A 53,007-nucleotide genomic window follows, 5' to 3' on the forward strand; every position below is an offset into this window, starting at 1 on the left:
CGAGGCATGAAGCAATCCCACGGAGAATCCTAGCAATGTCAGAAGGAGATTGCTTCGTCATTCTTCCTCGCAATGACGGGAATAGAGAGTCTGGTGGTGTCAGAAGGAGATTGCTTCGTCCTACGTCCTCGCAATGACGGAAATAGAGGGTCTGGTGGTCTAAGAATCAGATTGCTGTATTTTACGACTGATCTAGGTTTTATTGAATTTCACTGATATTGACTTTTTTACATATGTTTTTTAATATTACATGGTCTAACCCCTTAAAACAATCTATATCATGAATACTCCCCAATTAGATAAGTACAACATGCTGCTGAAAGTGGATGATTTCTTTGATGATAACGGCACAGAAACCGCAGCACACGCTCAGATAGGTCCGAAGCACAGCGATCTGGAGGACGTGATAGAGTCCATTCAGGATGCCGCTGGCGAGGCCATTGCCGACCACACAGGTGTAACAGAAGACAAGAGTGCGGTGCGCCAAACCTTAGAGCAAGAGACCTTTACCGCACTGACAGCCGTGGCCAGTTTTGCCCGCGACACCAACAACCGCAAACTGCTGCGCAGGGTGAATTTTACACTGAGCAAGCTACAGGGCATGCGCGATTCCGTACTCTATTTCAACGCGCAGATGATCCGCAGCAAGACCGACCTGAACATTGCTTCGCTTACGGACTATGCTTACACTCCTGCCCAACTGGCAGCACTTACACTGACGCTTTCCAACTTTCTGGACATTACCACCGAGCCCAAAGATGCCATTGAGGAGCGCGCTGTGGCCAACGAACAGGTGGCGTTGCTCTTGCTTGAGGCCGATGGCATTCTGGAAGACCTGGACGGCTATATGGACACCTTCCGTTTCAGCAATTCATCGCTTTATTCCGAATACATCAAAGCGCGCAGCATAGACAATGCTGGGGGCGGAACAGGTGGTGGCGAAGGTGGCGCACAAGGCTATAGCGCATCAGGAACACTGAACCCGATGCAAACAGGAATGGTGCTGAGTTTTGTATACAATGCCGGCCTCAACGTCCATATAAGCAACAACGGACCTGCCGCGCAGATGGAGGTAACTCTGCTGCTTGATGGTGCCCCAATACCCACTGCACCTCCTTTTATTGTGAATATGGGTACGCCTGCAACAGGCCAATTGGGCAGTCTGAGCCCCGTTGGAAACCAGATCCAGCTTCGCAATTTGGATATGGCTGTAGGACTTACCTACAGTGTAAGCCTATCTGACGGCAACACGGCCCCATAAGCGTAGCCAGCACAGAAGGTCAGCCTCCTCCCCGCTTTCGGGCACTCTCCCGTTGCGGGCCTCAGCGCAGGTGTTGGATAAAAAATCTGTGGAAAAGCTACCATCGGTTCGGTGATCACATGGCGCCTTGCAAGCGGAGCGCGAAAAGGTGATTCATTGATGGTGATAGTTCTTAATATTGCGCCACAGAAACATGATGGAGTCTATACTTGAACCGTGGCCTTGGTACGTGAGCGGCATCCTCTTGGGGGTTTTGGTTCCGGCCATGCTTTGGCTGGGTAGCATTTTCGGTGTTTCGGGCAATTTGGATTCCATCTGTGGCATGCTGGGTGCGGGCAGATTCGCTGACCATTTCAGGTTCGATCTGAAAGAGCGAATACCTAGTTTAGTATTCGTTGTAGGTGCAGTTGTTGGAGGATCTATTGCTTCAAACTTCCTGACGGCAGAAAATTACGTGGTTCAAATTTCTGAAGCTGCCGTTCTTTCCTTGACAAGTTTGGGCATTACGGAATTTGAAGGACTGCAACCGCATCAGATTTTCAATTGGTCGTTCTTAGGAACTGCACAAGGGCTTATACTGATGGTTGGGGGCGGTTTTCTTATCGGATTTGGCGCACGCTATGCAGGCGGATGCACATCGGGTCATTCCATTACAGGGATGAGTAGTTTGCAGATCCCATCGCTGGTTGCCACCATCGGTTTTTTCATTGGCGGATTGATCGCCACCCATTTACTCATGCCACTCATTTTCGGACAATGAAGAATGTAAGGATCATAGTGGCGGGTGTCATCTTCGGGATCATCATGGTCAAATCCGAAGCTGTTTCGTGGTTCCGCATTCAGGAAATGTTCCGTTTTCAGGGTTTTCACATGTATGGCATCATCTGCACAGCAGTGGTGGTTGGGGCCATCTTGCTTCAGCTAGTGAAACGCGCTCATTTGAAAAATTTGGATGGCGCGGTCATCTCCATTCCTCAAAAACCGAAGCTCTATAGATCTGCCTTGATCGGAGGAATCATTTTCGGAATTGGTTGGGCATTCACTGGTGCTTGTCCTGGTCCGCTTTTCGTGAATCTAGGAGCTGGCTATAGGGTGATGATCGTTCCTATTCTTGCTGCGGTTATCGGTGCGTTTGTGCACGGATTGGTAAAACGGAGATTGCCTCAGTGATCGCTTGCTAAGGCTTCCAAACGTTCTCTAAAATCGTACTGTAGGTCTTCGTGCAGAACGGAATAAGCGTCTTTTATCTTCACCAGTTGCCGTTCGTAGAGGTTTAGCAGCACCTTACTTCGTTTGAAATTCATATCGAGCGCATTCATCTCTTCGCAGAAATGAAGCAATACATCCAATTCCGTTTCGGGTCTGTCTGAATACTTGATGTATTTGGTGGCAATGCGAAGTGCCCGTCTAATGCTTTTTTTGGCGAGATAAAACCCACTTGTGTTGGTTGCAGCGAAGGCTTCTGAAACTTCTTCTTTGATAGCCAGCACATAGGCATCTTCATCTGTCGAATCGAACAACAGATAATTGAGCAATTCCTTGTTGTCGCGCTTGTATTTGATGAGTTGTTCGCAAAGCGAAACGACTTCTTCTTTGGAAAGCGTTTTGAGTTCTTTCCGTATTTCTGCTAACGAAGCTGACTTCATCAATCCTGTTCTGGAAGATATTGATCTTCCGAAAGCTCTCCGATAATTTCGAATTCTGTTCTTCTATTGCGGGCGCGGCCATCGGGATTATCGGTGCCATCTTCAAATTCGTTGAGCGCAATGGGCTTGTTCTCTCCATAGCCTTTTGGCACCAAACGCTGCGGGTCAATTCCTTTGGAGATCATGTAATCGACCACACTTTTCGCACGTCTTTCAGACAGTTTAAGGTTATAATCATCCGAACCTTTAGAATCGGTGTGTGAAGAAAGCTCAATGATGATCTGCGGATTATCTGTCATGATCGGGTACAGGCCCGTATCGAGGCTGATCTTCGCATCCGCGGTCAGGTCTGCGCTGTCATAACCATAGTTGATTCCGTTCAGAACAATTGGTTTTCTCGGAATCTTCTCCAGTTTCAATTCCTTGGTCAAGGTATCGGCTGGAGTCAATTTCATGGTGCTCACATGCACCACATCGTTGAAGTAACCGGTCTTTTTTGCCTCGATGCTGTATTCTCTACCCGGTTCGAGTGTGAAGCTGAATGTGCACGGATTTCCTCTGAGTTCTTCTGCCAAGTACCTTGTTCCTGTCTCTGGATCATTCATGTAAAGGAAGATGTCCACATCATCCAAACATGTGCTATCGATAACGAGTCCCTTCAGGTGAATATTCACGTATTCCACAAATTCGAAGGCATAGATATCATCGCAGCACGTGGCATTCATCAACGAAACGCCACCTTCTCTGTTGGAGACCAAAAATCCTGTCTGGCGGTCTTTATTCAATACAAAATCGAAATCATCGGCAGGAGAATTGACGGCTTTTCCGAGATGCTGAACCGAATCTTTGGCCCATTTAGATTTCTCGCCTTCCACTTTGTACACATCCAATCCACCGAGGCCCACATTTCCATCAGAGCTGAAATACAAGGTGTGCGTAGAAACATCGTAATAAGGAGTGAATTCAGTTCCCGGAGTATTTACCACCGCTCCTGCATTCTGCGGTTCGCGAAAGCGTTTGGTCCGCGCATGGTATTCGGTAAACCAAATATCCAATCCGCCTTTGCCTTCCGGTCGGTCAGAAACGAAATAGATCACTTCCTGATTCCGTTTTGATTCGCGTCCGATGGTCGGTTGCGTGGTGGTGTAATTCGGAAGATTTATCTGATCGTTCATTTCAACAGGTTCGCCCCATTTTCCATTCTCCTTCTCAGAAAAGAACAAATGGCAGATCACTTTCCCTTGGAAATTCTCCTGACACTTGGTGAAATAGAATCTGTTTCCATCGGGCGAAAGTGCTCCATTTCCGATGTGTTCCGGTTGATCTCCACCTGTCGGTTCGTTGAACTCGCCTTTGGAAACCCATTTTCCGCTTTCCTTTTTGGCCAAATAGAATTTGCGCTTTGGAAGTAGTGTGCTATCAAGTGTTTCGATGTCGTAAAACTCAACTTGATCGCTGACCAACGAACCGTAGACCAAGGTCACAGAATCAATCGGAATTGGAGAGAACTCGATGTGCGCCTTATTGATGCTTTCATCCAAATGTTCCACCTCAGATGTATTTACAGAATCGCGCAATGAAATTCCGAGGTCGCAGCCTTCAATTTTGGTCAACGTTGCCTTTTTGTACCATGTATCCTTCATTTCGGCAGCAAAATGCTTGAATTTGAGAAGGTTCTTCTTCGCGTCTTCGTATTTGCCGTTTTGCATATCCATATCGCCAGCGTAATACAATGCCATCGGATATGCATCTGCTCCTCCTTTCAATTTCAGCACTTTCCAATACGATTCGGATGCATGAGCGTAATCGCGGCTGTTTCGATAGAGTTCGGCCAACTGAAAATTGACCGCTACATTCTCAGGCTTACGCTTTGACCATTCTTTATAGTAGACAAGTGCTGAATATGTGTCTCCCAACCTAAGCGAGTTTATGGCCAAGCCACGCACTTTTCGCATGCTCAGTTTTTCCGTTTCGGGCAAACTTTGCTGCGCGAAAGATGAGGCAATTCCTAAAAACAGAAGAATGCCTATCAGACCGAATTGGGTGCTGCGAAAAAATTGAATCAATATCTGTCGCAAGGTATGGCCAGGCTTTTAGGCGTGAATAGTGGCGCTGTGTAGATCAGCGATAGCTCGAAGGTGGTTTTCAGATTGCTTTGTGTGCTGAGTTTAGATACGTTGAAATCGTAACTCAATCCAACATCAAAATTCTTGATATGGAAACCTGCAACGGGAGCAACCGCATCGCTGTTTCGGCCAAAACCACCACGATACATGATGCCGAGATAGATATTCTTGATCATCGCATTCTTGATGTGATACTTCACATTTGCGCCAAGCACCATATCCTGAACCTTGGTTGTCCACATGTAAAGCAACTTTGGTTCGGCTGAGAAGGAAGAATTGATCGGCACATCTACCAGTACTTGCACAGATTGTCGGGTTCTAAGTCGCTCGGCCTGTGCGTTGAAATAGGTGTCTTTTGGACGGTTGATATGGAAAATGGAAAACCCAACAGTTGGCTTGAATTTCTTGAACTGATGACTCCAAGCAAAGCCTAGATTCATATCGAAAAAAGCCTGCGTTGCTTTTATGTTGTCCTCACCGTTGTAAAGAGATGGGTCAAATATTCCTGTTTGATAGACCCACTGATCTGGAAATGTCTGAGAACTTAAATCAGTGCTTCTGATCACTGCACCCATTTGAATACCAGCCCTCACTTCGTGACCTCTTATGACCTTCTTGTACGCTGCGGTCACAAAGATCTTTGCGGTGTTTAAACTGTAGCCCGAATAGTTGTCGTTAGCAACAAGAATCCCTGCATCGATCTCATCTTTGAAAAAGAAGAATTTCTTATCAAACCCGACCAAACCAGTGGTAATGGCCTTATTGATCTCTGGCCATTGATGCCGATAATTTCCAACTGCTCGGTAGGCACCATCGTACATACCCACCATTCCTGGATTCAGATTCTGCTGATTGGTGTAGAACTGCGTAAGATGAATGTCTTGAGCCTGCAATACGCTTCCTCCTAGCAAAATAGAAAGCACGCAGAAAAGAGAAGAAAACATTCTCTTCGCACTGAACTGAACGAAAGGATTGAACCTGATCAACTTTCTTTATTTAACCGGTGTGAATTCAAACTCAGATCACCACATGTGTTGCCCATTGGGCGTGAGGTTATCCAAATATGTATGTGCCATTTTCTGATACTGATCATAACTGAAATGGCAATCACATCCGTAGTACGACATTACGTTTCCAACGTCTGGATCGTAAAAATCACCATTTGCATCTTGAAGCATGCTTACAAAAATGCATTCATCATTGATGTAGTCGCTTGGAGGATTGAATGGTACGTACGGATCACCAGGTGTATCGCACAGACCATCTCCAGCCGTTTGACAATTGCTACCATCTGCCAATTCAGCTCCATTACCTTCAAACGTATGCTCCAATCCCCAATAATGGCCCATTTCATGAAGAAGCGCACCACCTGGTTTCATAATGCAAATTCCACCCCCTTGCGTATTGTTGATTCCACCTAGATCGGCAAATCCAGCCACTTGGGACGGGTCTAAACAATGCTGCACGTAAAATACATTTATTCTATATGGCTCATGATGTGCCGTGAGCATCTGGTTCCATTCTGGGCCACCTAATACATCCAATGTATCCCACTGAAAGTTGTCGATGTATCGGAACTCACAAATCTCGAAAGAGACGCATATTTCATCAAAGTATGCATTCACTCCGGCCACTTCGCCCTGAATATCTGCCTCCGTGACATTTGGCATGCCCAAACTGTCTCTCACAATATGGACCATAATTGAAAACCGCTTATTGAGGCAAGGCAATTCTGAACGCGGGCTAAAACCCGTGAACAGCGTACTGAACATTAAAAGAATCAGGAAGAGCTTAGCTTTTTTCAATGTGGTCTTGTAGCGATTAAAAACATTGTGGCGACTAAATTACATTTTTAGATAAGCAAGTCTTACTTTAGTGCCGAACAATGTTGACAGGCATCCTTTCAATTTCAAAACGTTTCAAAGGAAAGCCATTCATACCGTTAATGAAACGAACTCTTCTCTTTTGGTTGCTTTTGATGTTTTGGGGCCTCGGTTTCAATGCATTTTCTCAGACTGCCAACATAACGCAAGGATGCGCGCCACTCGCCATCAATTTTACCGCACCTGCAGGTAGTGGTCCATCTCATTTTTGGGATTTTGGTGATGGCGCTACGGCAACACTTCAAAATCCTCAGAACACTTTTACAGATCCAGGAACCTATGTTGTAGAGTATCACGCAACAGCTGCAGGCCCGGTTATCGGTACGGTCACCATCAATATTTACGACCAGCCAATTCCTGCGTATACAGCCACTCCTGAAACAGGTTGTGCTCCATTGAACGTCAGTTTTGATGATGCTACCGTATTGGAAGCTGGAATTTCCATTACTGGCTACACTTGGGTTTTTGGCGATGGGGCCATTGCCAGTGGCTCATCGCCATCACATTGGTTCACCACTCCTGGTTCATTCTATGTGTCTTTGGAAATTCAAACCAATATGCCATCGTGCGACTTTACGGAGGTTTATAATGATGCGATCATCGTTACCAATGGACCAACGGTCACATTTACCACTACGCCTAATCCTGCCACTGCTTGCGATCCTCCGCTGAATGTGTCCTTCACCAACAATAGCTCTTCTCCAACGACCCTCACCTATTTGTGGGATTTTGGAAACGGGAATACCTCCACAGATGAAGACCCTGCAGCTCAAACCTATTCTCAGAACGGAAATTATGTGGTTACTCTAACTGCGACCGACCCGGATGGTTGCTCGGGCACTTTTCAGCGTCCAGTAACCGTTGGTGCACCAACAACCGATTTCAACATACCCGACACGGTTTGCCTCGGAGCAACAGTGACCATGGACAATCTTTCAACGGCAGGTTCGTACCAATGGGTGTTTGCGGCAGGAAATACTCCTACGGTAAGCGGGCAACCAGAACCTCAAGTAATTTTCAATACACCAGGTTTACAGAACGTTTCACTTACCACCACGTCCGGAGTTTGCTCAAGTACACATACTGTTCAAATATTGGTCGAGGATCCATCTGCGGAGTTCACTTCAACCCCAAGTTATTCGTGTTCAGAACCACTGGATATTCAGTTTACCCCGGCAAATTCTGGCTATGCTCAATATCTGTGGACCTTTGGTGATTCGACCACTAGCTCACTCGTAAATCCACTGCATACATACATGTATAACGATACGAATGTGTATGCGCTTTATGGAATGGATACGCTTGCTACGCAACTTATTGTCATTTCAAGTGCTGGCTGTAGAGATACGGTGCAGTATTCTGACACGCTTTGGCTGCCAACTGCTCGATTCTTTCCGAGTGTAGCAGACGGTTGTGCTCCGCTTACAGTCACGTTTGCAGATTCGAGCTCCTCGAACGAAGACATCGTTTCTTGGGAATGGCATTTGGGAGATGGAACGGTAGTTACTTCTAGCGATGGAGCCGACCAAACCGTAACCTTCACCCAGCCCGGACATTACATTTCGTACCTCATCATTGTAAATGCTGCAGGTTGTACCGACACTTCATACAACGTTCCAACCATTGTAGGGACGGCACTTTCGCCTGATTTCACGGTTGATGTCACAACCGTTTGTCCTGGTGACCCCGTTCAGTTTACGGATCAAACGGCCATGGCCGATAGCATCGATTATTGGCATTATTACTCCGAAACGAACCGACAGTTCCACTGTTTTGACGACCCGAATCCAACTTGGAGTTACACGAATGAAACGGGTCCGATGGACGTGACTTTGATTGTTGGATTCAACGGATGTTATTCTTCTACTACCATCAACGACCTTATTCAGGTAAACGGACCTGTGGCTGAACTATTCTTCAACTGCGAATGCGAAACACCATTTGATGTGGCATTTGAAGACCGAAGCCATGACGCTACTGATATCATTTGGGATTTCGGTGATGGAACCACTTCAACCGACCCTGACCCGTTGCACACGTACGCGGTTACTGGCGACTACACGGTTGTGCTCACTGCCACCAATTCGGTAACTGGTTGCCCAACTTCTTACGATACTGCTGTGGTTCATATCAGAGAGATCAGAGCAAGCATACAATCGGACACAATTCTATGTCGAGGAGTTGCAAGCCCTTTTAGCGGTGCGCAATCTCAAGATGTTTATTCGGAATGTTGGAATGGATACACATGGCAGTTTGATGATCCGACCATGCGACCAATCACCACTACGAATGCCTCCTACCCGATCGGTTTTCAAAATTCGGGCAATGTTGGGATACGGTTGATTGTAACAGACATTAACGGTTGTAAAGACACTGCCAACACCCATGTTTCCGTTTATGGAATTGATGCTGCTTTCAGCGCATCCGACAATCACATCTGTTCTCCTAACGATGTTGATTTCACGGATCTCTCTACTTCTGACACCACTATTTCTTCTTGGGTTTGGAGTTTTGGCGACCTGAGTTTTGGTTCGGTTCAGAATCCGACACACACCTACAACAATTTCATTGACACGATGACCATCAACATGATCGTTTCGAATGCTGTTGGCTGTGTCGATACAGCAGAGACGATGATTACGATGTACAGCCCTGTCAGTAACGTGAGTTCATCGCCATTCTTCGCCAACATCTGTGCTGGGCAATCAGTGAATTTCACAGCTACCAATTATACAACTGGAGGATCAAGTCTGAGCTTCGATTGGGATTTTATGGACGGTGGGTCGAGTCAATTGCAGAACCCTTCTCATCAATTCAATGATGGAGGCACATATAACGTAACACTCAACTTCACGGAAATTGCAAGTGGTTGCACAGGTTCTGCTACGCGAACGGTCAATGTTCAAGACTATCCGCAGGCTGGTTTTACCAGCGATGGCGATACCTCAGTGGTTTTCTGCAACCCACAAAACGTGATTTTCACAGATACCACACTCACACCTCCTTCTCATACAACGCAATGGAATTTTGGTAATGGTGGATCGGCTAATGGCGTTCAATCTGGGACGCTTTATAATGTGAGTGGCGAATATACCGTTACCATGATCGTAACGACCTCATACGGTTGTTCCGATACTACTCAACGTGTTTACAACGTCATCGGACCGCAAGGGTCCTTCACTATTGATGTGGATACCATTTGCCGAGGAGAAGAGATCACCTTTACTCTGCAGGACACAAGTGAGGTTTACAATTTCGTATGGGATTTTGGCGATGGGAATTCTGCTGAAAATGTGAATCCGATTGCGCATACCTACACCTTCGTTCCGCCTTCTGGACAAACGGTCGGTAAATTGATCGTTTCCGGACTAATGGGCGGTTGTCCAGACCAATCGACAATTCCAATTTACATCCACGAAGTGGTGGCAGATTTTATCCGAAACGATGGAATTGACACAGCACTATGCTTCCAACCGTTCCCAATCACCAATACTTCTCTTAACGCTGATGTATTTTATTGGGATTTCGGATTCGGACCTACCAGCAATGTCGAAAATCCTGGCATTCTCAATTTCCCAGAACCTGGAACGTACGATGTGCTTTTGGGTGTGAAAAACAATATTTTGGGTTGTAACGACACGATTGTAAAAACGGTTGTGCTGCATCCAATTCCAACGGTAGAATCGTTGGGAGATACGATCTGCGAAGGGAACGTAGGTGATCTGCAGGTTCTGAATGTGGAGTCTACTTCCTATTACGTTTGGCATGCCGATGTTGCCGTGGCCGATTCAAACGCTGTTGCCACTACATCTGCCCCACTTCTAACCACCGACTACGAAGTGCTTGTTTTAGACACGAACGGATGTTCAAATCTTGATACAGCAACCATTTTCGTCATCAACCCATTGGTTCTTGCCGATTGGGATACCACCATCGTCATTGGCGATTCAATCTGTCTACCGATTGATGCGGAAGCAGGATTGTACATGTTTGAATGGACTCCAACAGATGGCCTCGATTGTGATACATGCGGAAGTCCATGTCTCCAACCTCTCGAAAAAGTGACCTATTCTGTTACAGTGACGGACATTCTCGGGTGTTTCACCGCCAACGCAGATTACACGGTAGACATCTACCCAGAAACCTTCTTGGCCATGCCAACTACATTTACACCGAACGGAGATGGTGCGAACGACATCATTTCGTTGGAAGGATGGGGAATAAAGGAATTATTGGAATTCAGAATTTTTGACCGCTGGGGCGAAGAAATCTTTATGACCACGGATAAAGATCAAGGTTGGGATGGTTATTACAAAGGTGTGCTTCAGAACAATGATGTTTACGCTTACAAGATTCGCGCATATACTTGGCGCGATGAACTGAAAACCTTGGAAGGCTACATCAATTTGATGCGTTAATTCCAATCAGCTTGGCTAATTTCAAAGCATGAAAGAAGGCAAAGCCAGTTTCAGTGCCGAGATCATTGCTGCCATGCGGGCCTTAGAATCGCGGAAACCAGAAGCGGAACGAATTTGTTATGATCCTTACGCTCGGTTTCTGATTCGTTCGAAATTCAGGCGCTATGCGAAAACCACACTTTTCACCAAACTACTGTATTGGATTGTAGAAAGAAAAGGTTCTGGACTTCCAGCAGGTATTGCCGCCCGAACACGCTACATCGATGACCTTGTGAAGTTGGATGTGGCTAATGGCGCTAAGCAGGTGGTAATAATGGGTGCGGGGCTTGACATGCGTGCTTACCGACTGGATGAACTGAAAGACATTCCTGTTTTTGAGGTCGACTTTCCGGCCACGCAGGCAATGAAGAAAGATAAATTGAAGTCGATTGAATTGCCTGAACGAAAGCAACTAAGCTACGTTCCTATCGATTTCAATAAAGATGAACTTGGTACAGAATTAACCAAAGCGGGCTACAACCCAATGGTCAAAACCCTGTTTCTGTGGGAAGGCGTGACGATGTATTTGGATGCCAATTCTATTGATGCCACGCTCAATTACATCGCTGCGAAAGCCGCAACGGGAAGCACGCTCTATTTCGACTATCTGTTCTTATCTGTGTTGGATGGAAGATGCAATCTACCTGAAGCAATTGGGGTAAGAAAAACCGGTTCTTTTGCAGGGCGAGGAACTGAAAAATACACTTTTGGTATTGAAGAAACGGAAATCGGACAATTTCTTGCTGAGCGCGGCCTTCAGCTGCTTGAACACATGACGGGCGAATCACTCAAATCACGCTATTTCCACGGGAAGAACGCCAAGCGATATGTATTCGGCATCTGTGGTTTCGTTCATGCCGAAGTGCCTGCCAAGTAAGCCAATTCGTAATTATCCAATAGGTTGATCTTTCGTTTTTCGAAAATCGATGGAATGGGTAAGTGTAATGCGCGCTATATGCGGCACAAAATAGCGGGAAGCAGTCTGTTGCTGGATGTAGGTGAGATAACCGGCTTCTAAGGCCCAAACAGGAGAAAATTGAACTTGAACACCACCATATAACCTATTGGAATCTATCAACTGATATGGCTTGAGTTTGGAAGTTTGTAATAGCAGCTCATCGTATACTTTCAAATACACTTTCACTTTCTTTGCCTCTGGTGTCATTCTTACTTGTAGCTGAATCAGATAACGTAACCTGAAACCGAAACTCAATGGAGCTACCACTTCCATGAACTCCGTTTCATAATTCTTGAACATTCGCTCTTCTAACTGGTAGCGATGGTTGATGCGTAATCTTCCAAAGTCCTGAAACAGATTCCATTCTTGATGCAACCGGATCTCTGACTGCGCGAGAATGTTTCTGTCGTCCTTCTCCAGTACTATGTAATTCATGAAATGAGCAATCCCCATTCCAACATCCATCTCATGTTTGAACTTATAATGAACATGGATGCGTGGCAAGAGCGCTTGACTAGACAAAGACGTTGTCTTGAAAGTCCTTCGCTCTGCTTCCACGTGCAAATTGATGCGCTCGCTTAACTGTCCCTTGAAATAGTAACGCTGCCAGAGATAGCCCGATTCGGTAAACGTTTGGCGTTGCGCAAAAGAATCGACTATGGAAAACCCACCGAAAAGTGCTGCAATAATGACGGAAATCAAAACGCGCATCGAACAAAACTAACGGACAATATGGCGAAGTGTGTAACCTGACACACCTGCTTAATCAGTCCTTGTTTCGCACTATTAGACGTGTGCCCTTATCGAAGTTGATGTAGCTCCATGCCCAGTTGACGAACACCACCAATCTACTACGGAAATCAACCAAAAGCATCAGATGAACGAACATCCAAGTGAACCACGCGAGCAAACCACCGAAACTGATGAAAGGAAGATCGACCACCGCCAGATTTCGGCCAATGGTGGCCATTGTTCCTTTATCAGCATAAACGAACGGAGTCAATTGTTTCTTGATGGCAAGCGCATTCAGGTTCTTGGCCAAATGCGCTCCCTGCTGACCTGCCACAGAAGCCAACATGGGATGACCGTTCGGTGTTTCTTCTGATTGGATAACGGCCACATCGCCTATGGCATAAATGTTCTCTTTTCCGACCACAGCATTGAAAGCATCTGTAACCACACGGTTTCCGCGCGCCATCGTGACATTTAGCCCGTCAACAGGCGCCCCTTTCACTCCTGCCGCCCAAATCAGTGTCTTGCTATTGAACACGTGGCGATTTGTAACCACCTCCTTGCCATCATAATCTTTCAGCTGCGTATTCAGCCACACATTCACGTCCATCGACTTGAGGAATTTGGCAGTTTTTTCAGACGCTATGGTGCTCATATTTACCAAGAGTCGATCGGCAGCTTCCACCAAATGGATCTGCATTTTTCGGATATCCAGATCGGGATAATCTTTCGGAAGAATCTGCTTCTTGAGCTCGGCCAAAGCGCCTGCCAATTCTACACCTGTAGGACCTCCACCAACGATCACGAAGCTCATTAGTGCTTCCTGTTCCTGCAAGTCGCTGGTGTTCAGTGCTTTTTCAAAGTTCCTGAGAATGCGGCTCCGAAGGTTGAGTGATTCGACCAGATTTTTCATCGGCATGCTGTGCTTTTCCACATTCTCCATCCCGAAGAAATTGGAATCAGCACCTGTTGCCATAACCAGGATGTCGTAATGAATGGTGCCAATGCTTGTCTTCAGGTTTTTGCTCGCATCATCAACCAAGAGCACATCGGCCATTCGGAAATGGAAATGCGCTTTTCCTTTGAATATCTTACGAAGTGGATAGGCGATGGAATCGGGTTCGAGACCAGAACTGGCCACTTGATACATCAAGGGCTGAAAAGTGTGATAATTGTTCTTATCGATGAGCACGATCTGATACAGTTCGCTGTCCAATGCTTTGGCCAATTTAAGGCCCGCAAAACCACCTCCAATGATCACCACACGTGGTAGATCGATTACCGGAATATTCAACTGTTCTGCCATAGGGTCAAAGGTAGTTTTCCCTTGAATGCAGGACGTGAATGGTTGTTAATACAGGCGTTACAATTGTTTGAACTTCAGTTGCTACAAGAAGGCAGAAATAAGCGTATGGCTGCTTCAGATGAACCAATGAAAGAACACCTGAGAAGCGCTTTTGTGTGACAAGCATCATAGTGCGTCCAAAATGCCGAAGGTAGTTTTGCTGCAAAATGAATTGACCATGCGTGTTCTATCCCTATTCGTGTCCATCCTACTGCTCACATCAAGCCTAGTGTCTTGTCAACCTATCAAGGAAGGAACCATCGAGCATTTGGAAGCGGCTGGTTTCAACGCGCTGATGAAGGAAACTCCAGATGCGCAGGTTTTAGACGTGCGAACTCCTGGGGAGTTCAATCGAGGCCATTTGCTTTCGGCCATCAACGTAGATTGGAACGATGCAAACTTTGAAACTGGACTTGCCGCGCTTTCTAAAGACCGACCCATTTTCGTTTACTGCCTTTCTGGAGGAAGAAGCAGCAGCGCAGCTAAACGGTTGCAAAAACTCGGGTTCAATCGTATTTATGATCTGAAAGGTGGCCTACTTGCTTGGCAGAGTAGCAACTTGCCTGTGGCGATGAATGAAGATGCTACAGCTAACGCCACAGGCCTTAGTGTTGCAGATTACCAACATGAATTGGATTCAGAGCTACCTGTTCTGGTCGATTTCTACGCGCCATGGTGCGGACCTTGCAAAAAAATGGCGCCCATGTTAGAGGAACTCAGCAGCACCTATTCAAACCGTTTTAAGTTGCTCAAAGTGAATGCAGACGAGAACAAGGAGCTAATGAAAACCCTTAGCGTAGTCGAAATTCCAACGCTTTTGATCTACCGTAACGACAGCATCACTTGGCAACACATCGGCCTCGTTGAAAAGGAAGAACTGCAGCGAGAACTACAGCTCAACTAAGCCTTGTTCAAACAGAAAATTCTCAGAAAATCGAAATCTAGAACTACAGTCCTGCCAACAAGGCAAGTAAGTCCGTTTCTGATATTTCGGTCATGGTTACTTGCACCACATGATTGGATGTGATGGCGAATTCCTCGTAGTGATAAGCCAGATTTCCTTCAGAATTCATCGCGAAGCAGATCGATTTCACTGGTTCTCCTATCGGAACATTGCCCGATTGCTGATTGTAAACCTGCATTATCGAACCGATGTTCGGGAAATAAAGATAGATAACCACGTTGTCGAGGTTATCCTCTGCCGATTCGTAACTCACGGTGGTAAGCGAATCAGGATTCAAGTTATAGAAGTAATCGCAGTTGATCCAGCCCATCGCAGGAATGGCAAGGTCATATCCGATACCTGGCCAACCGAAGGGTCCACCTGTTGAATCTGTGTTTGGAGCAATCCATTCCAAACTATCGATGCCTGCATTGCTACTAACAGCTGAGGCATTGTCGAACCAATCAAGAATATCTCCCGTTTCTTGACCGAAGAAAACGGACATCTGCGAAACAGGATCTGCGTTAGGTGTTTGCGCCAAATAGACCTTACCCGGCTTCAAAACCAATTCCTCGCCATCCTTGAATGCCCGCACGCGGATCTCTCCTGCTGTAACCAACATGTTTCCTTGCGCCACCGTAGGAAGTTCGTAAAGCGCCATGTCCTTTGGTGTGTAGACCTCAATGAGTTTAATGGTGATTGGATAGGAAACATCATTTCCATTGGTGAACATGAAAATGGACGAATCCAACCAAAGTCGCGTTCCTTGATTGCCGATGATAGGACCGTTTCCTTCTCCATCAATTTCAAATTCCTGTTCCTCTGGACGATTATTATACATGAACTCATCTGGGTTCGAATAACTATTGGCTGCAATGCGCTGCTTGCTGCAATCGGTGAAAACGAAGGCCATCACCAACAGCAGGGCTGGCATCAGCAAACGGGCGATTCTTGAAGTCATTTTTCGGGTGTTTTAGTTGCTTTATAAGTACGCTGGACAAGTGGTTCGGTTGCGCGATCGGAACTTGGGAAAATACATCAGACCTACGTGCACGCTACCTTCCAAAAAGAAAGGATTGTATCGATACTCAGCAAAAGGACGAAGCTGTTTATCCAAGAAAACGAGCCCTCCTCCTACTTCTGCAATGAAGTTGAGCGGCTTGGCAGCTTTGAAATTCGATTCGTTGTAATTGAACCAATAATTCACACTGCCTCCTGCCAAAACATAAGGGCGCGCGATGGGATGATAGAATGGAGCGTAATGCAGTTCGAGCCCTCCGCTCACTTCGTGCACCTGATTGAACGAAGGATAATATTGACCTTGCAAAACCACCGACAGACTTTTGATTACGTATCCTTCGGCCCTGGCCCCGAAACCCCAACCCTCTGTCTGAAAATTGTAAGATCCACTGACCCCAAAACCAATCTGAACCTGTGCGATGGCCGCTACTGAACTCAGCAGCATTCCGAACGATAGCAGCACATATCTAAGCATATTCATCCGTAGCAAAAGTAGTCTGTGCATTAACACAAGAACTGACTCCGATCACTTGCCAGCGAGTTTCATTACTGAAACATGAAATGGCAACACCTTGATGAAATCGTGCTGCCATTCGGCCACAAAACCTTGGTCTTTGAGCATCTTAGCTGTATCGCGGTTCAGATGGCACCCTTCGGCAAAATGCTTCCACACGGGATTAAGTGCGTTATGAAAGGTTCTGCGCGTTTTCGTTTGCCCGTGAACGTGTTCTAAAATAATGAGTCGGCCATCGGGTTTCAGCCATTTTCGAAAACTGGCCACCGCCATTTCGGGTTCGGGAATAGTGCAGAGAACCAAGGTACAGACAATGGCATCGAATCCTCCTGTAGGCACACGACTCTCCAATTCCTCACTCCCAATGCCTGCCAATACCAACTCGATTTCAGCATCCACAGTTTCCATCTTCAGTCGCTCCTCTGCATACTTCAGCATGTGTTCAGATGGTTCGCTGGCTAGCACATGGCAGCCTGTGGGATAAAGCTTAAAGTTGATTCCAGTGCCAGAACCTACTTCCAGAATATTTCCATGGAGGGGTTGCAGCAATTGCTTGCGGTAGCGCGAAAGCACTTTCTGCTCCATGCTTTCCATGAATGGGTCGTAAAACCGCGCAAAGAGCTTGGAGTAGAATCCTTCTTTGAGATGGGCGTTTGGGTTGCTCACTGTTCCTTTTGAAGCAAACTTCGGAATAATACAGCTTTGGAATAAACCGCTCACGTGTAATTACTTGGTTTCAAAAAGTTTTATCCTGTTGATTGAAACTTCCCTGAATAAATCAACTTGAATATTTTAAGATGATTGTGCGTTTTCACTGGCCTTTAATTCCTTCTTGCTGCTGATAGAATTGGCTGGAAAGTTCTGCATTGAGCATGCGTAGTAAAGTATTTCGTTAATTACTTCGAATTTCGCACCGACCATCCGTCTGCTTCCACCATTGAAAAGAGAAACGATCAATAAATGTCTACTGGCGATGCTGCTGCTGTTAGCAGCTTATTTGACCATAAGGGCATTTTCGGTAGCCATCATCATGGATGAGGCGACAACGCTCTACTCATTCATCATGAAAGACAATTGGTTTCCAAATTCGGAAGACTGGAATGCCAACAACCATATGCTCAATACGTTGCTTGGAATTTACAGCACAAAAGTGTTCGGTTATTCTGAATTGGCGCTACGGCTTCCAAATTTGATAGCTGGTTTCCTGTATCTGTTTTATGCATATCTATGGAGCAAACGGGTTAAGGAAACCATCAATGCGGTTACCTTGTTTGTAGGTTTGGCAGGAAGTCAGTTTGTGCTGGATTTCTTTGGATTAAGTCGCGGTTATGGACTCTCAATCGCATTCACCTTAGTCAGCTGGTTCCACTTGAGTCTTTGGTGGCGTAATCGCGGGGCTTTCAATTCATTAATTGCAATATGTGCGGCAAGCATCGCCACTTGGGCCAACCTTTCCATGCTGCTCCCACAGGCCGTTGGGTTGTCCATCATTTTCTTAGGATTGGCCCATGATCTTTTGGACAGAAATCCAATTTCAAAGGCTACCCTTTTTTGGATGATTCTATTTGGAATAATACCATCCTTTTTGTTCGCGAAAGTTGGTTTTTTACTCATGGATGGCGGTCATCTTTACTACGGACAAGGTTCAGGTTTTTGGGAAGTTACCGTTGATTCTTTGATGAAATATGCACTCTATCTATGGGATGGAAAACTGAAACTGTTGCTACCTGCTGGTGTAATGTTCAGTAGTGTTTCAGTTGTGGTACTTTGGGTAAAATCGGGTAAATGGATCTGGAAAAATGATGCGTCCATGTTTCTACTACTCATTCTCGGATGTATCGTTGGGCACGTATCTCTTCACCATCTTTTTGGTGTCAATTATCCAATGGACCGGGTTGGGCTTTATCTGCTACCTCTCAGCGTTCTTCTTATTGTTTGGGCACGCGAAGCTCTGCTGGATATTCATCCGTTAGGTCCACTCTTAAGTTTAGCACTTGTTTCGGTCGTTTGGATTTTGCCCATCAATTTATTGGCAACGCTGAACACCAGTTACGCCAGGGTTTGGAAGTGGGAAGAAAATTCCAAGCAATTTTTCAATCAGATTCTTACCGAGTACATCAGTTCGGGCGTTCAACCCATTGTGGCTGCGTCCAGTTTACAAGAAGACGCTTACAATTATTACAACATGCGAGCTAATTGGCCACTGGCATCACTTCAAAACGAAATTCGAGATTCAGGTATCGCGGATTTCATTTACCCGTTGCCGGATGACCCAAGCGTCAATTGGAGGTTTTCGACAACAGTCAATCAAGGAAACGATTCTCAGTCATTGTTTAGAAGATCGCCTTTCAGGCAACGCGTTTTGATTGAATCATTAGAAACTGATTCATCAACATTCACTGGAGAGTTCTTTGGCTTATTGAACCAGAATTTGGATTCGTTAAAAGGTACAGACCTTCTTTATGAGTTGACATTGGCCTTTTCCGCAGATTCCATACCTATGAATATTTGGTTGGTGATGGGCGTAAATGATTCTATAGGAGATGAGCTCATGTACAAATCGTACGAGCTAAAGAACTATCCAAGACGATGGAAGCTTGGAGAAAACATGATCACAGAGCATTGGGTAATGCCCGGCAGAAACGTAGATGCCGATCACGTGAAAATCTTCATCTGGAATATTGACCAGAAATCCATGCACATCAGAAAAGCGAACTTACAGGTATATAAATTAACCGATACTTAAACTTTCTTTCACTGCTTTTCTGTGAATGAAAAATAACGTGAGTGGTAATGGACATCGCTTTAGCCTCGAATTGGCTCTTTAGATAATTAGCAAATACTTACTCTTGCATTAAGAGCATTCATTGTGAAAAGCAACTACATCAATCAATTCACATTTCTGCGATTCTTAGCGGCTGCTTTGGTAGTGGTATTCCATTTTGGTGGACAAACAAAGCCCTTTGATTCTAGCATGCTCAGCCCATTTATTAGCCAAGGCTCCATTGCGGTAAGCTTCTTTTTCTTCTTATCTGGAGTTGTTCTAACAGTAAGTTATTACAACAAACCGGTTTTAAAGACCGGTTCGTTCTTACTGAAACGCTTGGCACGCATTTACCCCGTTTACTTGTTGGCATTTGGAGTTACGCTTATGCTTGGTATGCTATACAATAACGCTTATCCAAAAGGTTTGAGCATCATCTTGCAAGCGCTTTCCTTGCATGCTTGGAATCCTGGATCGTGTTTAGAGATCAATTTTCCGAGCTGGTCCATTTCGGTAGAGATGTTCTTTTACATCCTGTTTCCATTCATACTCAGACCATTCAAGCGTTTGAATCTCACGAATGCGACCCTTTTCATTTTAGCAATTTGGATTCTGAGTGCTGTTCAACACTACTTTTCCAAACAGGTTTATGACCCAAGCAATCCTGCTATCGGACAATTCACCTTGTACTTTCCGTTCTGGCATTTGAACACCTTCATGTTTGGCATGTTTTGCGGGAGATTTATCGATAATTTTCGAATTCCCACTATATCGAATCAATGGCCTTTTCGGGTTCTTTATATCCTTGGTATTGCAGCGTTTTTACTGATCCTCTCCACAGACAATCCTATTAAAACCTACACTCATAACGGACTGATGTCTCCCGTTTTCTTCGTGATACTTATTGGCCTTGCAGCCGACCGCTCCATTTTCTCAAGAATCCTAGGAAGCAAACCACTCGTTGCACTTGGGAACGCCAGTTATTCGATGTACATCTTGCAATGGCCCGTGTTTATCGTGTTCAGGGAATTATTGGGTCAAGAGCATCTGGTAGGAACGGATTTCTACCTCTACTTCACTGGCTTGGTGGCTGTGAGTGTTCTAACGTATCAACTGTTTGAGCGGAAGGCCCAGCAATTGATTTTGGACAAATGGTTGTAGCATTTTGGAAGTCCCAAACTGCAATCCTGTCACCTCTTCCTTATTCCATTTCCCCTCAAAACTGACAAGGCTTCCGTTTTCTGCCCATGGCACAGCTATTGACATTGGCGCAGCTAAGACGAACTAATAACCTAATTTCTAATCAGCTAAAAGCTTCAGAAAAATGGCAACAGATACAGCAGAAAAAACACAAAAGGGAACGATCAATGTCTCTACTGAGAACATCTTCCCGATCATCAAGAAATTCCTTTACTCAGACCACGAGATCTTTCTTCGTGAATTGGTAGCCAACGCTACCGATGCTACGCAGAAGTTAAAGACGCTGAGTGGTATCGACAAGTTCAAAGGTGACCTGGGAGAACTACAAGTAGAAATTGTTCTTGACAAGGAAGCTGGAACGCTTACTATCAAGGATAACGGAATTGGCATGAGTGCCGAGGAAGTGAACAAATACATCAACGATATTGCGTTCTCTGGAGCGGAAGAATTCGTAAACAAATACAAGGATAAAGCGGAAGCCATCATCGGCCATTTCGGTCTTGGTTTCTATTCTTCGTTCATGGTGGCCAAAGAGGTGGAGATCATCACCAAAAGCTACGTAAAGAGCAAGAAAGCGGCTCATTGGGTGTGTGATGGCAGCCCGAATTATACACTGACAGAACACGATCGTACAGAGCGCGGAACCGACATCATCCTTCATATTGCTGATGATAGCAAAGAGTTTTTGGAGAAGGCCCGTATTCAAGGCATCCTTGACAAATACTGCAAATTCCTTCCGGTAACGATCAAATTCGGAACAAAAACACGTACCGAATACGCCAAGCGCGATGATAAAGGCGAGAAGATCGGTGAAGACGTTCAGATCACGGAAGACAACATCATCAATAATACTTCCCCAGCTTGGACAAAGCAACCTGCAGATCTAGCGGATGAAGATTACAAGAACTTCTACCGCGAGTTGTACCCAATGACCTTTGATGAGCCGTTATTCCACATTCATTTGAACGTGGATTATCCGTTCAACCTAACGGGTATCCTCTACTTCCCAAAGATCAAGGACAATATTCAGGTTCAAAAGAACAAGATTCAGCTTTACAGCAATCAGGTGTTCATTACAGATAACGTAGAGAACATTGTTCCTGAATTCTTGACGCTGTTGCATGGCGTAATCGATTCTCCAGACATTCCGTTGAACGTATCGCGAAGCTACTTGCAAGCAGATGGTAACGTGAAGAAGATCAGCAGCCACATCAGCAAAAAAGTGACCGACAAACTTGCTGAACTGTTCAAAAACGACCGTGCTGATTTCGAAACCAAGTGGGACGACATCAAGATATTCATTCAATACGGAATGCTTTCTGACGAGAAGTTCAACGAACGTGCGTCTAAGTTCTGGTTGTTCAAGAACACCGAAGGCAAGTATTTCACGATGGATGAATACAAGGAGAAGATTGCTGCCGCGCAGACCAGCAAAGACAACAAATTGGTATATCTGTACACGAACGATACCGAAGTGCAGCACTATTACATTGACAATGCCACCGAAAAAGGCTACGATGTGTTGGTGATGGATTCTCCTTTCGATTCGCACTTCGTGAATCAATTAGAGCAGAAACTGGAGAACAGCACTTTTGCCCGTGTTGATGCGGATACGGTAGAGAAATTGATTGACAAAGGCGAAGAAGCTCCAAGCAAACTCAGCGATGAAGAGAAGGAGAAACTGAAGCCGATTTTCGAAGGACAGGCCAATCCGGAAGGCAGCAAACGCAGCTTCACTGTTCAGTTTGAGAACTTGAGTGAAAACGATATGCCCGTTACCGTTACCCAACCAGAATTCATGCGCAGAATGGCCGATATGCAGAAGCTAAGTGGACAAGGCGCCATGTTCGGAATGGGTGGTTTTGAAATGTACAATCTGGTTGTAAATGCCAATCACCCGAAAGTGGGCGAGATCCTTAAAAGCAAAGGCGAAAACAAGGAGAAAAAGGCCAAACAACTATGTGATCTGGCACTTCTTGGACAAGGCTTGCTGAAAGGAAAAGACCTGAGTGAATTTTTGAAGCGCAGCGTTGAAATGATTTAATAGCTGTTAGCTATTAGCGCCAAACCAAATGAAATAGCCCTGCTCCGAATCTCGGAGCGGGGCTATCTTTTTGGACGAGTTTTACTTCTTCAAAAAATCGGAGTAAGACCTCATGTCCATTACTTTTTTGAGTTCACCATACACAACGCTGTTAAGAACGCGCTGCGGCACCAGATTACCCGCTAACCAAAGCTTAAACGAATCTTGACCATAAACGATTTTCGGCTTTCCGCTTTTAATGCACTTGATAACGTACTGCGCGATGTCTTTTGGTGGTGTGGTCAGATACTTCTTAGAGAACTCCTGTCCTGCATCTTTTCTAGCAATGTTGGTAGCAATACCTCCGGGATGAACGCAATGAATGGAAATTGGGCTTTCGTGAAACTCGACTGACAATGCTTCGGTAAATCCTCGAACAGCAAATTTGCTTGCGCAGTAATCGGCATTGTTCGGAATACCAACCAATCCGAACACGCTAGAGACGTTCACCACTGCTCCTTCGTTGTTTTCTACAAGCTGAGGCAAGAACGCTTTCGTTCCGTTCACAACTCCAAAGAAGTTAATGTTGATGATGCGATGAAAATCTTCCACCGAAGTGTGAAAGGCAGTTTGCGTAGAACCTTCAATTCCTGCGTTATTGATGATGATATGTGCATTCCCGAACTTGGATTTCACATTCTCAGCAAATGCGAACATCTTGTCTTTGTCGGAAACATCAAAGGTTTCTGAATAGATATGCTCAACGCCTTGACTTCGCACAATTTTCACGGTCTCGGCCAATGGACCTTCTTCGTAATCGTTCAAGACGAGTTTAGCCCCAAGCTTTCCAAATTCTTCCGCATACGCCCTTCCCATTCCAGAGCCAGCGCCTGTAATCACAACTATTTTATTCTTGAAATCTTTCATCTTTATTCGATTATGTGGTCTTTTGGCTTGAAGTTCTTGGCCATTCTGAGGTACGTGAAACTGAACCCGGGGAACATGGCAATGACGTGTCCGCTTTTGCTCTGATACCAGCTATTGCATCCACCAGACTTCCATACGGTCTGTTCCATTTCGGAATGGATCATCTGCGTGTAATCTTCTTCCGATTGTTTCTTCACCTCAATGGCTTTTGCCTTTTTCTTTAGCACTTCGGTGATGCTTTTCATCATGTAATGCATTTGCGCCTCAATGATGAAGATAGCAGAAGTATGACCAATGCCCGTATTCGGGCCAGTGACGATGAAAAGATTAGGAAAATTGGGGATACTTGTACCCAAATACGCCCGCGGGAATGGATTCCAGAAATCATGCAATTTCATATCATCCTTTCCGCAAACAGGATAAGAGATAACGCCATCGGTAGCGTCATAACCTGTGGCGTAAATGATGAGGTCTAATTCAATATGCCTTCCGTCTTTCGTTCTGATCCCTGTTTCGGTTATCTCCTCCACCCCTTCGTCACGAACATGAAGTGTAACGTTCTCTCGTTGATAGGTAGGATACAGATCATTTGATAACAGAACACGTTTACAACCTAATGTAAAGTCTGGAGTTACCTTTTTTCTGAGCGTTTCATCCTTAATAGATTTCTTGATGAAATGTTCTGCCTCGCGCTGCCCGATCAACTTCAGAAAGAATTGGGAATACTTGAACCCGACCACACGCGTTTCCAATCCCCAATAAATCATCCATCGCACCAGTTTATGGATGAAACCAATGCCCAAAAGCTTCCGCTGGAACGGACTGAACGTTCTATCCGCCCGAGGCAATACCCAATGTGGCGTGCGTTGAAAAACATGCAGTTGCTTCACATCCGCAGCAATGGCAGGAATGACCTGTGCCGCACTGGCTCCGCTTCCTACAACGGCCACTCGTTTTCCCTTGTGATCGTAAGAATGGTTCCAGTTGTTTGTATGGAAGGCTTTGCCTTTAAATGAATCTTTGCCTTTAAAATTGGGAATAACTGGTGTGCTTAACGGACCAGAGGCATTGATGAGAAACTGCCCAACGAACTTTCCGTTATCGGTTGTAACGTTCCACTTCTTTCGTTCATCATCCCAACGGATCTCCTCTACATTGGTATTCAGTACTGCTTTGTCTCTGAGACCGTGTTTGTCAATGACGTAATTCGTGTACTTATTCAATTCGGCCTGATCTGCAAACATCTGCGTCCATGGGTAGGGCTCAAACGAAATGGAGTACAGCGGAGATTGCACATCCACCGCAGCACCGGGATAGGTGTTCTGGCACCATGTTCCGCCCATGAAGTCTCTACGCTCTAGCATCACGAAATCTGTGATGCCTTGCTTTAGCAGATTGATGGCCGCACACTGACCGCCAAAGCCTGTTCCAATGATTACAACCAAATGCTCATTCATGCGAGCAAGTTATTGATTCGATTCTGTTCAATAGAAACAAAAAAGCCCCGACCAAATGGTCGAGGCTCTAGACATTCCGTTATGGAAACAATCAGTTCTTGATTACACGAACTGTGGTTGTCTGTCCATCAAGCGTGTTGATGTTCACGAAATACATTCCAGCTGGTTGATCAATGGCCACTTGAACATTATTGGCGTTAGAAAAATTGAACATACCAACTGTTTGCCCCATCAAATTAACAATAGTAGCATTTCCATTTCTGAACTCAGAACCAAGAGAAATAGTCACACGACCATCGTTTGTCGGATTCGGATAAACAGATACGCTTGATGCCAATTCTTCAACAGATGTTGGGTCGATTGGGTTGTAGATGAACTCAAAATCATCAACCCACAATTTAGCCGTTGAACTTCCTTGTCCAGGAGTATAGCTTGATGTGAACGTCATCAATGCGTAAGCAACTCCATTGGCTGAGCCGCCAGTGTATGAAAACGGAACAGAAATTCTTTTCCATGTTCCAGTACCAGCAGTCTGAAACTTTTTTTCAGCTGTAGCAATAACCTGACTGTTATTACCACCTGGGGTACGATGGTCGTTATCATCATGTAAAATAACGGCCACTGAAGCCGAATCTGAAGAATTGGTTACGTTATACTGTGCATAGAAAACCAAGCTGTCTGGCATATCCGTAAAAGGATGGTTGAATCCAGTTTCATTTCTTCTTGTTTGGGCATAACCTTGACTTGGCGTAGTAGACGGAGCAACAACTCTTCCTGTTGTCATTGTTCCGTTTATCACATTACTTAGCGCACTTGTGGATTCAATTCTTACACTAGCAGAACCACTATGCACCACACTGTTGTCTTGAAAAATTCGTTGAGACGAACCCAATGAACACAGACCGCATCCAGTGAAATCACCAGTTCTCATGTCATTCCAATTTGTTGGGTCGCCATTGCCATCCCAATTTTCAAAATCGCCATTATTCGGCTGTTGTTGAGCAGTGGCTGTAAGCATGGTACCTGCCGCAAGCATTGCACAAAAAGTAGAGTAGATTTTTTTCATTTTAAAGAATTTACAGTTTTTCAGTTTTATCGAAACGAGTGTAGTTAAACAGATTTCGGCAGCGAATGTATGGGAATTTGGAAATTGCCAAATTCGATTTGGTCAATTGTTATTAGCCACCAAAAGTGGACAACCAATAATGCAGGAAAACCGAAGGAAATTTCACCCCTTTCCTGTAGCCAGCTTGCCTGCCAAAAAAGCCATTGGAATGTAAGCTAAAGCGAGGTCAGCAACTATGAACCAAGTAGGTGCTGGAATCATAAACGAAGCAGCTATTCCACCAACCATGGTCCAAGCACCAACTCCCATAGCAAACTTCATTTTGTGTGATACAGCAATTAATGCAGCAACCAATGCACCTACAAAACTGCCCACGGCATGAGCAAGCCACGGCATCAGAAAATGGATGGGCTGATAAAGATGAATATTAGCCTTGATGCTTTCAAGATCATTCGGATTTACACCTTCTGGAGGCGGAATCAGTAAGCCACTTAGAGTGATAATGCCCATGTTGGCAATACCTCCTATGGCAACTCCTGCCACAACCGCAAAAACGTTTCTCAATAAAGGATTCATGACAAGAATTTGAATGGTTTGGATAGTGAAACTACCAAGTAATTTAAATATTGATCCTGTCAGCGTGCGAATGCGGTTCTGAAATAACGAGTAGTTCCAGATTCTGATCGGTCGGATTTGTGATGCAATGCACCTGATTCGGTTTCACGTGCATTCCTTCATTCTTTTTGATCGTATATCGCTCACCGCTCAATTCAAACAAGGCTTCACCTTCAATCACAAAAAAGAACTGCTGCGACTTTGAATGCTTATGCAGCGACTCAGAGGTCTTTGGAGGCATGGTTTCTCTTATAACGCTCATCGTTGGAGAATTGACAAACTGCCACGCAGTACAGCCATCACCCCAATTGTAAGATTTTGAGTTCTTGATTGTCTTTTTCATGGCATTTCAAACGATGTTCTTCTGCGCAAGGTTGCGTTCTTGCACAGAAACGAATCTTGCACAACCATCTTCGAATTCTGTAATACGCGGAATATGAGAAAGGCCGAAATTGCACAACGTAAATCTCAACGAAATGAAAACCATTACTTCCTTTTTCTTCCTGATCATCATCATAGGTGAAATTCACTTCGTGAAATCACAGACGGTTGGGACGCTTTTAAACTCGGCAGATTCCTACAATGGCTACACGCTCTTTGCCCCTATGGGCTCAAAGTTCACCTATCTGATTAATAATTGTGGAGAGCAGATACAAAGCTGGGAAAGCACGGTAAAACCTGGTCTCTCCGCATATTTGCTGGAAGACGGAAGTCTTCTTCGCGCAGCAAACCGGAGTAACTCAACATTTACTTCGGGTGGTAGTGGCGGTGGCGTGCAGCTTTTTGATTGGGACGGAAATCTGCAATGGGATTATCAAGTTTCAAGTTCATCGGAATGTCAACATCATGATATTGAATATCTACCTAACGGAAATGTCCTTCTGATCGTTTGGGAAAGTAAATCGAATGCTGAAGCCATTCAGTCTGGTCGAAATCCAAATTCGGTTCCAAGTACGTTTTGGCCCGATAAGATCATTGAAGTGGAACCTTCTGGAATGAATGGTGGAACGATTGTTTGGGAATGGCACGCATGGGATCACGCCATTCAGGAATTCGACAATTCGAAAGACAATTACGGTGTAGTAGCCGATCATCCTGAACTCATCAATATCAATTATCCTTCAACATCATCAAGTGATTGGCTGCATATCAATTCGGTAGATTACAATCCCGCATTGGATCAGATCGTTCTCAGCTCACACAACACCAACGAACTATGGGTAATTGACCATAGTACTACCACTTCGGAGGCCGCATCTCACACCGGTGGAACGTACGGAAAAGGAGGCGATCTTCTTTACCGTTGGGGCAATCCATTGGCTTATGGTCGAGGAACTCAAGCAGATAAAAAATTCTTTGGGCAGCACGATGCTCATTGGATTACCGAAGGAAGTGATGCAGGAAAATTGATGATCTACAACAATGGTGCAAATCGCATTCCTGGAGTTTCATACTCTTCTGTGGATGTGATAGCTCCGCCTGTTGATGCGAACGGAAATTACGCGGAACCTTCAAGCGGTGAGTCTTTTCTTCCAAGCGCTCAGGACTGGATCTACGGTTCATCTTCTAACACAGATTTCTTCTCTTCAAATATCTCTGGCGCGCATCGATTACCGAACGAGAACACGCTGATCTGCGAAGGAAGCAGCGGACACTTTTTTGAAATAAACCCAAATGGAAATGTCGTTTGGGAATATCAAAACCCTGTAGCAAACACGGGTCCTGTATCACAAGGAACGGTGATCAGCAATGCAACTGTATTCAGATGCACACGCTACGGAGCTGATTACAGTGCATTTGCAGGAAAAGACATGACGCCAGGAGCTGTAATTGAACTCAATTCCAACATCAGTTGTGATCTATACGGAACCAATACCGATGTGGCCGCGCAAGAACAGACTCAATTTCAGGTCATTCCGAATCCTGCATCAGACATTATTTCCATCACAAACCTGAAACCTGGAAGTTATCTGACTGTGTTCGACTCGTACGGCAGACTGATTCTGCAACGAGCAGACTTGAATAATTTGGAAAGTATCAATGTGTCATATTGGCCTTCGGGCGTTTATCACCTGTCGGTTCAAACTGGAAATTCGCAATCAGTGACTAAATTGATTGTGAACTAACATTAGTTCGTTGCCAAAATTCTACGGTGATAATTTATCTGCCCAAGATGATAGCTGGTGTGTGTGAGTAAATGAAGCAAGAACATTTCTGTGCTCATTCCTTGCTTGAAAACATCAATCGGGAATGGCTTTTTCAGTTCCGCAAGATTCAAGTTGGAAAGCGTTGTTCGCACGGCAAGCTTCGCCTTTTCGAGTTCAGAAATCAGCTGTTCTGCAGGAACATCCTTCGAAGAAAACTCCAACTCGCGCTGACGCACATAACCTGAGCTTCCGAGTGTTGCTCCAATAAAATGTTGGAGGTTTCCTGCCACATGCAAGGCTAGATTTCCGGCAGAATTAGAGATTCCTTCCGAAGTTTTCCAAAGAATTGATTCGTCCTTGTAAAGGCCGATTTCCTCTTGCATTTTGGAAAGGTCTCTGATCAGCAGTTCCGCTAGCGAATCAAGCATGTTAGAGTTCTCCGCAGTCATCGATCATGATCGGTGCCGATGTAGCGCCAGAACGAGAACCATACGTTTCTATCTTATCCACTACCTCCATTCCTTCAATAACGCTACCGAAAACCACATGCGCGCCATCCAACCAAGGACAATCTACCGTAGTGATGAAAAACTGCGAACCGTTCGTATTTCTTCCTGCATTGGCCATGCTCAATAGACCTTTGCCCTGATGTTTCAATTCGAAATTCTCATCGGCAAACTTCTCTCCGTAAATCGACTTCCCTCCTGTTCCATTATGGTTGGTGAAATCTCCTCCTTGAAGCATGAACTGAGGAATAACGCGGTGAAACGAACTTCCTTTATATCCGAATCCTTTTTCGCCTGTGCACAAGGCACGGAAATTTTCGGCTGTTTTCGGCACCACATCAGCACGCAGTTCAAATACAATTCTGCCAGCAGGTTGCTGATTGATACTCACATCAAAAAATACCTTTGGATTCTTCATTTCGTTCATTTCTTCAGATTATCAGCGGCCAAAAATAGAATCAAATCACAGAATAATCCAATCTCATTTCTAGTCTGGTTCTACACTGCCAGATCCATCAATGGCTGCGGTGACTTCGGGTTCTCCTCTGTAGCGAATATCTCCCATACCAGTCAGTTTTGCATCGAGCTTGTGTGAAGCGAAAACCCGAATGTCTCCCGAACCTTCAAGCACCGCAGTGCACTGAATAGATTCAAGTGTAAAGGCATTCAAGTCGCCCGAACCAATTACAGAGGCAAGTAATTCAGATGTACGTCCTTTCAGGTCAATATCACCACTTCCTCTAAGATCAGCAACAATTTTCGCAGCTTTTAGATTCAGATCAATGTCGCCACTTCCGTCCAATTCAATCTTAGCCTGATTCAGTACTTCAAAAGCTCCTATAGATTGAACATCACCACTACCATCTAAGCTGACAATCAGGTCTTGGATTCCTACAAACGTCCCAACTTGGATATCGCCAGAACCTGATAGTCCGATACTTTCAATCTTGGGAACCACAATTCTTACGGTCAATTCGTAATTCAGATATGAGCCCGGTTCCAAACTCAAATAAAGAATGCCGTCCAACACATTCATTTTTAGCTTTTCCGCAATGTTTTCTTGGGCTAGAACCTCTACTTTCTGAACTGCTCCTTGTTCAATTTCCAGATCGAAAGATCCATCCAATTGTACTCCGCGGATGGTTTCAAAAACCACTTCCTTCTCAACTACCGGACCTTTGCCTGTAATAAACGTGCAAGCGCTTAACGCGCTGAGCAACAGCGTGGCGATGATTGTTCTAAACATGTCAAATGATTTCATCTTGTTGATTTTCACCCAAGTTCTAAAATTATATCCATCTAACCTTGAAAAGCTTGCACAAGAAGCGCAATACTAAGTTTGACAAACCGTAATAAGAACCATTGGCCTTATTGTTGCGGTTACAGAGATTCAGATATCACTTATTTTAGCAGAAATTAAAACCGTCACTATGAAATATTTTCTCACAGCACTTTTAGCCGTTTCAATGGCATTGCCAACACAAGCTCAACTATCCATCAATGGGGTCACACTACCTGCAAGTATCAAAGCAGGAAGCGTTAATGTCAACCTCAATGGCGGTGGAATTAGAAAGAAGGTATTCTTCAAACTATATGTCGGTGGCCTTTATCTGAGCGATAAATCTTCTGACGCTTCAGCCATCGTAAATGCAGACAAACCAATGGCGGTTAAACTGCAAATAACTTCAGGAATGATAAGCAGTGAAAACATGAGCGAAGCCATTCTGGAAGGTTTTGAAAACAGCACTGGAGGTAAAACGGAGCCTTTGAAAGCAAAGATCACGGAGTTCGTCAATACCTTTAAGAAGGAAGAAATTGTGGAAGGAAACGTGTTTGATATTGTTTACGTGCCTGGAAAAGGAGTTGAGTCTTACAAGAACGGTAAGCTGCAAGGAACCGTTGAAGGCCTCGATTTTAAGAAAGCATTGTTCGGAATCTGGTTAGGTGCAAAACCTGCGGATGAAGACCTTAAAACAGCCATGTTAGGCAAGTAAACCGAAATTTTCCAGTAGTACATTTCTTGCTATGACCGAGTTATCGGTCGCAAAATCCACTTATGAAACCAGAACAATTATTGAGTTTGACCGAGGAATTCGGAACCCCGTTGTTTGTATATGATGCCGACAAAATGGAATCACAATACAAGCGATTGATCAACGCTTTCTCGGGAATCCGTGTCAATGTTCAGTATGCCTGCAAAGCACTCAGCAATCAAGCAGTACTTCAACATTTCAATGCCTTAGGTGCTGGTTTGGATACAGTCTCAATTGAGGAAGTGCAATTGGGACTTCGTGCTGGCTTTACTCCTGACAGAATCATCTACACTCCTAACGGAGTAAGCTTTGAAGAGATCAAACAAGCAGTTTCGTTTGGCGTAAAAGTGAACATCGACAATCTGGTGATGCTCGAAAAATTCGGGAACGAATACGGTAGTTCCTATCCCGTTTGTGTTCGCATCAATCCACATATTGTGGCTGGAGGAAATCACAAGATCCAAGTTGGGCACATCGATTCCAAGTTCGGTATTTCAATTCATCAAATGCGGCATTTGACACGCATCGTTGACGCTTACAAGTTGCATGTGAACGGATTGCACATGCACACTGGTAGCGACATTTTGGATGTTGGCGTATTCCTGAAAGGTTCTGAATTATTATTGGAAGCTGCATTGCATTTCAAAGAATTGGAATACGTAGATTTTGGAAGCGGTTTTAAAGTGGCTTACAAGCCAAGCGATGTTTCTACGAACATTGAAGAACTTGGCGAGCAACTTTCTGAACAGTTCAAAGAGTTTTGTAAAGAGTATGGAAGAGACCTCGAACTTGCCTTTGAACCAGGCAAATTTCTCGTAAGCGAATCAGGCACTTTTTTGTGTAAAGTGAACGTGATAAAGCAGACCACTGCGACCGTTTTTGCCGGTGTTGATACGGGTTTCAACCACTTTATCCGCCCGATGTTCTACGATTCATATCACCACATTACCAATGTCAGCAATCCCGATGGACCGGAAAGGATTTACACCGTAGTTGGCTACATCTGCGAAACGGATACGTTTGCTTGGGACCGAAAGATCAACGAAATAAACGAAGGCGACATTCTAGCGTTTCAAAATGCAGGGGCGTACGTGTTTGCGATGAGCAGCAACTACAACTCGCGGTTGAAGCCTGCCGAAGTTTTACTTGTTGATGGTAAACCATATCTTGTATCTCGAAGACAGACGCTCGATGACCTTTTGGTCAATCAAGTAGATGTTGGCCATCTTTTTAAAAGTAAAAAATGAAAAACGCATTCCTTTTGTTATTCATATCCATTTGGTCAAACGCATCATTTGCCCAAAACCTTACCGTGTTCAAAGACGCAGCGAATAAGTTTGAGATCGGAGTTCCTTCTGATTGGAAACGGGGAGTTCCTGGAAACAGCACGGTTGAATTTCTTGCTGTGAGACAAGGAACAAGTGAACTTGACGTGACACGTGAAATAATGAGCGTCAACATCCTTCATTGGACAGAAACAGATCTAGATGCCGCCTTCAAAAAGTATCTTGAAGAGGTCGGGAAAAGTCAGGATTTCAAAATTCTGAAGGAATCTGACAGAACAATCGGAGGAAGGAAGTACAAATCACTTTTAGAATCGCATAAAAACACGGCCACCGGACTTGAAATGACGCATAGCGTGTTGTTCAGCAATGACAACGGAACCGTTTTGATCCTTACCATGGAAACAACGTCTGCGAATTATGACGAGTTCAAAAACCTGTTCTCGCGAATCGCATCGAGCTTGAAATTTTGATTCGTGCCAATTAAAGGCACAAACCGATCATCTTCATTTCAAACTTTTTATAAACGAAAAAGCCTTCCGATTTGGAAGGCTTTTTTTTTGAGTAGCGAGAGGGAGATTTGAACTCCCGACCTCAGGGTTATGAATCCTAATTTATTGATATCATATGGATCCATGTGATTCAATAATCCCAGTTTGAAGGGGGATTGTGAAAAAATAAAGCCAGATGATGTTGTACCAAATCGGGAAATGTTGTACCTATGTTGTACCCAAACGATCCGCATCATGGCATCAGTCAAAGCAGTACTCAGAAAGAAAGAGAGTAAAAAGGATGGCACCTACCCGCTTGCAATCCGTATTACCAAAGATAGGAAAAGCTCATTCATCCACCTCGGATACCAACTTCGCCTCGATCAGTGGGATGAAGTCACCTGTCAAGTAAAGAAGCACACGAACGCAGCACGGCTCAATAACCTCATCGCGCACAAAGTAGCGGAGTTAAGTGGGCAAGCCATTGACGACCAAACGAAGCGTAAGCGAACAACCGCCAAGGCGATCAAAGAAACCGTTGAGGGAACAGGGAGGGGTTCATCCTTCTTCCGCTACGCAGAGGAAGACTACCTCAAGAACCTCCGAGACTTAGGGAGCTTCAACAGGTATGTTGCAGAGAAACCACGTATTGCCCATTTCAGAGAGTTCTTGGACGGGGCAGACATTGCCTTTCAAGACATCACCATTCCACTCCTTCGGAGATTCAGCGCGTACCTCAAACGCACTCGGAACATTAAAGACCGAACGATCATCAATCATCTCATCATCATACGAACCATCTTCAATCAAGCAATTCAAGCTGGATTCGTAACTGCTGAACACTATCCGTTCGGTAAACACGGGATTCAAATCAAGTTCCCTGATTCAGTGAAAATCGGCCTCACACCAGAAGAAGTACAACTGCTGGAAGAAGCCACCCTCCCTCCTATTCAAGACCACGCTCGGAACGTCTGGCTTATCTCTTTCTACTTCGCTGGTATGCGTGTGTCTGATGTCCTTCGCCTCAAATGGTCAGATTTCCAAGATGGCCGATTGTATTACAAGATGGGGAAGAATGATAAGGTGGGGTCATTCAAGGTATCACCCAAAGCCCAACGAATACTTGATGCATACAGTGATGGGGAACACCTTCACAATCTCGTCTTTCCTGATCTGCAAGTCGTAAAGGACCTGAATGAGAAGTACATGGTTCAAAAGAAAACCTCCGAGGCAGTGAGTAGGCTCAACAAGCAACTCAAGAAAATCACTCCAGAGATTGGCATTGAAAAGAAGGTCAGCATGCACATCGCCCGACACACCTTCGGCAATATCTCAGGGGATAAAATTCCCGTACAGATGCTTCAAAAACTGTATCGACACTCCAACATCACCACCACGGTGAACTACCAATCGAACTTCATCTTCAAGGATACCGATGAAGCATTGGAGAAGGTGATCGGGGGATAATCCTTCCGCTTGTTTGTGCTCTTCTACGAGCGGGCTTTATTCCCTTACAAATCCCAAATCAGATTCGATATCAGAGGCTAAGTCATAAATTTCTTCGATTCGAGCCTGTTCACTGAGTAATCTGGGGTTTGTCGGGTCTAACTTCAACGCAAAAGAAATATCCAACCTTGCTTCGGAAATATACCTTTTCACTCGTGTATATTCATTGTCTCCAAAGCCCTTCGGGGCTGTAAAGCATTTTCGCAGTACTTTGAGAAATAGGTCACTTTTTACGCGTGCCATGGGTTCATACACATCTTTATATGAGCTATCTAATTCAAGTACTTTAGAAAAATCAGAAATGGCGCCTTCATATAAATCTGAGATTCGTTCAAAGCCCTCCTTTTCAAAGAGGATAGCCGAGTGCTTTGGATCAGTATGTATTGGGATTGGCTGGTCTTTCGCGTTGTCGTCCATTCCTGAAACAGAATAGTTCACCTGAGTTTTTGCCTGAGCAGAATCAATTCGTACCGCTAGATTATATCTCGCTTGGGCCCTATTAAAATATGATTCAACGTAATCAGGTTTAATGTGTATCGCTACTGTATAGTCTTCTATTGCCGATTCAATATCGCCCATCAGTAGTTTAACACCTCCTCGACTGTTATAGCCCGATGGATTGTTGTTTCGAGAAATGACAATAGAACTCGAACAATCCACGATTGCATCATCGTAAAAACCAAGAATCATCTTCGACTCTCCTCTGTACAAGTATGCTTCACCAAAGTCATACCTGTGCCGTATGGCATTTGAGAAGCAAGTGATTTTCAAACGAATGTCCTCAGCGACTTTCCCAGCGTTGAACCAATAATCTGCAGAATCTAAATTGCTGGGGATAGCCGCCAAAGGTGAACTTGGGTTATACGGTTCAGTAATTCCAAAGAAGGGAAGTTGCTCCCTATTTTCTTCGATGGGTGTAGTAGTGGAATAATATACTAACGCTATGATACCGACCGCGATTATGACCCCTGCAATTGCCATCAAAATCGGTGCAGAAACACTTGATGCCACCCGCACCTTCAATCTGCGAAATGCTGACAGGGGATTCGCTTGTCGGTACTGGTCAATTTGAGCTTCAATGCTACTAAGCTCATCTGTTGTATCGCCCGATTGTCTCGCACGTTTTACTTCTGAGCCAATACGCTCTAAGGCAACGTCTTTTGCTAACGTGTTTTCACGTGGGATAAGTACCGCAAGAACGAGGCCCAGTATTCTGGTAGCAAGCCTTTTATCCTCCTCAGAGCTACGTAAATCCCATCTTATTTTTACTCCTATTGCACCGGCATAGAGTGCCAAATCTTCAATGTCGAAGAATTTTCTTTCTTTACTATCAAAGTAGTCAAAGTATTTGGAGGAATGTAGTCGTACCTGTTTTGCCTGAACAACGGGACGGGCCTTGAATCCTTCAAACGATTCGATTGTCGGGTCTTCGCTTCCAAACCAGTGATAGATGGATTCTAAGGTCTCAGCTTTGGGTACACCGTTTGTCTGTGCCCACTTAAAAAACGTATCGTCTCGATCGTAGTCCTCATCCCATGCAACCTCTTCGCGAAATGTTTTGCGTGTAAATGGCTGGTCGGAAACAAAAACCATTTGCGTGTGAGAATCCTCAAAACGCACCTTCAGCTTTTCTTTGAGATAGAGGCTATAGGCATACCGATCAAGAGCATGCAATCTAACTAACCTTTTTAGGTTAAGTCGGTTACGCATATTTTTCAGGTAAGAACTCAAGTCTTGGCGGAAAGGAACGGTACGAAACTAAGTTGAATTTTCCAAAGACCTTAAGGCTCTTTCGCATCTCTAGCTATTCCCCAAACCTGCGGAGTTTTGTATCAGATTTTCAGGTAGTGGTCAAATAAAAAGGCCCCCATGCTAGAACATGGGGGCGACCGATCGACCTGGGGACACAACGAATGAGATTACCCAGATGCTATTATCGGCCCTTCGCAAAAACGAAGCATACCTAGTATAGCATGGCGGTAATGAATCTGTCAAGAGGTCCCTTGTCAAAGGGAACTTGACCGTTTTTCTTCATAAGTGTTGGTCTCCATCTCGGCTACTTGAAAATCATTGAAAGATGAACCTCAAGAATGAACCGAAATGAAAACAACTCCGAAACACCAACCCACAGAGCTTCCGCGTTCTTCGCGTCACCTCGACTTCAACCACCTACTTAAGGTATGGTGGGCAACCCACGCATCTGAACAGACTTCAGATGACCCACACCATCAGAATTCGAGCGGCAAGAATGGCTCTCACCAACGAGGCGTTCCATGACGTTGCATCTACTCCTCAACCTTGGTATGATAGAATCACACATCAAACACAACCTAAACAAGTCAAACCATCAAACAACAGTAAAAATGAAAACGTCAATACTTTCCTCCAACGGCAAGAGCCAGCTTGAAGCAATCGAACAGGAAATTCACCGGAAGCATACACGGCTCAATGACGAATCAAAGGACAAAGGCCGCTTCTTCGGAAGGCAAAACGTGCCCTTGCCCAAGCAACCCATCAACCACTACATCCGCTTCATCGTGGAAGGGTACAAGGTCATCTTTCAGGAAGCAAAACGCGACATTGAAAAGATCAGCAGTGATATGGATTCGACCATTGAACAGCTTGACGACCGTATCTCACAGTTCACCGAAGTCTCCCGTCATCTGACATATAACCTCGCAATCCTTGACAAGGAACTGCCCAAGGATACCACGGGCTACCCATGGAGCTTCTTGCCATATGCAATAGTGGCTGTCATTTTCATGTTGGCCGCAGAAACGGGGTTCAACGGAGTTGCCTTCCAGATTTTTGGACAAAGCCTCTTCTTTTCAGTGATCATGGCCGTGGGTGTTTCTGCTTCCATCATGCTTCTGTTCCATGGCTATAGAAAGACCCTCGCTCTCGCCAAGACCCCAGCAACAAGATGGCTCATCATACTGGGGTGGGTGGTCTTCTACACCGTGGTCTTCTATTTCCTAGCCCAGCTTCGGATGGACTACTTGAAAGCCGTTGATAGTGCAGAAGAGATTTCTCCCGTGATGTTCATCCTTGTGAACTGGTTACTCCTCCTTGCTACAGGATATGTGCTCTCAAAATTCCCGACATGGGAAGCTCTGAAGGTGAAATTGACCCGAAAGCAGATGGAAAAGAACATTGCAGATAAAGCAAGGCAAAAGGCAGAGACAGAGCGGGAATTGGCAGAAATGCAGACGTACCGCAGAGCCGTATCAATAGACTACGGGAACATGCCGAAGTATGAGACGAACATGCGGGACTGGATAAACTCACTTGCCCGACAGAGTGTTTCCGACTTTCTGCACGAGAACATCCAGTATCGTACGGACGGAAATTCCAGCTTCGGAAATTTTGATGTCGATGACCCCTTGCAACAGAACCTTCAAATCACAACGCCATGAGACCCATACATATCATTCCCGCAATCTTGCTGATCGGCATGGCTCTGATCATATGCACAGCTAACGGCCAGACATATAATAAGGAGGTCGTTCTCCTCAGCGATATGACCGATGCAGAGGGGCTACAACCGGAAATGGACATCATCAGGGAACATTTCCACTTCAAGAAAGATCCCTGGTCCGGAATTCGGTTCACCTATCTCGCCATCACTGACCTCCGTCTGAACAGAGAACAGAGGGTCACGTTACCGAAGAAGAATGTCTGGTTTTCGAACCAACTTGACAGAAATAGGGAAGTGAAGGAGTTCCTAACGGAGTTCGATCGAATATCAGCCGAACAGCGAACTGCACCGAAAGGCAGGGGGTATTCCTCCGTGTATCTGCCATTGGCGAAGCAGCTAAATGCACTCGCCAATACCAAGGTAGATGAACGGATACTCATTGTGTACAGCGACCTGATGGAGCATGGGGACATTTCCTTCTATGACCCAAAGACATTCACAACCCTGAAGGACGACCCCACACGCATCATCTCACTATTCCAACGGCAACAGATGTTGAGCGATCTCAAGGGTGTCACGGTGTATCTGGTGTACCGGCCTCTGGAACTGAAACAAGACCATCAATTCTCCGTGACATCAAAGCTGTATAAACAGATGTTGGAGAAACGAGGTGCAAAAGTGATCATACAAGCAGGTCTCAATTTCACTCAATAGGCATGAGCAAGAACAACAATGATTCGATAATGAGCATGATCGGGGATGTAGTGATCCTCTTAGGGAAAACAGTGCTCTGGATTACCGTGGCCATCCTCAAGCTGATGTCCTATTTGCTCCGCGCATCGGAAGAACTATTACGAACCATTCTTAAGTAACACCATGGACAACATCTTACTTTCATTCTCCCCGAATTTCTTTCATGTAATCGTAATATTTATCGCGGTGGCCGTTATCGTTCGCCTCTTAGGAAATGAAGAACGTAAACAGGACTATGATGATGAATTTGGAGATGCGTCGTCGTTAATTTCAAGATGGAACAAAGGCTTCTGGATTGGTGAAGGTCGCATCACAAGAGAGCAATCCTTCAAACATACAGTCCTCATTGGTCAAAGCGGAGGAGGGAAAACCTCGGCTGGACTCATACCAACCGCCTTAGGGATGGACGATTGTTCGCTCATCTTCTTGGATCCGGCAAAGGAACTCTTCAAGCGAACGGCAGGTCATTTGCGGAGCAAGGGATATAGAATCAAAGTGCTTGACCTCAAGAAGCCAGACCGTTCCATCGGATTCAACCCACTCCAACGAGCAACGACCAGCACTGACTTGAACATTTTGGCTGAAATGGTGGTAGCACCTCAATCACGTCAAAGTAAGGATATATTTTGGCCTCAAATGGCGGCTCGACTACTCGTTGTATTCTTCAAAATTCAGAAGCAGTTACCACAAGAGTTTCAGAATCTCGCCAACACCCGCCACCTTGCCAACCTCTTGCAGGGTGACCCAAAGAAGATGGATAAGCTGTATGCCACCTTCGCTGATGATACCCTTTTCGGAGAATATAAAGCCATTATCAGTCAGGACGACAAACTACTATCAAACGTGCTCGCAACAGTCCAGAGTAGTCTTCGCATTTTCGATGATTCTGCGGTCGCAAGATGCACGTCTGCGGACACATTGGACCTCCAAAAGTTCCGAAAGGAAAAGACTGCCCTGTATATCTGGACGGATATCATGGACGCCTCCTACTATTCCTTCCTACTGGAAATATGGTTCACACAGCTTTTTCGAGACTTCATGAAATCTATTCCTGATAAAGGGAAGCTGGATGTGTTCATCCTTGCGGATGAGATGGGGTCACTCACTATCAAGGGATTTGCAGAGGCGCTTGCCAACCTTCGCAAGTACAGAGTTGGAATCATGTACGCCATCCAATCACGGGCACAGCTCATTGAACGCTATGGACGACATGACGCGGATACTCTTTTGGCAAATTCATGGGGCAAGCTCATTTTCCCCGGCATGGAAACAGATCTTGCTCAAGAACTAGAAAAACGTCTTGGTCGATGGACGTTTGAGCGGGAGGACGGCCATCGGGGAACCAGAGAGCTAATGACAATTTCGGAATTGACCCACATGAAAGAGGGCACAGCAATGTACACGGCTGGGGCGAATCGCCCCATGAAAGTGACGGTTACCCCCTACTTCAAGGACTGGTCGTTAAAGTCAAAAAGTGAAATGCCCCTCCCGAAAATTTCAGGAGGCATTCCTAATGAGCTGACTTTTATAGATGTCGATGCTCTCGTAAGGAGCAAGAAGGAACATGTCTAAAGATTCTGGACATAGAGAAAAAGCGACTGAACGCAAAAAGCGATTCCGAGATAGGAACCGCACCTTCACCTTGAGCTTACCGAAGAAAGAGGCCCAAGGACTGGAAAAACACGCAATCAAGAAGGGATATAAGGTTCCTGACTATCTCAAAGCCATCATCTACGTTGACATGCATGGAACAGGATACGTCATGCCATCAGATAATCGGCTACAAGAACTTTCTCTCGCGATACGAAGGATTGGGAACAACGCTAACCAACTTACCCGCTATGCTCACCACGAGAAGGGTATCACCATGGAGGAAGTGAAACAGTTTCAATCCTTGCTCCTACGATTGGAAAGTGAAATCCGAGAAGCAATAACGCACCCTGCCAACATCCTTGATCTGCTTCGCAACCATCTGCAGACACGACCTCAGGACAGAAATTTGCTGATACAATATCTCTATGATCATCAAGATTCTCCCCGTCAAGACTTATAACGCGGTGGCGAATGTCGTTGCCTACATCGCAACTGACAAAGGCCGCATAGAAGACCATCATAGGCAGGGAATTTTTCATAATCTCAACCGCACCGATCTTGATGGGATAACTCAGGAGTTGCGGACCAACTATGCTGACTTTGCCCGAAAAAGGAAAGGGGGAAACAAGGCTCGACATGTCATCCTATCAGTCAATCCTTTGGATAGAGACAAGATGACTGTGGAGATTATGGACGACCTCGTTCATACCTACATCCAAAAAACGTTTCCCAACGCTATCGTATTCGGTACCCACCATCAATCTGAACAGCATTGGCACACTCACCTTGTTGTGAGTGCCAATGAACTCATGAGTAAAGAAGCAACGCGACTTTCCAAAGAACAACTCAAAACGATTCACATGGAAATGCTCCGGTACATGCGAGAGCAGCATCCTTCTCTTACCATTGGCATCAATGAACAAGCATGGGGCAAGAAGGAATTCAGCGAACGCGCCTACTACAAGCAAAAGCGGAATCCTGAACTGAAGCTCACACGCGAAGAACTCACGGAGCGGGTGCAAGGCATTTTCCGCATATCGGAAAACTCAGGGCACTTCTATGAGAATCTGCGAAAAGAAGGGCTCACCACCTATGACCTGAAAGGCAAGGTGCAGGGCATCCTATGGGACAGCGAGGGGAAAAAGATGAGGTTTGCGAGACTCGGTCTTGACCCTATGGCAGTCCAAGAACTGGACGCTCAAAGTGAACGGCTCAATCAGCTTGACCGCATTAGAGATATGGCGCGTCCGGCATCTGGTCTTGAGCGATGACCTACTGTTGCCGTCTCTCCTCTCTAATCTGGTTTATGGTTCTCCAAAGTTCAGAGTCCTCTTCAAACAACTCATCCGGAAGAATGAACCATACGGGATTGGCTGATGAGATCGGCATCCCCAAACACTCTTTTTTTCCCGCCAGTTTCTCTTCGTCCTCTTGCTCCCGCATAGAGGCATTCCATCGCATCCCAATGACCTTCGAGCTATTACCCCAGCTCATTTCAGCAATGGATACATTCTCGGCACCGCCATCAAAGCGCACCTGAAGATCCCGGATCATATCTCGGGGACTTCTCACATTTCTTGGGTTTCTATATCTCAACATGTTCCTTGATTTTTATCGTGCGTTCAGTCCACGAAGGTACGATAGAGAGGTGCAGGATTCTTCCTGCCAAGATCGCCTTGTGAAAGAGAATCGCCCTAGCGTTCCAGTCACAAGGCTATCTTGCACTGCACTGACCTCACATCCTTCAATTGAGCGACATACCCAAATCAGTTCGTCCGAAGATTGAAACGAAAGTTTGTACATTTCCCGACTTAACCATCAAAGCTAGTTGCTCGGCATGCAATTTATATACATTTGATTCAGAAGCAACTGATGTTTACTACTATAATATGGAACGTTCGCAAGAAGCTACCTTACCGTCCTCGAAACTAGTTCGCGACAATACCGAGTTACTTGTCAGACGACTAGTCATCAGAAGCAGATTGGCTGGGGAAAAGGAAGAATTCCTTTTGGAGAGACACCTAATTGAGTACAAAAATGGCAAGCCTATACGAGCTATCATTGGTATTCCAACTACAGGCTGCAATTATGCACGGTTAAACGGCGCATGTAGCATGTGTGGACATCCTGATAGTGGACTCTGGGACATAAATCTCACTGATGATACTATAATAGAGTTATTTCAATCAAGTATTGAGAAAATCCGTCCAATGAAACCGAATTCGCTTGGCGTGTATTGTTCCGGTTCTTTTTTTGATGACAACGAGGTGTCGGTAAAACTTAAGCAGAGGATATGTAAATCTATTGCTGATGAAGCTTGGATTGAAGAGGTTGTAGTTGAAAGTCTACCGCAGTATATCACAAAACCAAAAATAGAAGCCGTCCAGCGCATGCTTGGTTCGATAAGGCTAAAGATTGGCATTAGTCTCGAAACCGCAAATCAATTCATTCGATCCTCAGTCTTATTAAAGAAGGTACCTAGTCTTAGTTACATAAAAGCGACTGAAGCGTGTGGTGAATTGAAAAATGTATACAGCATTGCTTATGCTGTCATTAAGCCTCCATTCTTAACTGAAGGTGAAGCAATATGGGAAGGAGCTGAGACTATTCATTCCGCTGTCATGATGAAGTTTGACGAAATCTCTTTAGAGCCCTTATCTCTTCAATCAGGAACATTACAAAGTTTGTTGGAAAAACAGGGACATTATGATATGTCTTCCATTTGGACTTTGGTAAATATTCTAAAACTATGGCAGAGTAAGTATCCATCTGATTTGAACTCAATAACTATAAAAATCGGTGGTGAGGTTTATACTCCACTTCCCTACAAGACCTTTTTAAGGTGTAGCACCTGTGAGAATAAAGCATTTAAAGAGTTAGAAAAAATTGGTGTGGAAATAGACTTGCCACGTATTTCCATTGACAATCCGGATGGACAGTGCGATACTCAATGTTGCACATACATTGAGCCAAATCCATTAGAAATTAGAGAGCCAAATCCTAGTGCAGTAACTCAACGAGTAATTAAGATAATTAACCTTATTAACTAGTGGTATCATGGAATTCTGGAACATCATAATAGCTGTGGGGATACTTCTTCTCCTTTCACTCTCAGGTCTTTTTGTTAAATCTAAAGATTTCAGTCTGAGCTTCTTATTGGGTGAGCGAAGTCTAAGCTGGAAGGACATTGCGTTCTCAATGGCGGCCGGAGTTGTTGGGGGTGGAATTCTCTTAACCTACTCGGCCTATGCATACCAATATGGTATATCTGCTTATTTCATTTTTATCGGAATAGCCTTGGGAGTTCTTATGTTACTTTGGGTAACAAAAAAGTATAAGAAACTAATCGATGAACAAGAATTAATCACACTACCCGAGTTATTTCGCCATCTGTATGGCGTCCGTGCAAGCAAGCTTAGTTCATACATTGTCCTAGGTTGGTCTTTTGGATTTATTTGTATGCAATTGGTCGCTGCTGGCGTTCTGCTTGAAGGCATGATTGGTTTACCATATTGGCTTTGTATTGTCTTTGCTGCGGGTCTGGTCTTGTTGTACTTACTTAAGAACGGTTTTGCTGCGGTAGTAAAGACGGACTTTATTCAGCTAGTGGCACTTTTAATCTTCTTTACGCTTCTTACAGCTAGTGTGTTAGTCTCATCTTCAGCACGCGAGGCAATCACAACCCTTTCCTTTGAATCAATGAAGATTGAAGAAATCATTGGGTTTGTTTTGCTTGGAATGCTGAACATCATAGTATCTGCTGATTTGTGGCAACGCATATATGCAGCAAAGTCCACGGGCGCTGCAAATAAAGGCATCATTGTAGCTTTTGTATTGGTTTTGTTCGCTGGCCTTGTATTGATAACTCCAACTTTAATGATTAAGACTTTGGGAGTTGAAATTGATCCAAACATGGCACTCATGGGAGGGATAAAGTCAATAATTGGGCATTCCGCCCTCTTAGGAGTAGCATTTGCCGCTGTTCTTAGTGCTGTCATTTCGGCTCTTGACACGATGATATTTGTTGCTGGAGTGTCATTATCTAACGACATTAGTATCCGTTTGATGGGAGGCCCAATCTCTGATCGAGTTAAAGGCACCAAGTTTTGGATGGTTGTAGTTACCATTGTTGCCTGTGTTTTGTCTGTTCAGTTCAGAAGTTTGCTAGATATAGGTCTTGCTATATCTAGCTTGGGACTGTCTCTGGTCCCGGCCGTCATTATGGGTCTGTTCATCAAGGATGGGAAAATCAAAAGGAGCGCAACAGTTGTGTACAGCTTGCGATTCGGATTGATTGGCTTTTTCGGCCTAATAGTATCTAGCTTGGTGTTTGACGGAGATATATTGACCCCTGTTAATTCTTTGGTCACCTTGCCTTGTTCAATTGTGGGAGCGGTTTACGGTCACTTCTATGGGCGTGAGAATGAATAATTCTTTGATTAATGAAGTACCTGAGGTTTGCGCGTCCGCTTTACTGGCTTCCGACTATATCCAGTTCAATCAGTGGCTGGTTGTCAACAAATCCAACCTTTGACTGGTCATTAGTTGTTCTGCTTGTAGTTATGGTTGGGCCTGGGCTTTCCGGTTTTGCTGAAGCTTTTAATGGCCTGCAAGATGAAGACTTCGACCGAGAATCAAAACAGTACAAGTTTTTCGGAATTAGTTTAGCTGGAGGGACTGGGCAACTGTCAAAACGAGAAATTTTACGTAATAATGCGGCTTGGTTCATATTGGTTCTCACGGGCACGTCAATACTTATCTCATTATATTTTGGGGCATGTACAACCCTACTATGCTTAACTGCACTATCTGTTGGCTATCTGTATTCCAGTTCAACTGTTAAACTAAACAGGTCAGAGTGGTTCAGACAGGCATTACTTTTTCTTGGATACGGACCAATTGCCTTTTTTATCGGAGTGTCAACTGGAATCTCAGATTGGAATTATCTATCACATGATCAGGTTTTCTTTTCAGTAATGTCTGGTGTAATGGTTGTTTCAGTTGGAGTAACTTCCGATGTGCTAGATTATACAGATAACATAAAGTCAGGCAAACGAAACATTGTAACGCTCTATGGTCCGAAAATGTCGCTGACGGTATCCACTATAATAAGCTGGCTAGTGTTGGCTATAACATTCGCCTATTCTGAAGCTAAAGTCAATCTCCATCAAAGAGAGGTAGTTCTTCTATTGATTGTCTTCCTGATGTTTGTAAGAACAAAATTACTTATGAACTTTCAAAATCCTCCTGTGATTATCAGATCTCATTTGATTTCTATAGGGATAGAGATTCTATTTCCATTTGTAATGGTTTTCAATGCATAGGCCCCTCATAGATACGACTAAAAGCATTTTGATAAATAAATGGAGACGCTTGACAAGGCAAGCCACATTTTGCTTAACCACTAGCATCGCTTCGGTTGTTAAAACCGTTCTCCTGCCAATCTGGTGGTTACTGGAGAGGGTACTACCATGGTTGTATCAGAAAGCAAATGCTTCATCTAACTTCATCCTAATGACTATTGGCCAATTGCGGAAAAGGTTAGTTGGTCAATCACTGCAAACCAAGAATAAAATTTTCCTGCTTAGAAAGTTTACTCTTGGATTATGTTTTCCGTTATTATTTGCTTTCTATGCTTTAAGATATTTCAATACAAAACTGGATTTGGGACTTCAAAATTTTATTTTGGTTCCAACATACTTTTTTCTATCCGACAAGATATTTAGCAAATTTAGACTGTTCATAGAACGATACAGTTACCTTGCGCCCAACTCTCTGGTTAGGGCCGTAAATAAGGATCATACTCTGCGTGAGATGAGTGTATACTTCCTAGGATTATTGCTTCCTTACTTGATTATTTCTGCTTTGTTTTGTTTTAATTTTTATTTCGAGCTGAAACCTTCAAGTTTAAAAATAATCGAAAAGACTATCACAATTTGGTATTTTCTTGGAAGCGCCGCTCTTTTTGTTTCTGTCATTTCACCAATCGGAGATTTAAAAGAGTCATCAAATGGATATAATTCTGAAAAGCGCATGTTCTTAGGAATTCCAAGTGCTCGATTAATGCTTACCACACACAATGCTGCACTAACTATGCTAATTGAAGAGTTGGTCGCCACTTTACTGTTCATATATTTTTCCACTGCTTTGGGGATGTATATTTCTCAAGGGGCAGGTACCGAAGGTTTCTTCTTCATCGAAGCTGAACTGACAAATTCCCTTGGAACCGATTTCTTGGATTATAAATGGCTATTGTACTTTCTATATCAGGCCACCACAATTATTTCCTCACAAGGGTTTTCGGGTGTTACTCCAGTTGGGGGGCAAGCGTTAGCTTATGTAGTGGTTTCGATTATTCTCTGTGGCATGTACATTATTGGACTCATTTCTCCTATATTCGGCATGGTTTCAAGCTCTAATAAGCGCAACTCCGAGAAGTACTTAAACAATACTTTAGTATCGAAGGTGTTGGCCGATTCAATAAGTCAGTTGTCCGCTCAAAGGACATCAAAGGGATTTTGGTCAGGCATCAATAAAAGCTGTGCTGTAAGTTCAGCTTGCTGTGCCATTGCTTTAAAGCGCGGTGGCTTAGTGGACAAGTCATTTGAAATATACCAATCTAGAGAAGAACACTCACACAATGGTACTATAACTCTATCCAATGGGTTATGGGATATTTACTCAGCATCGGATATCTCATGGGAGACATACTCTCACCATCTGGACGCGAACGAATATTTTCTTCTACTTTGTTTTGGCGCATCTCTGGGGTATCCTGTAATTAAGGAACTTGAAACAGTGAATGGATCAAGTGCGAATTGGGATGAAGGGGATGGTGTCCATTGGGGATCGTATGGTCACATAGCATTTTCTTTGTGCAATTCTCAAAAGGAGGACCAAGCATCAGTCTGTGACATTTTACGTCGTCGGCAATCTGCATCTGGTAGTTTTTATGGGGATACGGTCCTTACTTCTTTGGTCGTGTGTTTTTTTACGTACTCGTCATTGGCAGGTTCTCTTTTGCAGGATGCGTTGCAGTGGTTAGCTTCTTCTGAGAATGAACCCATGCAGCGTCCTTTTGATTCGGTTTGCATTTGGGATACTGCCTTTAGTTTGGTGACATTAAGAAGATATGGCTACAACTATAGTGATTTGAAACTGAGCTTCGAATGGCTTGTCGGAAAGTACGAAGAGCGCTACGCTGGATGGTCATGGTCCACTGAGTCGAAGGGCATAAAATGTCTGGATACCACAACAGCCGTTTTAGAGGCATTGGATGGGAACGATTATTTGGATTGGACTCTTAATCAAATGCAAAATCAAGCTTTGGATGAAATCAACAGCCTGCCACCAACAGCCGAATCTAACACCTTTCAAGACGACTATGGTTATCACGCGTACTGTCCTATCATCCATTCACGGATTCTATGGCTTCAGCGTACTTCAAGCGCCACTAGCGCGGGATGGAACAAGGTTGAGGCTTTTCTCGGCAGTGGCAATACAGTAGTAAGCCCCTGGTTTAAGGATAGGCATATTACAACTGGCCTAGGATTGTACTATGCATCTAAATCTATTGTCAAACCGACTAAAGGAATGATAAAAATTCATTCGCAATTGATAACTGACATGTCTAAGGGACGAATTCAATCGCCTGAAGGCAAATTATCAGCATTACTTGGAGTTGTTTCGGTCAGACGCAACTGGGGCATAAACGAAGTAGAAGGTTATGGACGAGGAAGTAAGGAATTTCCAAAATGGTTAGGAACTATCACAGATCTTTTAGAAGATGTGATACGTAAAAGCTATGATAATAGCAACAACAAATGGATTCCTAGTTCAGTAGGCTATTTTGGCCATGGTGTTTACTATACCAATGAAGTGTTCATAACCAACTTGGCGTGCATGGCCCTTATGGAGCTGACCGAGTATTTTGGATCGAGTCGATAATGTAGTTAAATTATTACTCATTCTTCGCAAATTGTCTCCCGACAAAGTTGGTAGTCTAATTACCATCTCAACCGAAAATATGAGGCAGCCGCTTGAGATCTCTTATCGGAAACTCGTTGAGTGATTTGAGATTCCCAATATGAAGCATTTTTAGAGGTCACATCAAGATTACAACCACATGTTGGGCATGATTGAGATTGCCAACCTTGTGCAATTCCTTCCTTGCACACTTCGCAGATTACCTGAATATCTACAACGATCCATGCACGTTTACTTTTTAGCCACTTCCAGTTCCACTGAAGCATGTGACCATCAATTCTGTCTTGTCGATAATTCCAATAAAAAGGTTTCGCAAAATAGGTCACGTACAGATAGAAGGAAAAAAACACAATCCCACAGGATCCCACAATAATCAGAAACCCTCCAACAACGATGGGGTCTATTGACTGTTGAATGGAGCTCATTTTTTAGGCGGGTTATTGTGCGCCAAATGTAGAGATTACTCTAGGGTGATTCAACTGTGGTCCTCCCGTGGTGCAAACGTGACGGTCAGAGCAATCGCATATTCATTATTTACCATAGCAGTAGAGATAGGGTTGGGGAGTACAATGTAAAAAGAAAAACTCTAGACGAACAACCCGTCTCAAGGATCACCCATGTCCAAAATCACAACAAAAAAGCTCTTATTTTCAGAAGAGCTTTTGAATCCGATTGACTAGATACCCAATTCGTCAGCAAGCATTCGAGCTGTTTCTTCGAATGAGAACCAAGCGAACCAGTTCTTCATGTCACCTTGAACGACAGGTGCCACTCCTGTAGCTTCGAAATTTTCAAGCCGCAATTCTTCGATTTCATCATAATGCTCATCGAAGAAGCTGTGGGTGTCCACGTAGTAGATGAGAGAATTCACTATGCCGCTCACGCAACCGTGCGAAAGAAGATTTCGGAAAAAGGAAAGTGGTTCACCGCCACTGTATTCAAGTGCCGCTTCGGCAACTTTTGCTCGGATGGTACCTCGCTCATTTTCCATGATGTCCGTTAGTCTGCTGGTAAGAGGTGTGTGATTTTTTGTGTCCATAGTGTGAAATGGGTTATTTGATAATCTCCCAGATTAAAGGACAAGGGAATAGGAACCGGTGCAAGTAGGAATGTCCGTAGGATAGCATTGCTTGCACAGGTTACGGTCTTGTCCAATCTTTGGGGGATTATCATGCCCATGCACTGGACACGTTCACACATCCGGGCAGACAGGACAGTGGGGAATGAGTAGGGAACAGAAAGGCCCATTGCGTGGCAAAATGAAACGGTTCCAAGAAAACCCTGACCGAAGGAGAAAGGGTGTCGCGGATCGGTTTCTGTGCGGATGAAAGGGTCGATTTGACGGAATTGACACGTAGGGAAGTGAAACGGCCACGTGCAAGGGTGGCAATGTGACCCTCATGGGGCTCTCACCTTAACATCGAAACGGTTTTGGAAATAAATTTTTGCAATTCATTTCCAAAATGGTTTCAACCGCTGTCCACCGGAAATTGCTTTTTCAAAAATCAGTCACGCTTGGCGTGGTGTTTTTGGAAATGGGATTGGAGGAAATTATTTGTGAATGTGTGAAGCTGCCTTCGAGCCTCAGGTGATTGCGAGAGCGTTCCGATTACGAACAAAAGCAAAGCCCCACTCACCTTATCAGGTGGGCAGGGCTTCTCAAGTAGGGCGAATACTTGATTTAAATTGAACTTTTGTTCATCCGAATCCGAGGTTAAGCCTGAAGGCTAATCCTTCACACATCGAACAGATAGTCCTTGGTTCTTGTCGGCCATGGGATCACTATAAACGACACTGTAAGCCTCAAGCATGTTAAAATTCCAAGCATTCCCAAGGCCAAATTCTTCTTCCGCTTGAGTAGATGTCCACCAATAAGCTGAGGTGTTAAATCCGGTATAGCTTCCATTTGCTAGCCTTTTCCCAGTAGGAAGAGCATTGAATCCACTTGCATTATTTCCCTGTACTCCCCATGTACGCATCAAAGCCGCTGTATTTTGCGATCCCAAGTACGTCAGGAGTTCGTTAAATTCCGCCTGAGAGGGAACATGCCATCCAGTGGGGCACAGGTTTCTTGGATCTTCTACTGCAAACCAGTTATAGTACACGGCCGAATTGTTAAATGAATACGCACCCTCATTTAAGCTGGCCCATTCAGTATCACTAGATACTGAGGGAATCAAATCTCCATTCGCGAAGTTTCCTGTCCCAAAATTCACCCCCATCCATTCTTGACCATTGCCGAACACGATGGAAGGATAATGGTCTCCATTGACGTCTGTGACACCATCGCCTGGTGCGGTGGTGAAATTTCCACAAGAAGTTTCACATAGACCTAAAGAAGAATACGTACCGCTCGTTGCTTCTTGACAGCTTCCGTCAACACAGTTATATCTGGGCACACAAACGGAGTTGCACTCACTCTGTGAGGCGTATGATCCGTTGTTGTCTTGTACGCAGTTGTTGTTGACGCACTCGTATCTGTTGTTGGGTACAATATCATCGTCATCCTCATCAGGACTACATCCTATGGTCAGAACAACAAGTGCCACAGGCAAGTAGCATATGATTCGGTTAATGAGTGAGTGAATTTCTCCGATGCGTTTCATTGGTTGTTGGTTTTAGTTGTGCCTACTCTCAAAGTTTTCGGCTGCCCTTTCTTTTTTCGATTCAAACATAAACAATTACCCAATACATTGGGTAATGAATAAAATTTGCTTTGCCTCATTTGCTGGGTGATTAACAACCGTGATAAGGCCTACCTCGAAGCATTCGGCAAGCACCTTCAAGAGCTAAGGCAGGCAAAAGGTCTGTCGCAACAACAGCTTGCCTTTGAGGCTGGGCTTAACAAGAATCAGGTGGGCAACATTGAGCGGGGAGAGGTGAACACCACCATATCTACTATACTGTCCCTTTCGAAAGCGCTTGATGTAGATTGCAAGGCTTTGTTCGATTTCCAATATGAGGAACCTCAGTAAAGGGTATTGACAAATATTCAATACTGTGATATAAACCTTATCCGACCTGTGGATAAAGGACAGGTTGCATTCTACCTATGAAATGCTACACTATTATCAACCTAAATAAGACCATAATATACTCGTTGCCCCTTATGGGGTCATCTCGAACGTAGTTCGAGGTCGGAAGCAACAACGAGGCGTTTTTTTCTTTCACGTCAACTATTTCGTGGAATGTAGAGAAGGCCCGTTCAGATTGCTTCCGGACGGGCCCTTTTTGCTTATGACGTTTCAAAAATCAGTTGAGCTATATATCAGAAGCCGTTCAAGCCGATTGTCTGCACGGACGGTGAGTACCTATCAAAGTGTTCTGAAGCTGTTCTGTGCGTGGTTGAAGAACCCAGAACTAAAGACTATTAACGATGACATCTTGGATGAATATCTCGTCCATCTGAAGGGAATCTATCAGGAAAGAACGCGTTGCCTCCATGCTAACGCGATCCGGGCGTTCCTCAAACACTGGTGTGCAAAGGGAGAAATCACCATGGCGTGGGAACTCATTCAAGGGCCAAGGATCACGGAGACTTTCCCAGACTTCATCAGTCACGAGCAATTTGATTTAATAGATGAGACCTTGGATGAGGACGACTACAACCAGCTGACCCGGAAAGTGGTATTTCAAATGCTTTGGAACACAGGCATGAGAATATCCGAATTGCTCTCATTGAAAATTTCGGACATCCGCGCTGACCGTAATTACACCTACATCACCACCATGAAAACCAAGAAATTGAGAATGGTGATGTGGAATAACGAGTGCCATCGACTGCTTATGAAATACATAGGTATCCGCATTTGTATGAACAAGGCGGATCACCTGTTCCAAACGGCACCTAGCCAACGAAACGCAGGGGAGCGAACACGGCTCCAACCACGAAGCGTGCAACGCTGGTGTAGAGAACTGCAAAGCTTGCTTGGCTTTCCTATACGACCTCACGCCTTTCGTCATGGCAAATGCCACGCTATTTTGAACGCTGGTGGAAATCGCCATCAGGTGCAGAGTATCGCAGGACACTCAAGTATCACCTCCAGCGAGATATATGTTCGGCTGAACCTGCAAGAACAGGGGAACCTACTCCAGCGATTCCTACCGAAGCAAACGAACTCTGAGAAGATTGCGCACAGGGTTGACATCTCGTATCCATTTGCGGCCTGACCGTAAATGGACTTGCGTCATAGGCACTTTATGGTGTATAGTGATACGGTACTTTGATGAAGAAACGATGTATCGTTTGGAATAGGAGAAGGCAAGGCATATCATTATTAAAAAGGTCTTATTTAGGTTGACCCGTTCTGATGTGTTCTACAAATTGTTTGTGGAATTTGAATGTCGCACAATA

49 protein-coding genes are annotated in these 53,007 nt (G+C 44.6%); 27 read left to right on the forward strand and 22 right to left on the reverse strand.

The window, feature by feature from the left end:
- Positions 1-280 precede the first annotated feature (280 nt).
- The 3 genes from K9J17_15770 to K9J17_15780 all read left to right on the forward strand — a co-directional run bounded on the left by K9J17_15770 (position 281) and on the right by K9J17_15780 (position 2,431).
- On the forward strand, positions 281-1,261 hold the full coding sequence (locus K9J17_15770) for a hypothetical protein (protein ID MCF8278185.1): 981 nt from the start codon (positions 281-283) through the stop codon (positions 1,259-1,261).
- Between the two features lie 196 nt (positions 1,262-1,457).
- The gene (locus K9J17_15775) at positions 1,458-2,021 is read left to right on the forward strand and encodes a YeeE/YedE family protein (GenBank protein MCF8278186.1); all 564 of its coding nucleotides are present in this window, start codon (positions 1,458-1,460) and stop codon (positions 2,019-2,021) included.
- Positions 2,018-2,431: a YeeE/YedE family protein gene (locus K9J17_15780; GenBank protein MCF8278187.1), complete on the forward strand. Its 414-nt coding sequence runs from the start codon at positions 2,018-2,020 to the stop codon at positions 2,429-2,431. Before K9J17_15775 ends, K9J17_15780 begins: the two co-directional genes overlap by 4 nt.
- On the opposite strand, the gene K9J17_15785 is transcribed toward K9J17_15780, so the two are convergent.
- The 4 genes from K9J17_15785 to K9J17_15800 all read right to left on the reverse strand — a co-directional run bounded on the left by K9J17_15785 (position 2,425) and on the right by K9J17_15800 (position 6,733).
- A complete protein-coding gene (locus K9J17_15785) occupies positions 2,425-2,907 on the reverse strand; it encodes a hypothetical protein (protein ID MCF8278188.1) in 483 nt (160 codons plus the stop codon). The genes K9J17_15780 and K9J17_15785 overlap by 7 nt on opposite strands.
- Positions 2,907-4,985, reverse strand: coding sequence for an OmpA family protein (locus K9J17_15790; GenBank protein MCF8278189.1), 2,079 nt, complete (start codon positions 4,983-4,985; stop codon positions 2,907-2,909). Before K9J17_15790 ends, K9J17_15785 begins: the two co-directional genes overlap by 1 nt.
- Entirely contained in the window at positions 4,970-5,977 is a 1,008-nt protein-coding gene (locus K9J17_15795; protein ID MCF8278190.1) for a PorP/SprF family type IX secretion system membrane protein, read from the reverse strand. Before K9J17_15795 ends, K9J17_15790 begins: the two co-directional genes overlap by 16 nt.
- A gap of 78 nt (positions 5,978-6,055) precedes the next feature.
- Positions 6,056-6,733, reverse strand: coding sequence for a hypothetical protein (locus K9J17_15800; GenBank protein ID MCF8278191.1), 678 nt, complete (start codon positions 6,731-6,733; stop codon positions 6,056-6,058).
- A gap of 245 nt (positions 6,734-6,978) precedes the next feature.
- On the opposite strand from K9J17_15800, the gene K9J17_15805 reads away from it, so the two are divergent.
- Positions 6,979-11,334, forward strand: coding sequence for a PKD domain-containing protein (locus tag K9J17_15805; protein ID MCF8278192.1), 4,356 nt, complete (start codon positions 6,979-6,981; stop codon positions 11,332-11,334).
- Positions 11,335-11,362: 28 nt separating this feature from the next.
- Positions 11,363-12,250: an SAM-dependent methyltransferase gene (locus K9J17_15810; GenBank protein MCF8278193.1), complete on the forward strand. Its 888-nt coding sequence runs from the start codon at positions 11,363-11,365 to the stop codon at positions 12,248-12,250.
- Between the two features lie 12 nt (positions 12,251-12,262).
- Here K9J17_15810 and K9J17_15815 read toward each other — a convergent pair whose 3' ends face one another.
- Both K9J17_15815 and K9J17_15820 read right to left on the reverse strand, forming a co-directional pair.
- Positions 12,263-13,042 (reverse strand): DUF2490 domain-containing protein, encoded by a 780-nt coding sequence (locus K9J17_15815; GenBank protein ID MCF8278194.1) that lies wholly within the window; start codon positions 13,040-13,042, stop codon positions 12,263-12,265.
- 55 nt (positions 13,043-13,097) lie between these two features.
- Complete coding sequence (locus K9J17_15820; protein ID MCF8278195.1) at positions 13,098-14,357, reverse strand: NAD(P)/FAD-dependent oxidoreductase; 1,260 nt, start codon at positions 14,355-14,357, stop codon at positions 13,098-13,100.
- Between the two features lie 229 nt (positions 14,358-14,586).
- On the opposite strand from K9J17_15820, the gene K9J17_15825 reads away from it, so the two are divergent.
- Complete coding sequence (locus K9J17_15825) at positions 14,587-15,312, forward strand: thioredoxin fold domain-containing protein (GenBank protein ID MCF8278196.1); 726 nt, start codon at positions 14,587-14,589, stop codon at positions 15,310-15,312.
- Between the two features lie 43 nt (positions 15,313-15,355).
- Here K9J17_15825 and K9J17_15830 read toward each other — a convergent pair whose 3' ends face one another.
- The 3 genes from K9J17_15830 to K9J17_15840 are packed head-to-tail and all read right to left on the reverse strand — an operon-like array spanning position 15,356 to position 17,605.
- Positions 15,356-16,312: a hypothetical protein gene (locus K9J17_15830; GenBank protein MCF8278197.1), complete on the reverse strand. Its 957-nt coding sequence runs from the start codon at positions 16,310-16,312 to the stop codon at positions 15,356-15,358.
- A 21-nt stretch (positions 16,313-16,333) separates the two neighbouring features.
- Entirely contained in the window at positions 16,334-16,876 is a 543-nt protein-coding gene (locus K9J17_15835; GenBank protein MCF8278198.1) for a hypothetical protein, read from the reverse strand.
- A gap of 21 nt (positions 16,877-16,897) precedes the next feature.
- Positions 16,898-17,605: a class I SAM-dependent methyltransferase gene (locus K9J17_15840; GenBank protein ID MCF8278199.1), complete on the reverse strand. Its 708-nt coding sequence runs from the start codon at positions 17,603-17,605 to the stop codon at positions 16,898-16,900.
- A gap of 217 nt (positions 17,606-17,822) precedes the next feature.
- Here K9J17_15840 and K9J17_15845 point away from each other — a divergent pair, with 217 nt between their 5' ends.
- From K9J17_15845 to htpG, 3 genes are all read left to right on the forward strand, one after another.
- Complete coding sequence (locus K9J17_15845; GenBank protein ID MCF8278200.1) at positions 17,823-19,631, forward strand: hypothetical protein; 1,809 nt, start codon at positions 17,823-17,825, stop codon at positions 19,629-19,631.
- Positions 19,632-19,754: 123 nt separating this feature from the next.
- Positions 19,755-20,810 carry an acyltransferase gene (locus K9J17_15850; protein MCF8278201.1) on the forward strand — a complete coding sequence of 352 codons (1,056 nt, stop codon included), beginning with the start codon at positions 19,755-19,757 and terminating at the stop codon, positions 20,808-20,810.
- Between the two features lie 163 nt (positions 20,811-20,973).
- Positions 20,974-22,893, forward strand: coding sequence for a molecular chaperone HtpG (htpG, locus tag K9J17_15855; protein MCF8278202.1), 1,920 nt, complete (start codon positions 20,974-20,976; stop codon positions 22,891-22,893).
- A gap of 81 nt (positions 22,894-22,974) precedes the next feature.
- Here htpG and K9J17_15860 read toward each other — a convergent pair whose 3' ends face one another.
- The 5 genes from K9J17_15860 to K9J17_15880 form a co-directional block, all read right to left on the reverse strand.
- Positions 22,975-23,799 carry an SDR family oxidoreductase gene (locus tag K9J17_15860; GenBank protein ID MCF8278203.1) on the reverse strand — a complete coding sequence of 275 codons (825 nt, stop codon included), beginning with the start codon at positions 23,797-23,799 and terminating at the stop codon, positions 22,975-22,977.
- 2 nt (positions 23,800-23,801) lie between these two features.
- Positions 23,802-25,256 carry an NAD(P)/FAD-dependent oxidoreductase gene (locus tag K9J17_15865; protein ID MCF8278204.1) on the reverse strand — a complete coding sequence of 485 codons (1,455 nt, stop codon included), beginning with the start codon at positions 25,254-25,256 and terminating at the stop codon, positions 23,802-23,804.
- Positions 25,257-25,347: 91 nt separating this feature from the next.
- Positions 25,348-26,322 carry a T9SS type A sorting domain-containing protein gene (locus K9J17_15870; GenBank protein ID MCF8278205.1) on the reverse strand — a complete coding sequence of 325 codons (975 nt, stop codon included), beginning with the start codon at positions 26,320-26,322 and terminating at the stop codon, positions 25,348-25,350.
- Between the two features lie 162 nt (positions 26,323-26,484).
- The gene (locus tag K9J17_15875) at positions 26,485-26,898 is read right to left on the reverse strand and encodes a hypothetical protein (protein ID MCF8278206.1); all 414 of its coding nucleotides are present in this window, start codon (positions 26,896-26,898) and stop codon (positions 26,485-26,487) included.
- A gap of 43 nt (positions 26,899-26,941) precedes the next feature.
- Positions 26,942-27,280 (reverse strand): cupin domain-containing protein, encoded by a 339-nt coding sequence (locus K9J17_15880; protein ID MCF8278207.1) that lies wholly within the window; start codon positions 27,278-27,280, stop codon positions 26,942-26,944.
- A gap of 133 nt (positions 27,281-27,413) precedes the next feature.
- On the opposite strand from K9J17_15880, the gene K9J17_15885 reads away from it, so the two are divergent.
- Positions 27,414-29,063 (forward strand): aryl-sulfate sulfotransferase, encoded by a 1,650-nt coding sequence (locus tag K9J17_15885; protein ID MCF8278208.1) that lies wholly within the window; start codon positions 27,414-27,416, stop codon positions 29,061-29,063.
- A 2-nt stretch (positions 29,064-29,065) separates the two neighbouring features.
- Here K9J17_15885 and K9J17_15890 read toward each other — a convergent pair whose 3' ends face one another.
- The 3 genes from K9J17_15890 to K9J17_15900 all read right to left on the reverse strand — a co-directional run bounded on the left by K9J17_15890 (position 29,066) and on the right by K9J17_15900 (position 30,836).
- Positions 29,066-29,512, reverse strand: coding sequence for a DinB family protein (locus K9J17_15890; GenBank protein MCF8278209.1), 447 nt, complete (start codon positions 29,510-29,512; stop codon positions 29,066-29,068).
- Between the two features lies 1 nt (position 29,513).
- Positions 29,514-30,008 (reverse strand): peptidylprolyl isomerase, encoded by a 495-nt coding sequence (locus tag K9J17_15895; protein MCF8278210.1) that lies wholly within the window; start codon positions 30,006-30,008, stop codon positions 29,514-29,516.
- A 69-nt stretch (positions 30,009-30,077) separates the two neighbouring features.
- On the reverse strand, positions 30,078-30,836 hold the full coding sequence (locus tag K9J17_15900) for a DUF2807 domain-containing protein (GenBank protein ID MCF8278211.1): 759 nt from the start codon (positions 30,834-30,836) through the stop codon (positions 30,078-30,080).
- A 184-nt stretch (positions 30,837-31,020) separates the two neighbouring features.
- Here K9J17_15900 and K9J17_15905 point away from each other — a divergent pair, with 184 nt between their 5' ends.
- The 4 genes from K9J17_15905 (at position 31,021) to K9J17_15920 (ending at position 34,864) form a co-directional block, all read left to right on the forward strand.
- Positions 31,021-31,584 carry a chalcone isomerase family protein gene (locus K9J17_15905; protein MCF8278212.1) on the forward strand — a complete coding sequence of 188 codons (564 nt, stop codon included), beginning with the start codon at positions 31,021-31,023 and terminating at the stop codon, positions 31,582-31,584.
- Between the two features lie 62 nt (positions 31,585-31,646).
- A complete protein-coding gene (gene lysA, locus K9J17_15910) occupies positions 31,647-32,870 on the forward strand; it encodes a diaminopimelate decarboxylase (GenBank protein ID MCF8278213.1) in 1,224 nt (407 codons plus the stop codon).
- The gene (locus tag K9J17_15915) at positions 32,867-33,379 is read left to right on the forward strand and encodes a hypothetical protein (protein ID MCF8278214.1); all 513 of its coding nucleotides are present in this window, start codon (positions 32,867-32,869) and stop codon (positions 33,377-33,379) included. Before lysA ends, K9J17_15915 begins: the two co-directional genes overlap by 4 nt.
- Before the next feature lie 273 nt (positions 33,380-33,652).
- Positions 33,653-34,864 (forward strand): site-specific integrase, encoded by a 1,212-nt coding sequence (locus K9J17_15920; protein ID MCF8278215.1) that lies wholly within the window; start codon positions 33,653-33,655, stop codon positions 34,862-34,864.
- Positions 34,865-34,900: 36 nt separating this feature from the next.
- Here the strand turns inward: K9J17_15920 and K9J17_15925 are convergent, their stop codons facing one another.
- A complete protein-coding gene (locus tag K9J17_15925; protein ID MCF8278216.1) occupies positions 34,901-36,613 on the reverse strand; it encodes a tetratricopeptide repeat protein in 1,713 nt (570 codons plus the stop codon).
- Positions 36,614-37,003: 390 nt separating this feature from the next.
- Here K9J17_15925 and K9J17_15930 point away from each other — a divergent pair, with 390 nt between their 5' ends.
- The 7 genes from K9J17_15930 (at position 37,004) to K9J17_15960 (ending at position 41,938) form a co-directional block, all read left to right on the forward strand.
- A complete protein-coding gene (locus K9J17_15930; GenBank protein ID MCF8278217.1) occupies positions 37,004-37,180 on the forward strand; it encodes a hypothetical protein in 177 nt (58 codons plus the stop codon).
- Positions 37,181-37,266: 86 nt separating this feature from the next.
- Entirely contained in the window at positions 37,267-38,319 is a 1,053-nt protein-coding gene (locus tag K9J17_15935; GenBank protein ID MCF8278218.1) for a hypothetical protein, read from the forward strand.
- The gene (locus K9J17_15940; GenBank protein MCF8278219.1) at positions 38,316-39,035 is read left to right on the forward strand and encodes a hypothetical protein; all 720 of its coding nucleotides are present in this window, start codon (positions 38,316-38,318) and stop codon (positions 39,033-39,035) included. Before K9J17_15935 ends, K9J17_15940 begins: the two co-directional genes overlap by 4 nt.
- 2 nt (positions 39,036-39,037) lie before the next feature.
- Entirely contained in the window at positions 39,038-39,193 is a 156-nt protein-coding gene (locus tag K9J17_15945) for a hypothetical protein (GenBank protein ID MCF8278220.1), read from the forward strand.
- A gap of 4 nt (positions 39,194-39,197) precedes the next feature.
- Entirely contained in the window at positions 39,198-40,646 is a 1,449-nt protein-coding gene (locus K9J17_15950; protein MCF8278221.1) for a type IV secretory system conjugative DNA transfer family protein, read from the forward strand.
- A complete protein-coding gene (locus tag K9J17_15955) occupies positions 40,639-41,127 on the forward strand; it encodes a MobC family plasmid mobilization relaxosome protein (GenBank protein ID MCF8278222.1) in 489 nt (162 codons plus the stop codon). Before K9J17_15950 ends, K9J17_15955 begins: the two co-directional genes overlap by 8 nt.
- Positions 41,093-41,938, forward strand: a complete 846-nt coding sequence (locus tag K9J17_15960) for a hypothetical protein (protein MCF8278223.1) — start codon at positions 41,093-41,095, stop codon at positions 41,936-41,938. The genes K9J17_15955 and K9J17_15960 overlap by 35 nt, the downstream gene beginning before the upstream one ends.
- 1 nt (position 41,939) lies before the next feature.
- Here the strand turns inward: K9J17_15960 and K9J17_15965 are convergent, their stop codons facing one another.
- Positions 41,940-42,239 carry a hypothetical protein gene (locus K9J17_15965; GenBank protein MCF8278224.1) on the reverse strand — a complete coding sequence of 100 codons (300 nt, stop codon included), beginning with the start codon at positions 42,237-42,239 and terminating at the stop codon, positions 41,940-41,942.
- 176 nt (positions 42,240-42,415) lie between these two features.
- Between K9J17_15965 and K9J17_15970 the strand changes: the two genes are divergently transcribed.
- The 4 genes from K9J17_15970 (at position 42,416) to K9J17_15985 (ending at position 48,614) form a co-directional block, all read left to right on the forward strand.
- Positions 42,416-43,717, forward strand: a complete 1,302-nt coding sequence (locus K9J17_15970) for a hypothetical protein (GenBank protein ID MCF8278225.1) — start codon at positions 42,416-42,418, stop codon at positions 43,715-43,717.
- 7 nt (positions 43,718-43,724) lie between these two features.
- Positions 43,725-45,098: a hypothetical protein gene (locus tag K9J17_15975; GenBank protein MCF8278226.1), complete on the forward strand. Its 1,374-nt coding sequence runs from the start codon at positions 43,725-43,727 to the stop codon at positions 45,096-45,098.
- A gap of 11 nt (positions 45,099-45,109) precedes the next feature.
- Complete coding sequence (locus K9J17_15980; protein MCF8278227.1) at positions 45,110-45,991, forward strand: UbiA family prenyltransferase; 882 nt, start codon at positions 45,110-45,112, stop codon at positions 45,989-45,991.
- 190 nt (positions 45,992-46,181) lie between these two features.
- Complete coding sequence (locus K9J17_15985; GenBank protein ID MCF8278228.1) at positions 46,182-48,614, forward strand: hypothetical protein; 2,433 nt, start codon at positions 46,182-46,184, stop codon at positions 48,612-48,614.
- 59 nt (positions 48,615-48,673) lie between these two features.
- On the opposite strand, the gene K9J17_15990 is transcribed toward K9J17_15985, so the two are convergent.
- From K9J17_15990 to K9J17_16000, 3 genes are all read right to left on the reverse strand, one after another.
- Positions 48,674-49,078: a hypothetical protein gene (locus tag K9J17_15990; GenBank protein ID MCF8278229.1), complete on the reverse strand. Its 405-nt coding sequence runs from the start codon at positions 49,076-49,078 to the stop codon at positions 48,674-48,676.
- 251 nt (positions 49,079-49,329) lie between these two features.
- Positions 49,330-49,692, reverse strand: a complete 363-nt coding sequence (locus tag K9J17_15995) for a hypothetical protein (protein ID MCF8278230.1) — start codon at positions 49,690-49,692, stop codon at positions 49,330-49,332.
- Between the two features lie 688 nt (positions 49,693-50,380).
- Entirely contained in the window at positions 50,381-51,259 is an 879-nt protein-coding gene (locus tag K9J17_16000) for a fibrobacter succinogenes major paralogous domain-containing protein (protein ID MCF8278231.1), read from the reverse strand.
- A 126-nt stretch (positions 51,260-51,385) separates the two neighbouring features.
- Between K9J17_16000 and K9J17_16005 the strand changes: the two genes are divergently transcribed.
- The gene (locus K9J17_16005; GenBank protein ID MCF8278232.1) at positions 51,386-51,628 is read left to right on the forward strand and encodes a helix-turn-helix domain-containing protein; all 243 of its coding nucleotides are present in this window, start codon (positions 51,386-51,388) and stop codon (positions 51,626-51,628) included.
- Positions 51,629-51,941: 313 nt separating this feature from the next.
- Positions 51,942-52,823, forward strand: coding sequence for a tyrosine-type recombinase/integrase (locus tag K9J17_16010; protein MCF8278233.1), 882 nt, complete (start codon positions 51,942-51,944; stop codon positions 52,821-52,823).
- Positions 52,824-53,007 lie beyond the last annotated feature (184 nt).

The sequence above is a fragment of the Flavobacteriales bacterium genome, assembly GCA_021739695.1.
GTDB lineage: Bacteria > Bacteroidota > Bacteroidia > UBA10329 > UBA10329 > UBA10329.

Bases quoted from the DNA above. Each gene is read 5' to 3' on its own strand.
- K9J17_15990 (MCF8278229.1), bottom strand. From the start codon at position 49,078: ATGAGCTCCATTCAACAGTCAATAGACCCCATCGTTGTTGGAGGGTTT.
- K9J17_15950 (MCF8278221.1), top strand. From the start codon at position 39,198: ATGGACAACATCTTACTTTCATTCTCCCCGAATTTCTTTCATGTAATC.
- K9J17_15835 (MCF8278198.1), bottom strand. From the start codon at position 16,876: ATGCACAGACTACTTTTGCTACGGATGAATATGCTTAGATATGTGCTG.
- K9J17_15795 (MCF8278190.1), bottom strand. From the start codon at position 5,977: ATGTTTTCTTCTCTTTTCTGCGTGCTTTCTATTTTGCTAGGAGGAAGC.
- K9J17_15770 (MCF8278185.1), top strand. From the start codon at position 281: ATGAATACTCCCCAATTAGATAAGTACAACATGCTGCTGAAAGTGGAT.
- K9J17_15925 (MCF8278216.1), bottom strand. From the start codon at position 36,613: ATGCGTAACCGACTTAACCTAAAAAGGTTAGTTAGATTGCATGCTCTT.
- K9J17_15880 (MCF8278207.1), bottom strand. From the start codon at position 27,280: ATGAAAAAGACAATCAAGAACTCAAAATCTTACAATTGGGGTGATGGC.
- K9J17_15940 (MCF8278219.1), top strand. From the start codon at position 38,316: ATGAGACCCATACATATCATTCCCGCAATCTTGCTGATCGGCATGGCT.
- K9J17_15915 (MCF8278214.1), top strand. From the start codon at position 32,867: ATGAAAAACGCATTCCTTTTGTTATTCATATCCATTTGGTCAAACGCA.
- K9J17_15810 (MCF8278193.1), top strand. From the start codon at position 11,363: ATGAAAGAAGGCAAAGCCAGTTTCAGTGCCGAGATCATTGCTGCCATG.
- K9J17_15825 (MCF8278196.1), top strand. From the start codon at position 14,587: ATGCGTGTTCTATCCCTATTCGTGTCCATCCTACTGCTCACATCAAGC.
- K9J17_15785 (MCF8278188.1), bottom strand. From the start codon at position 2,907: ATGAAGTCAGCTTCGTTAGCAGAAATACGGAAAGAACTCAAAACGCTT.
- K9J17_15980 (MCF8278227.1), top strand. From the start codon at position 45,110: ATGAAGTACCTGAGGTTTGCGCGTCCGCTTTACTGGCTTCCGACTATA.
- K9J17_15815 (MCF8278194.1), bottom strand. From the start codon at position 13,042: ATGCGCGTTTTGATTTCCGTCATTATTGCAGCACTTTTCGGTGGGTTT.
- K9J17_15935 (MCF8278218.1), top strand. From the start codon at position 37,267: ATGAAAACGTCAATACTTTCCTCCAACGGCAAGAGCCAGCTTGAAGCA.
- K9J17_15895 (MCF8278210.1), bottom strand. From the start codon at position 30,008: ATGAAGAATCCAAAGGTATTTTTTGATGTGAGTATCAATCAGCAACCT.
- K9J17_15885 (MCF8278208.1), top strand. From the start codon at position 27,414: ATGAAAACCATTACTTCCTTTTTCTTCCTGATCATCATCATAGGTGAA.
- K9J17_15905 (MCF8278212.1), top strand. From the start codon at position 31,021: ATGAAATATTTTCTCACAGCACTTTTAGCCGTTTCAATGGCATTGCCA.
- K9J17_15945 (MCF8278220.1), top strand. From the start codon at position 39,038: ATGAGCAAGAACAACAATGATTCGATAATGAGCATGATCGGGGATGTA.
- K9J17_15800 (MCF8278191.1), bottom strand. From the start codon at position 6,733: ATGGTCCATATTGTGAGAGACAGTTTGGGCATGCCAAATGTCACGGAG.
- K9J17_15805 (MCF8278192.1), top strand. From the start codon at position 6,979: ATGAAACGAACTCTTCTCTTTTGGTTGCTTTTGATGTTTTGGGGCCTC.
- K9J17_15955 (MCF8278222.1), top strand. From the start codon at position 40,639: ATGTCTAAAGATTCTGGACATAGAGAAAAAGCGACTGAACGCAAAAAG.
- lysA (MCF8278213.1), top strand. From the start codon at position 31,647: ATGAAACCAGAACAATTATTGAGTTTGACCGAGGAATTCGGAACCCCG.
- K9J17_15995 (MCF8278230.1), bottom strand. From the start codon at position 49,692: ATGGACACAAAAAATCACACACCTCTTACCAGCAGACTAACGGACATC.
- K9J17_15975 (MCF8278226.1), top strand. From the start codon at position 43,725: ATGGAATTCTGGAACATCATAATAGCTGTGGGGATACTTCTTCTCCTT.
- K9J17_15985 (MCF8278228.1), top strand. From the start codon at position 46,182: ATGACTATTGGCCAATTGCGGAAAAGGTTAGTTGGTCAATCACTGCAA.
- K9J17_16000 (MCF8278231.1), bottom strand. From the start codon at position 51,259: ATGAAACGCATCGGAGAAATTCACTCACTCATTAACCGAATCATATGC.
- K9J17_15960 (MCF8278223.1), top strand. From the start codon at position 41,093: ATGATCATCAAGATTCTCCCCGTCAAGACTTATAACGCGGTGGCGAAT.
- K9J17_15830 (MCF8278197.1), bottom strand. From the start codon at position 16,312: ATGACTTCAAGAATCGCCCGTTTGCTGATGCCAGCCCTGCTGTTGGTG.
- K9J17_15875 (MCF8278206.1), bottom strand. From the start codon at position 26,898: ATGAATCCTTTATTGAGAAACGTTTTTGCGGTTGTGGCAGGAGTTGCC.
- K9J17_15780 (MCF8278187.1), top strand. From the start codon at position 2,018: ATGAAGAATGTAAGGATCATAGTGGCGGGTGTCATCTTCGGGATCATC.
- K9J17_15775 (MCF8278186.1), top strand. From the start codon at position 1,458: ATGGAGTCTATACTTGAACCGTGGCCTTGGTACGTGAGCGGCATCCTC.
- htpG (MCF8278202.1), top strand. From the start codon at position 20,974: ATGGCAACAGATACAGCAGAAAAAACACAAAAGGGAACGATCAATGTC.
- K9J17_15930 (MCF8278217.1), top strand. From the start codon at position 37,004: ATGAAAACAACTCCGAAACACCAACCCACAGAGCTTCCGCGTTCTTCG.
- K9J17_15920 (MCF8278215.1), top strand. From the start codon at position 33,653: ATGGCATCAGTCAAAGCAGTACTCAGAAAGAAAGAGAGTAAAAAGGAT.
- K9J17_15900 (MCF8278211.1), bottom strand. From the start codon at position 30,836: ATGTTTAGAACAATCATCGCCACGCTGTTGCTCAGCGCGTTAAGCGCT.
- K9J17_15860 (MCF8278203.1), bottom strand. From the start codon at position 23,799: ATGAAAGATTTCAAGAATAAAATAGTTGTGATTACAGGCGCTGGCTCT.
- K9J17_15890 (MCF8278209.1), bottom strand. From the start codon at position 29,512: ATGCTTGATTCGCTAGCGGAACTGCTGATCAGAGACCTTTCCAAAATG.
- K9J17_15865 (MCF8278204.1), bottom strand. From the start codon at position 25,256: ATGAATGAGCATTTGGTTGTAATCATTGGAACAGGCTTTGGCGGTCAG.
- K9J17_15870 (MCF8278205.1), bottom strand. From the start codon at position 26,322: ATGAAAAAAATCTACTCTACTTTTTGTGCAATGCTTGCGGCAGGTACC.